Origin of the sequence: Paenilisteria portnoyi, from assembly GCF_014322795.1 — a bacterium.
GTDB lineage: Bacteria > Bacillota > Bacilli > Lactobacillales > Listeriaceae > Listeria_A > Listeria_A portnoyi.
On the sequence record NZ_JAASTT010000008.1, the window covers coordinates 57,672 to 115,342 of the forward strand.

A 57,671-nucleotide genomic window follows, 5' to 3' on the forward strand; every position below is an offset into this window, starting at 1 on the left:
CTGTAGCGCGGCAATTCCTATTTTCATTCCAAACCCCACTCCTTTTTGTGTTATTTTCTAATTATTCAAATTAAATATAAAGACTATCCAGTTTTCTATTTTACGCCAGTTATTAGAAAAAGTCCATGAAATAAATAAGTAGCAACGGTATTCCGCATCTTTTTTTTATGCTATAATGACGGAGATACATAGTTCGAAATAAAAGGAGTTTCTAAACAAATGGAAATGATAATTTTGCTTTGCCTCATCGCCTATATTCTTGGCTCCATCCCATCAGGTTTGTGGATCGGAAAAATTTTCTATAAAAAGGACATTCGTGACTTCGGAAGCGGTAATCTTGGCGCGACCAACTCCTTCCGTGTTCTTGGTGTTAAACCCGGCATCATCGTTACCTTGATGGATATTTTGAAAGGGACGGCTGCAACACTATTACCGTTCTTTTTCCAGCTAGATGTCAACCATCATTTTTGGTTGCTCACAGGTATCTTCGCCATCATCGGCCATAGTTTTCCAGTTTTCGCAAAATTCAAAGGTGGAAAGGCCGTTGCCACCTCAGCAGGAGTCATTCTTGCCTATGCACCTTGGTTGTTCTTAGCTGCACTAGTCATCTTTATCCTATCTTTAAAAATCAGTAAATACGTATCACTCAGCTCCATGATAGCTGCTGCGAGCGCGCTGGTTATCTCGTTATTCTTCCAAGACTGGATTCTAGTCGGTATCATCGCCGCGATTGCAGCGTTCATTATTTACCGCCATATTCCTAACATAAAACGTATCAAAAAAGGCGAAGAGCCAAAAATAAGTTGGATGTAAGCTCCCAAAAAAAGAAGCTGGCCACGGCCAACTTCTTTTTATTTACCCAATGGTAATCGTATATTCGCTTGAAAAGTCTGCACCCACAGCTAACTCTTCAATCCCTAACTTATCCTTAAGTTCCACAGACTCACCTTTTGTATCCGCAATGCCAAACCAAGGCTCGATACATAAGAACGGCGCACCTGGCTTCGGAGTCCAAATCCCAACATATTTAAACTCTGGAAATGCTACCTTCACAAAATGGCGATTTTTTCGCGAGCGAATCGTTACCTCATTTTTCATCAAACCTTCAAAAATCAGTGCATCATTTCCGAATAACTCATAATTCAGAGGTAATTTCTTCGCATTCGCTATTTTCTTCTTCTCTCCCGATAAATATGGCCCAGAAAGCGTCAGCGAATCGAGTTGCTCCTCAGCCCCAAATTCCAAATAATAGTCCTCAAAAACCTCACCTGGCACAAACGGCACATTAAAAGCAGGGTGCGCGCCAATTGAGAAATACATCGTCTTATCGTCCAAATTCATCACATGATAGCCAACGTGAATCGTTCCACCTTCAATCCGGTAAGAAATTTCCAAAGCAAAACGAAATGGATATATGGCAAGTGAATTCGCATCAGACTCCAATCGTAATGTAATCGATTGCTCCCCTTGCTCCGTCACATGAAATAGGCGATCACGCGCAAAGCCATGTTGGCCCAAATGAAATGGCTTACCATTCACCAAATACGTATCCTCTACTAAGCGACCCACCGTCGGGAATAATACAGGAGAATGTCTCGCCCAAAAAGCACCATCCGCATGCCATAAAAACTCTTTTTCCGAATTCTTATCAAATATTCGTGTTAACTCCGCACCATCTTCTTTTAATTCTACCAGTATCGCATCGTTTTCTAATTTTAGCATTATTTATCACCATTCAAATGAAATCGCTCTAACTGATCCCATTCGCCTTCTTTTTTTAGTACTGTTCGCTGTATATCTCCAAACAAATCATAATGAGGATAGGCTCCGTGCCGTCTGTCAATCCATTCTGGTTTAAAACCGTACGTCGCACCCCATGATTCAAGTTTCGCTATATTCGCACAAGCAGCTTTTGTCACCGTTTTCGAATCAGGAAAACGATCATCCAACCAATAATGCGTTAAAAACGCGATTTCACCACTGTCCGCTCGTTTTTTCCATGCCTCTAGTTCTGCTCGTCTTACACCAAAAGCCATTATCCTCACCTACCATTACGATTTCATTGCTTCTAAATAGGCCTCATGCCACGTTGGGAAAGTCCGCCTTGTGCTCACGGGTTTAAAATCAGCTTTTCGAACCGCAATGTGCTCCGTCTCACCAGAAATATGTATGTCATTGCCGCCCTCTTGCCTGATTTCATATCCATAAACAATCCGAAAACCATCATATGATTTAATCCACGTCTTCACAACCGCTTTTTGCCCATACTTCATGGCTTGCTTATACGAAATATGCACATCTAAAACTGGCGAAATATAACCTTCTTGCTCCATATCAAAATAGCGCAATCCAATGCTCTCCAGAAAATCCGTACGTCCAATCTCCATCCACACTAAGTAATTCGCATGATAGACAATACCCATTTGATCTGTCTCCGCGTACCTTACCACAATTGTCGACTCATGATACTTCATCTAGCTTTCCCTCCTTCCATTCATAATCTCCATTTTACCACGACAAAAAAACTTCCACAATTATAATAATCGCGGAAGTTTCTCAAATCTATTTTTTAATCAATGATTTTTTAATTTTTCTAATTCTACTAGGAATTTATCATTCAAGACACGGATAAATGTACCTTTCATTCCAAGCGAACGAGAATCAATAACGCCAGCACTCTCTAATTTACGAAGCGCATTAACGATAACAGAACGAGTAATACCTACACGGTCAGCAATTTTAGAAGCAACAAGAAGGCCTTCTTTACCGTTTAATTCATCAAAGATATGCTCAATCGCTTCTAACTCACTGTAAGAAAGCGAGCTGATTGCCATTTGAACAACCGCACGGCTACGCGCTTCTTCTTCAATTTCTTCTGCTTTTTCATGTAAAATTTCCATTCCAACAACTGTTCCCCCGTACTCTGCAAGCAACAAGTCATCATCCGTGAAATCATTTTCTAAACGAGAAAGAATCAATGTACCAAGACGTTCCCCACCACCGACAATAGGAACAATCGTCGTTAAACCTTTGACAAAAAGGTCACTATTCTCAATCGGGAAAGCTGTGTATTGGCTAGAAACCTCTAAGTTAGAAGATGTTTCATTCACATTGAAAAGACTATTTGTGTACTCTTCAGGAAATTGGCGTTCCACTAACATTTGTTTCATGCGAGCATTTTCGATTGGTAAAACTTCTGAGTAACCAAGTAGTTTCCCTTTACGGCTCACGACATACGTATTTGCTTCGATAACATCCGCTAACGTATCAGCCATTTCTTTGAAGTTAACCGTTTTACCTGCTGCATTTTGTAACATGGCATTAATTTTTCTTGTTTTTGCTAATAAGTTCATTATTAGTCCTCCTAAAATTTTTATAAAATAAATTGCGTTAAATCTTTATCCATCATAATCGTGGCTAATTTGTCGTTTACATAACTTTCTGTTACCGTGACAGATTCTAGTGTAATCTCTGGCGCTTCAAAAAGCAAGTCTTCTAGCAATTTTTCTAGAATCGTATGCAATCTTCTGGCACCAATGTTGTCCGTTTCTTGGTTGATGTGAAAGGCGATTTCAGCTAATCGCTCTACGGCTTCCTTCGTAAAGATAAGTTCAATATCTTCTGTCTTCAGTAATGCTTTATATTGTTTAATTAGCGCATTATCCGGCTCCGTTAAAATTTTCACGAAATCTTCTTGGGATAATTTATCTAACTCAATCCTAATTGGGAAACGTCCTTGTAACTCAGGAATAAGATCTGACGGTTTGGACATATGAAATGCTCCAGCCGCGATGAAAAGAATATATTCCGTATTAATCGTGCCGTATTTTGTCGCGATTTGTGATCCTTCTACAATCGGTAAAATATCTCGTTGCACACCCTCACGTGATACTTGTGCATTACCGCCACCTTGACCGCTTGCAATTTTGTCAATTTCATCGATGAAAATAATACCCATTTGTTCTGCACGTAGAATCGCTTCTGCAGCAACCTCATCTTGATCAATTAACTTCGAAGCCTCATCTTCAAACAAGATTTTGCGTGCCGCTTTTACGGTTACTTTGCGTTTTTTCATTTTTGACGGAAATAGGCCTGAAAAAGTGTCTTGCATACCGCTCATCTGATCCATTCCAACACCACGGAACATGTCAGCAATGGGACTTTGCTGCTCTTTCACCTCAACTGTCACATAATCATTATCGAGGTCACCACTCTTTAACTGCCATTCGATTTGACTGCGTTTTGAGCGCACTGAATCATCCTCAGGTTCGGCTTCTTCTTCCTGCTGATTTCCACCACCAAAAAGCATTTCCAATGGGTTTTGCGATGTCTGTTTTTGCTTCTTCTTACTTGGCGCAAGCAATTTCACAAGACGTTTTTCCGCATTCTCCTCCGCTTTCACACGAACGGTTTGCATTTTTTCCTCTTTCACCAAACGAACAGAAACCTCCACAAGATCACGGACCATGGACTCTACATCACGCCCAACATACCCAACCTCTGTAAATTTCGTTGCTTCGACTTTGGAAAATGGTGCCCGAACGATTTTAGCGATACGGCGAGCAATTTCCGTTTTTCCGACACCAGTTGGCCCAATCATCAGAATATTTTTAGGAATAACTTCATCCCTGATCTCGTCTGCCATCAATGAACGGCGATAGCGATTCCGGAGTGCCACTGCGACTGACTTCTTAGCACCCGTTTGCCCAATGATGTACTGGTCTAATTTTTCTACGATTTGGCGTGGCGTTAAATTAATAGTTGACAAATCGAGTCCCTCCTTACAATTGTTCTACAATAATATTATCATTCGTAAACACGCAAATTTCCGATGCAATATCTAGCGCATTCCTAGCAATATCTTTCGCCTCTAACCGATCACCGTCGAAACGCTTCATCGCTCGTCCAGCAGCCAATGCATAATTACCGCCAGAACCAATTGCTAAAATGCCATCATCCGGTTCGATAACTTCACCAGTTCCCGACACTAACAATAATTTTTCATCGTTCATGACGATTAACATCGCTTCTAGTTTACGCAAAACATTATCACTGCGCCATTGCTTAGCAAGTTCCACTGCCGCACGCTCTAAGTTGCCATTATATTCATTCAGCTTTCCTTCAAACTTTTCAAACAGGGTAAAAGCGTCCGCAACAGAGCCTGCAAAACCAGCCACTACTCTATCATGAAAAAGGCGCCTTACTTTCTTAGCCGTGTGTTTCATCACGACAGAATTTCCTAATGTTACTTGTCCGTCTCCAGCCATTGCTGACTTGCCATTGTGACTAATTGCAAAAATCGTTGTCAATTTCGATACGCCTCCATTTCTTAAAAAATCAAGCTCTTGGATGATGTTTCATGTACGTTTCCTTCAAATGTTCCTTCGTGACATGTGTATAAATCTGAGTAGAAGAAAGACTTGCATGCCCTAACAATTCCTGTACCGTTCGCATATCTGCACCATTATTCAGCAAATCAGTCGCAAATGTATGTCGCAACATGTGAGGGTGAATCTTTCTTGTTAGAGAAGCCTTCTCAATCACTTTGCTCAAACAATAACGAATACCTCTTGCCGTCAACGGGTCACCATAATGATTTATCAATAACGCTTGATGCTCCTTCGCATGGTGCTCCGTCAAAATAGCGCGCCCGCCTTTTGTATAATCATTCACAGCATCTAGCGCAAAAGCACCAAATGGAACGTACCTTTCCTTGTTTCCTTTTCCCCTAATTAAAATAGCTTGATAGGTTTGGTCAATGTCAGGCAACAAAATTCCCGCGCACTCACTCACACGAATTCCAGTAGCATACAATAATTCAAGCAAAGCTCGGTCTCGTAAAGTCAATGGGTCATTGTTCGCATACACAACATCAAACAGTGCCTCCATTTCCTTTGAATAGAAAAATTTGGGTAATCGCAACTGTTTTTTGGCATGCGAAACAAAGGCAAACGGATTCTCATTCATAACTTTTTCTCGTAGCAAAAAGGCATAGAAACTGCGCAAACTTGAAATTTTCCGAGCTACAGTTGTACGGGCAAATTCCTGTTTGCGTAAATATGTGAGATATAGCCTAACATCCATATACGTCACATCTGTAAAATGATTAATCGATTCCTCCACCATAAATACATGAAAATCACGAATATCATGAATATAATTGATATTAGTATGTTCTGAATAATTGCGCTCGGTGCTTAAATAATTACTAAACTCCTGCTCCCAATTTCGCCCAGTCATCACATTTATACACCTCTCAAACAAGTCCATCGTATCACACATGGTGTGATGTTGCAATAATTTTATACATTTTTCGCAACCTTTCGAATTGAACCGAGAAAGTGTAAATTAAAGGATAAAACCTACTCTAATGCGATTCAGTAAAATACGTTCTTACCTCGTTTGTTTAGATTCTATCAGTAATATTTTTCCTTAAATATTAAAAACAAGACAATGCGGCTTCTTTTTATCAAAGCCGCATCCCCTTATTTTTTTATAAATTCGGAATAACTTCTTTTACTGCTTCAATCGCTCGGTTTGCATGTTGTTCATTTCTTTCTTGTTTACTACGGATTTTTGTAGGCAAGTCTGGGAATAACCCAAAATTTACATTCATTGGCTGAAATGTTTTTGTATTCGTGTTCGTAATATAGTACGCCATACTTCCAATAGCCGTTTCTGGAGGGAAAACAACTAATTCTTCTCCCAAAACAAGACGCGCTGCATTAATTCCAGCAGCTAAACCACTTGCCGCAGACTCAACATAGCCCTCAACACCCGTCATTTGACCTGCAAAAAACAGTTCTGGACGGGCTTTTAGTTGATACGTCGGTAATAAAACTTTCGGTGAATTAATGAAGGTATTGCGATGCATAACCCCATAGCGAACGATTTCCGCGTTCTCTAAACCAGGAATCATTTGGAATACGCGTTTTTGGTCGCCCCATTTCAGATGCGTTTGGAAACCAACCATGTTATACAATGTCCCTGCTGCATCATCTTGACGCAACTGCAAAACAGCATAAGGACGTTTGCCTGTCTTAGGATCCTCTAAGCCAACTGGTTTCATCGGCCCAAATAACATCGTTTTAATGCCCCGTTTAGCCATCACTTCAATCGGCATACAACCTTCAAAGAAAATTTCTTTTTCGAACTCTTTTAGCTCTGCTGTTTCCGCCGTCACTAAAGCTTCATGAAATGCGTTGAATTCTTCTTCTGTCATCGGACAATTGAGATAAGCCGCTTCTCCTTTGTCATATCTAGATTTCAAATACACCTTGTCCATGTCGATACTATCTTGCTCAATAATCGGAGCCGCCGCATCATAGAAGTACAAGTACTCTTCACCAGTAAGTTCTTTGATTTGCCCAGCCAAAGCCTCACTCGTCAGTGGACCTGTCGCAATAATGGTCGGGCCGTCTGGTATCTCCGTAATTTCTTCATGATATACTGTTACATTCGGATGTTCTTTCACTTTCTCCGTTACATAGCTTGAAAATTCATGTCGATCTACAGCTAGAGCACCACCCGCTGGAACAGAAGCTTGGTCAGCCGCTTCAATAATAATAGAATCTAGCAAGCGCATTTCCTCTTTAATAACACCTACAGCATTAGTCATCGTATTCGCTCGTAATGAATTACTACACACTAATTCAGCAAATTTGTCGGTGTGATGTGCCGGTGTCTGCTTGACTGGACGCATTTCATATAAATCTACTTTAACTCCACGTTTTGCAAGTTGCCAAGCTGCTTCACTTCCAGCTAAGCCTGCCCCAATTACATTCACTTTTTTCTCCATTTTCATCCTCCAATTCAGAACAATAGCAACGCGCGAGTATCGCTTGTTGCTATTGTGTCTAGCTATTTTATAACACATTCTATTGTTGTGGTTGTTCTTTATAATCACAATTTGTACATTGAATCTGTACGCCTTTTTTGAGTTTCTTCTCAACAAGGGCCTTCTCATTACATTTCGGACATGGACGTGCGATTGGTTTATCCCAAGAAACGTAATCACATGCAGGATAACGATCGCAACCATAGAATATCCGTTTCTTCTTACTCTTACGTTCGATCACTTGTCCCTCATTACACTTAGGACAAGTAACACCAATTTCTTTCACAATAGGCTTCGTATTGCGACAATCTGGGAAGCGACTACAAGCTAAGAACTTGCCGTATTTCCCCATTTTAAAGACCATTGGAGCACCACAAAGATCACAATCAATCCCTGCTGGTTCATCCTTAATCTCGATTTTTTCCATTTCCTTATCTGCACGCTCTACATTTTTCTCAAAACCTTGGTAAAATTGGTCGATAACCTTTACCCACTGCATCTGACCATGTTCTACCTCATCCAATTCCGCTTCCATATTAGCCGTAAACTGTACATCTAATATTTCCGGGAAATAGTCACGAATAAGTTCATGTACAATTTCACCTAATTCTGTTGGCACAAATCGTTTATTATCTAACGATACATAGTTACGTCTTTGAATCGTATCAAGCGTAGGCGAATAAGTAGATGGTCTACCAATTCCTACTTCTTCCAGCGTTTTAACAAGTCTAGCTTCCGTGAAACGTGGAGGTGGCTGCGTGAAATGTTGACGCTGTTCTAGTGATTGCGATTCAACTTTGTCACCTTTTTTCAAGTCTGGTAAAATATTTTCTTTCTCTTCTTTATTATCATCATTACTTTCTACATAGACTTTCATAAACCCTGCAAACTTTATCTTAGAACCATTGGCACGGAACATCACGCCATTATTATCTAAATCTACTCGCATCGTATCCAAAACCGCTGGAGCCATTTGACTGGCTATGAAACGCTCCCAAATTAAGCGATATAAGCGTAGCTGGTCACGACCAAGGTACTCTTTAACATCTTGTGGTGAACGCATCGCACTGGTTGGCCTAATAGCTTCATGGGCATCTTGAGAACCTTTTGATTTTTTATCATTTCGTTTTTGCGTACGTCCAAATTCCTTGCCATATGTCTCCGTAATAAATGTAGATGCTTCTTGGATAGCTGTGTCAGAAATACGTGTAGAGTCGGTACGCATATACGTAATCAAACCAACCGTACCTTGACGACCTAAGGCAATTCCTTCATACAATTGTTGCGCTAACATCATCGTTTTACGTGTTCTAAAATTAAGCTTACGCGCAGCCTCTTGTTGTAAAGATGATGTCGTAAATGGTGCTGCTGGATTACGCAGACGTTCTTTTTTGACTACATCAATAACTTCAAACTGCTTTCCTTTAATCGTGGACATCACTTCTTTGACATCCTCAACGGTGGATAATTTCTTTTTCTTCCCATTCATACCATAGAAATTGGCTTGGAATTCTTTTTTTCCTTTTTTGAAATTACCATCAATTGTCCAATATTCTTCTGGTATAAAGGCTTTAATTTCATTCTCCCGGTCAATGACTAGTTTGAGAGCGACAGATTGAACACGACCGGCGCTCAGCCCTTTTTTTACTTTCTTCCATAGAATAGGACTGATGTTATAGCCTACTAAACGATCTAGAATACGGCGAGCCTGTTGCGCATCTACTAAATCCATATCAATCTTACGCGGATGTTTAAAGGATTCTTTTACTGCTTCTTTTGTTATTTCGTTAAAAACAACACGGAGATCATCTGTTTGGTCTAAACCAAGACTTGTCGCAAGGTGCCAAGCAATTGCTTCACCCTCGCGATCTGGATCGGCTGCAAGGTAAACTTTTTTCGCTTTTTTCGCTGCTTGTTTTAACTCTTTTAAAATAGGACCTTTACCACGAATTGTGATATAGCGAGGTTCAAAGTTGTTCTCTGTGTCAACACCCATCTGGCTTTTCGGTAAATCCCGAAGATGTCCCATGGAGGCTTTTACTTTGTATTTTTTGCCAAGATATTTCTCAATTGTTTTTGCCTTTGCTGGTGATTCTACTATTACTAAATAATCGGCCATTGTTAATTCCTCCCTAATTTGGGATACGCATTTAAGACAGCGGAGCGCGTCAGTATGATTCTTCTGACATTCAGCTTCCGATTTTAAATAGTCTCCAACTCTAATTACAAAAATAAAACGTGTAATCAGTAGTAAATGTTATCCTTAGTTGTGCTATTTGTCAATTCATTTTTATTCCAGCTTATTTTTTTACAAACTTGGAATAATGATGATTCTTTAGCCAACTTATATCAAATACGTGAGAAATGCAAGCCTAATCACTTAAAATGTAGAATTTTATCCTTATTGACGCAATTCTTCCATTATATCAGAAGCTTCCATTACTAATTTCGCTCCTTCTTGAATTAATTTATTCGTCCCAGCAGAGCTAAGTTGAAAGGCACTTCCAGGGACGGCAAAAACTTCACGATTTTGATTCAATGCCGCATCTGCAGTGATAAGGGAACCGCTTCTTTTCTCCGCCTGTACAATTAACGTTCCTAATGATAACCCACTAATAATACGATTTCGTTCTGGAAAATGCCATTTCCGCGCTGTAACATGAGGTGCATACTCACTTAGCACGAGCCCATCTCTCATTATCTTTTCGAACAGTTGTTTATTTTCAAGCGGATAGAATTGCAAGAATCCACTTCCAATAACTGCAATCGTTTTTCCGCCAACACGCATAGACTCCCGGTGTGCTTCTGCATCTACTCCTACCGCTAGTCCACTTACAATCGTTAGTGACTCCTTACATAAAGGTGCGACTAGCTGGCCTATTATTTGTTTTCCATAGTCTGTCATCTTTCGAGTGCCTACAATGGCAAGCTTATCCCACGCTAATAACTCTAGATTTCCCCTAGCAAATAAAAGGAGCGGTGGATCATACAATTCGCGTAATAGCACTGGATAAAAAGCGTCCTCAATAGACACGAGAGTAATCTGATACCGTTCCAATTCCAATAGAACGTTCGCTAAGTGAAAACGAGAAAATTCATTTTTAAATCGTTCGCGTTGTTCTTCCGACATCTCAAGACTTGTTGCTATTTCTTCTGCGGACATCTTCCGTAGCTGCTTCACTGGAAACTCGCGCCATAATTTTCCCAGTTGTTTGACAGACATCGATGAACAATATTTCATATGCAATAACCAGTTTTTCATGTGTTTTTCTCTCCTTTACGTTTCCCTTATCTTATCCCCTCATTCCTAGTTTGTAAATTGTGTCAAAAACAGAAAAAAAGCAGTTTCAATCAGTAAAATCATCTCAAGTTCTTCAAAAGATAATTTTTTACCGTTGCTACTGCTTTTTCAACTAGCTTTTAGTACCTAAAAAAATATTTTTCACTGGCGCAAAAGTCAGGCGGTGGATAGGGCATACACCCTGCTCTTCAAGTCCATCCAGATGCACTTTCGTCCCATAACCCATGTTCTTTGCAAAACCATAACCTGGGAACTCCTCATCAAACTTTGCCATCATTCTATCGCGAGTCACTTTTGCAACAATAGATGCCGCAGCGATTGACACACTTTTACTATCCCCTTTTATCAGGGACAACTCATGTTCACAATGTTTCAAAGGCATCGCATCAATCAAACAAAAATCTGGTTTCATAGACAATGCATCAATCGCATCTGCCATTGCTAATTTGGTGGCTTCATAAATATTGATGTTATCGATTACTTCATGCGATTTAATACCTATCCCCACAGCCAGCGCTTTCTCCAAAATCGTGTCATATAAATGGTCGCGTTTCGCCTCACTTAGCTGTTTCGAATCATTGACACCAACTATATCAAAATCAGCTGGCAACACCACGGCTGCGGCAACTACCGGTCCAGCAAGCGGTCCACGCCCAACCTCATCGATTCCAGCAATCACCTGAAACCCCTTCGATCTGGCTTCATTTTCATAGTATTTCATCGCCTCTAACTGAGCAAAAAGCGCCTCTTTTTTTGCCTGTTCACGCCGAAACGAAGCGACTAATTTGGCAACACCCTTACGCTCATCTAAAAGGCATTCTTGAAAAAAAGGATCTGCCTCAGAAGTCACCAGCTGTAGTCGCTCTTTAATTATCGCTAGCTTCTCTGCCATTTTCATCGTCCTCCACTACCAAATCGCTTGGAAAATCAAAGGAAACACGCCCCATTTTCTCTTGACGCATCTCTCTTACTAACAACTCAGCTGCTCGCGAATAATCAGGATCACGATAGCGATCATAAATACCACGCCGTTCTGCAATCATCGCCAGAACTTCCGTTGTTTCCTCTGGTAAAGACTCGATTTGCAACCATTGATGCAACTTCTCTGGATAATTTTCCTCTAAAAAACGCAAGCCAAATCCAGCGATATCTTCCATATGTAGCAAGTCATCCTTGATTGCGCCAGTAAGCGCCAACTTATAACCAACCCGCTGATCTTCAAATTTGGGCCATAAAATCCCTGGAGTATCCAGTAACTCCAACGTTTTCCCAACCTTAATCCATTGCTGAGCCTTCGTGACACCCGGTTTATTCCCCGTTTTAGCAATATTCTTCTTCACAAGCCGATTAATCAATGTCGATTTCCCAACGTTCGGAATCCCCAAAATCATCGCCCGAATCGCTCTCGGTTTCATGCCGCGACTACGCTGACGCTCAAATTTCTCCGCCATCAATGCTTCGGCCGCCCGCTCAATTTTGTGCATCCCTTTTCCTTCTTGTGCGTTCACAGCAACTGCCGGTAATCCACGCTCTGCGAAATGATCGATCCATTCCTGCGTCACTTTTTCATCCGCTGTATCTGCTTTATTTAAAATAATCACGCGTCTTTTCTGATGAATAATCTCCTCTAACATCGGATTTGACGAAGAATAAGGAATTCTTGCATCCACCAACTCAAAAATCACATCCACCAACTTCAATTTCTCTGTTACTTCACGACGGGCTTTTGCCATATGACCCGGAAACCATTGTATTGTCATAATAAACTCCTTTTATCTAATAAACTTCGCGTGTTCTAGCGGCCAATAGCAAATCGGGGTGGTCCCAAGTATTTTCGACTCTGGAATTGGCCCCATAATGCGACTGTCCTTACTTGCACGTCGATTATCTCCTAACACAAAAACCGTTCCTTTGGGCACAACTCCTCCTGAAATCATGTCTGCTGTGCTAAAATCATCTGTTAATAATGCATTTCCTAACTGCTTTTTATAATCATCTAGATAAGGCTCGTCCTGTTTTTTACCATTTATAAATAGTTCATCATTCTTATACACTATCTTATCACCTGGCACACCTATCACACGTTTCACATACTCTCTACCTTCATCTTTAAAAATAACCACATCGAAGCGATCCACATTTCCAAAGCGGTTAATAATGACACGATCTCCATCATGCAACGTCGGCATCATCGAAGACCCGTCCACCATTACAGGCACAAAAAAGTAAAAACGGATAAGTACCGTTAAAAGTAGGCCCAGCACAATTGCCCAAGTCCAGCTCCACAATAATTTTAAATTCTTTTCGTTCAAAATGCCATCTCCCCTAAATCTCGTGCTAGATTTATCACCCTTTTGATTTTATTTTTTATAGTTCTAAGTATACACTAATAACACAAAAAAAGCTTTGGTTTGGTCGATAACCCAAATAAATCGGCGAAAAGCGTTTGTGTTCAGGGAAGTTCACTAACCTCTCTGAACACAAACGCTTTCGCTCGATTTGTTTAAAGCAAAATTAACGCCTTACCCAAAAATAGAATTTGTGATAATCTACTTATTTCTCTACTTTTGTAATGACTTACCGAATGAGATAACTTTTCCAAGTACTTTATCCTCGTCAATAAAGCCAATATAGCGGCTATCTTTACTTATAGGGCGATTATCTCCTAACACGAATAATTTGCCTTCTGGTACCTTCGTAGCGCCTCCACACGCTGGAATTGTTGCTAAGGAGAAGTTAGGATTACCTTGAGCGCCATCATTTAGCGTCGTTAAATAACCATTAGATAAATCTTTCTTTTCTTCATCTAAGTATGGCTCGTCATATTTTTTACCATTGATATACAGTTGATCTTGCTTATACTCCACTGTATCTCCAGGCAATCCAATCACGCGTTTGATGTACTCCGTATCCTTTTCATCAGGAGCAGGAAATACGATAATATCAAATCGATCTGGGCCTGTTACTTTATTAATAAATAAGTGCTCTCCATCATGCAACGTTGGGTACATCGAATCCCCAAAAACTGTAACCGGTGAAATCACAAAATAGCGGAGCGCCATGGAAAGTATGACGGCTATAAGAATTACTTGAACCCATCCCCATATCGCCTTCCCCTTGCCACGACCAGTTTTTTTAGTCTCATTAGTCTCACTATCCATATCCTCTAGTTCCTCTCTACAATTACTACTAAACACAAGTTAAAGTATAGCATGAAACGCTTTAAAAAAAACAGCAAAATATACTGTGCTAGAGTAATTCTAATCTTTTTCTAATATATAATCTCTTTCCTAACTACTGTTTACCCAATTCCCAAAAAGAAAAACGCTAAAATCCACATTCTGGATTTAGCGTTTTTCATTCTATCACGCTGATGTTTTAATTGGGATAATAGAGCCATCCTCTAATTGTAATTGAGGCTCAGCTTCACCCATAACGGCTTCTTTCGTAATGATACATTTCTTAATATCATCACGGGAAGGAATCTCAAACATAACTTCCAGCATGATATGCTCAATAATCGAGCGCAGACCACGAGCTCCAGTTTTACGAGCAATCGCTTCTTTGGAAATCTCTGATAAAGCTTCAGCTGTAAACTCAAGTTCTACATCATCAAGCTCTAACATTTTTTGGTACTGCTTCACAAGGGCATTTTTAGGCTCGGTTAAAATCGAAATCAGCGTCTCTTCGTCCAATTGCTCAAGTGTTGCAATAACTGGTAAACGTCCGATAAATTCAGGAATCAGACCGAATTTCAATAAATCCTCGGGAACAACTTTTGAAAGATACGTTTCATCTTCTTTTAATTGCTCATTTTCCGTTCCAAATCCGATGACTTTTTCACCGAGACGATTCTTAACGATTTGTTCTACGCCATCAAAAGCACCGCCAACGATAAACAAGATATTCCCAGTGTCGATTTGGATAAATTCCTGATGTGGATGCTTACGCCCGCCTTGTGGAGGAACACTCGCAACTGTTCCTTCTAAAATTTTCAGCAAGGCTTGTTGTACACCTTCACCAGAAACGTCACGTGTAATCGACGGATTCTCTGATTTACGCGCCACTTTATCGATTTCATCAATGTAGATAATGCCTTTTTCGGCGCGTTCTACATCAAAATCGGCCGCTTGAAGCAGTTTCAGCAGAATATTTTCTACATCTTCACCAACGTAACCAGCTTCTGTTAGACTCGTAGCATCTGCAATCGCAAATGGTACGTTCAAAAGTCTAGCTAACGTCTGTGCTAGTAATGTTTTACCACTACCAGTTGGCCCGATTAAGCAGATGTTACTCTTAGATAATTCCACCGCATCGTCTACTTTTTCGTTCGAATTGATGCGCTTATAGTGATTATAAACGGCCACAGCCAATGCTTTTTTTGCACGGTCTTGACCAATAACATAATCACTTAAAATGCGGCGAATTTCTTGAGGTTTCGGCACATCGCCAAAGTCCACAAATTCAGACACATTTAGCTCTTCTTCAATAATTTCGTTACATAATTCGATGCACTCGTCACAAATATACACGCCAGGTCCTGCAACTAATTTGCGCACTTGGTCTTGTGTTTTGCCACAAAAAGAACATTTCAGCGTTCCCTTTTCGTCATTAAATTTGAACAAGGTTTTCACCCCTTCTAATTAAGTGTTTTCATAAGCGTAATGCCTTATAAAACAAGCTTATGTCTGTTTATCATATCACTAGTTTGTGAGAAATGCTATTAAGAAACATTAAACGGATGGCATATTTTCTTCGTTCTTATGCATATTGCGACTCTAATTCAGCAAGTGAGCTTCATTAGAGTCGCAACAACAACAAACAAGAGGACACAAGTTATAAACTCATGCCCTCTCCTAAACATACTAGTGAATTGTCTTATTTCCTAAAAATTATTCCGCTGCTTTCACTTCTTTAGCGTTTTCTACTAAAAGATCAATTGCTTTACGGATTTTAAGGTCAGATTTCAATTCGTTCATATCGCCTAATGCTGCACGAACTGCGTCTACTTCCATGCTGTATTTGTCAGCAAGTGTTTTTACTTCTTCGTCAATGTCTGCTTCTGTTGGCGTGATGCCCTCAGCTTCAGCAATTGCTTCAAGAACTAGGTTTGTTTTTACGCGTTTTTCAGCGTCTGTTTCCATTTGCGCGTGCATCGCTTCTTCTGTTTGACCAGTGAATTGATAGTAAAGCTCAGGAGTTAATCCTTGTGCTTGTAAATCTTGCGCAAAATGGTTCATCATGTGATCTGCTTCGTGGTGAACCATTGCATGTGGAATTTCCACTTCTGCATTTTCTACCGCTTTTGCAATCGCTTCATTTTGTTTTGCTTGTACAACGCTGTCTTCTTTTGCTTCTTGTAAACGTTTTGTTACTTTTTCTTTTAGTTCAGCAAGAGTTTCCACTTCTTCATCGATGTCTTTTGCAAGCTCATCATCAAGTTCTGGAACCTCTTTTGTTTTAACTTCGTGTACTTTGATTTTGAATACGACAGCTTGACCAGCAAGGTCTTCTGCGTGGTATTCTTCTGGGAATGTTAATTCGATATCTTTTTCTTCGCCAGCTTTCAAACCAACCACTTGTTCTTCAAAACCTGGAATGAATGAACCTGAACCAAGTTCTAATGAGTGATTGTCTGCTTGGCCGCCTTCAAAAGCAACACCGTCTTTAAATCCTTCAAAATCAAGAATAACTGTATCGCCATCCTCAGCTGGAGCATCTTCACGAACAACTAATTCAGCTTGACGTTCTTGCATGCTCTTAAGTTCAGCATCCACTTCTTCGTCTGTTAATTTCGCGTCGCGTGCTTCTACTTCAACGCCTTTATAGTCGCCAAGTTTCACTTCAGGTTTCACAGTTACTTCTGCAGTTAATACCCAAACTGCATCTTTTTCCATTGATTCTACATTGATTTGTGGGTTATCCACTGGATCAATTCCCGATTCTTCAATAGCAGCTGCATAAACTTCTGGCAACATGATATCTAATGCATCTTGATACAGAGCTTCTTCACCAAAACGTTGGTTAAAGATTTGACGCGGCACTTTCCCTTTACGGAAGCCTGGTACGTTTAGATTTTTACGAACTTTTTGGAATGCTTTATCCATTCCTGTTTTGATTTGCTCTTGATTAATTTCGAAAGTTAATGTACCAACATTACCTTCTTTTTTTTCCCATTTTACTGACATGGTATTCCCTCCATACATCTATTTACTGGTTATTAGTCTTGATTCCTCAATACTGATTTCAGTCGCACTCATACATAATAACATAAAACTTATCTACTTGAAAACAACAATCCTCTGGTTAAAGCAGATAATTTTGCTGCACCTGTTCCATTCTCTCGATAAATTGGGTTGCTTCCATTAGCTCTTCGTGATTTATTTCAGCATTATCTCGCCAAATTTCTCCGTACATTTGTGACAACCACTTGCTATATGCCTCACTCCACAGCTCGATATGTTCGGACGGAAATCGGAATGGATACATAATGAAAAGGTGTTGTTGCACAATGACTAGCAATTGTTCCAACAAGCTAGGATTTTTATGCTCCCATCGCCTTGTTAAATTTTCTATCAATTCCTCAATAAACGGATCGCTAGTTAAAAGCGGGATTTTGCTAGGATTCACCTGTTCCTCCATACCCACCTTCTTCACCAGGAAAACAGCATCCACCTTTTTTTCTTGTAAAAGCTCAAGTATCATTGATTTCACGAATGGGGAAGTCGTCGTATCTTCTAAGAATGCCGCAAATGGCTCAAGGTATGGCTCAACGTCATGGAATCTAGCCTGCTGTAAAAATTCCAATTGCTCCGCTGTGCCCCACTCCAAAAAATTCGCGATGCTCCGTCTCGGTTTAATTTTCTTCGGAAACGGAATGACATTACTCGCTTCCTCAACATCACTCGTTTCTAAATCATCTAATTGCGATTCTTTATCCAAATGTTGCTTAACCAAACTAAAATACGTATCCATCTCATTCAGTGATAAGAAGGTCGCCGATAGCTCACCTAGTATTTCCTTGTTATAACCATCCATCATTAAGAAGGCTTGCCCAACTTCCCTTGCATCTTCAAACGCCTGTTTCGCGTTATACAATTTAATTAACGCGTAGACAACAGCCTCATTACATGGTTGCTCCACATACGCTTGCTCTAAAAATTTCTGTACCACATATTCCTCTTCTTCCCCGAGAATCGTGATGCCATCTTTTAAAAACATCTCTACAATAGTAGGAAAAATAATATCTGATCCCTTCATCGTTAAAAAACTCCTCACAAAAATAAGTCCATTTTTAGTGGCGCACAACCTGGAGTTAGCACGCCCTCATTTGATTCCATTTTACACGATTTCCCCTCTAGTTGATATTCTTTTTTTGTTTTATTTCTATTGACATACAAAAAACGTGACAAATCGTCACGTTTTGAAGGGATTTATTTAAAAAAATCTTCTTGTTTGCATCGCAAAATTTCTGCTAGCACCGCTGCCTTTTCTGCCGTTAATCGTACCATCCCTTTCTCGAGGTTAGAGTATCCAGAACTGTATTTATATCCCATTTTCCTTGAAATAAACGCTTGCGAAATTCCCAAAGATTCTCTTCTCTTTCTCACTTTCGCCCAATTGATTTTCTTGTCTGCAGTTGCTTTCATGTGTATCGCTCCATTCTACTCAATTTGTGTTTATAAAACCATAATATCAACTCTAATAGTTGATGTCAAATCGTTACCAGTCATATCGTGTAATAAAATAGCTGTATTGTGTAAGTTATGATATACTATATTCTAAAAGGAGTGATTAAATGCCAAAATTAAGTCATCGGTTAACTATCTTAAGAGAGCAGAAAGGTTGGACGAAAGCAGAAACAGCAAGACGACTCAGCCTTAACGCGACGTCTACATATGGTAATTGGGAGTACGGCATTAGGGAGCCAGACATTGAGATGCTACGCCATATTTCTATGCTATTCGATGTTTCTGTTGATTATCTAGTCGGTCAAAAAAATGATTCCGATTATAAACCAAGCGAGGTAGAAAAAAATCCTGATATCACAAAAACCTTAGAGCAAATCAGGCAAGATCTCCGTTTTGAGGAAAATGTTCAACTCGATGCACAACCTATACGTCCTGAAGTTGTTAAATTTATTGACGATACAATTATCTTCCTGTTAAATCAGGCGCAAAGCCTAAATACTGAACTCCGAAAAAAAGACTAAAACTGTTTTTCTATCTATATTAAGTTTCAACCTATTCTTTTTGTGGAAAAAGGTAAAGACTATAAATATAAATAAGGGAGGCGATCCATTTGTCTCATTGGTATTTTCAAAAAAATGACAAGACAATTGGTCCATTAACAGATTACGAACTCAGAACACTATACAAAAGAAAGGAATTAACTGCCGAGACGAGAGTGAAGCAGGAGGTAAATGGCGAGTGGCTATTTCTAAAGGATAGCCCAATTTTCCAAACGATTCACGAATCCCACGGTCCGCATGACGCTTCAAAAGGGCCTAAAAAGGAGGCAAATCACCATCCCCACGAAAAAAATGGGGCGCAACATTTAGGCTTAGGCGATATTTTTGCTGACGTCTTCAAAAAGCACCCTAAAACAGACAGCGAGAAAGTCTTTATCGCGGGTACTACTTACACAACGCCGAATGAAGGAGATATTGCATCTTCTTGGACGAGACCGTTCCTTTTCTCTCGTGTCTTTTTCGCGCTAGCTATCACTTATTTATTATTACTCGCTTGTACTTATATGTTTTCTAATTCGAATACAATTCCTGGCTTAATGGTTATTGGATCGTTCACCATGCCATTTTCGGTACTTGTGCTATTTTTCGAAATCAATGCTCCGCGGAATATTAGTTTCTTTGATGTTTTAAAAATGTTCTTTATCGGTGGTGTCGCAGCGCTTGTGGCTACGCTGATTCTATATGAAGTGATTCCCGTTGGACAATTAAACTACTTTAACGCCTTCTTAGTTGGTATTATTGAAGAAACTGGAAAAATGGTCATTGTTGCCCTCTTTATTGTGGCGCTGAAACCAAAATATATTTTGAATGGGTTACTTATCGGGGCGGCTGTTGGAGCTGGTTTTGCGGCCTTTGAATCGCTTGGTTATGCATTTAATTACAGTATTGAAGTCGCAGCGGTATTTAAAAACCTACAATTTGCCGGCGATACAATGCTAAACATCATTTTCTCTCGTGGTTGGCAGTCAATCGGTGGACACGTGGTCTGGGCAGCTATTTCTGGTGCCGCGTTAATGATTGCAAAAGGATCCGATCCGAAACTCCAAATGCGTCATATTTTTACAGGCAGATTCTTAAGTCTATTCATTATCCCGATTGGTCTTCACTTCCTTTGGGATTGCCCTTGGAATCCACTGCCACAAATTGCGTTCAAACAAATTTTACTTATCGTCGTTGTTTGGATCGTTATCTTCTCACTTATCAATAAAGGCTTACGTCAAATCTCAGGTAAAAAGCCTGCGAAAGCGTAATTTTGCGACCTGTTCTATCTTTTTTGATAGAATGGGTTTTTTTGCGCGCCGAAATAGTGTACAATGAATGGAATATAATTCGACTTAAAAAGGAGACTCGTTCTATGCGTACATCTTTAAAGAACTGCAAACGAATTGTCATTAAAGTTGGAACTAGTACGCTCATGTATCCAAATGGCAATATAAATTTACGAACTATTGAAAAATTAGCGATGGTTCTCAGCGATCTTTCTAATGAAGGTAAGGAAGTTGTGCTCGTTTCCTCGGGCGCGATTGGCGTTGGTTGCCATAAACTACAATTAGCCACACGCCCTACCACTATTCCCGAGCAACAAGCTATCGCCGCAGTTGGACAAAGTGAACTGATGCACATTTACAGTAAGTTTTTTGGTGAGTATGGGCATACAGTTGGGCAAATTCTGCTGACCCGCGATGTGATTGACTATCCTGTCAGTCGTAAAAACGTGATTAATACGTTCAATAAGTTGCTCGAAAACGAAATTGTCCCCATCGTCAATGAAAATGACACCGTTGCGATTGAAGAAATTGAGCATCTGACAAAATTCGGCGATAATGACCGACTATCCGCTATTGTAGCCGAGGTTATCCAAGCTGATTTGCTGATTATGTTGTCGGATATTGACGGTTTTTATGATAGCAATCCGAATGAAAATCCTGAGTCTACCATGTTTACTGAAATCAACCAAATAACGCCGGAATTGCAAGCATTAGCAGGTGGTAAAGGCTCTGAATTTGGTACTGGTGGCATGTTGACAAAGCTCGCTGCTGCCGAAAGAGTTCTGAAAAACGGGGGCAAGATGGTGCTGACAAACGGAAATAATCCTAGTACGATTTTTGATATTATGAACGGCGATTCTATCGGCACTTTATTTGCTACGAAAGATTTTGTAAAGGGGGAAACGGGACGATGACCGAACTCATTTTAAAAGGAAAACAAGCAAAGGCGGCTGCATTGGTGTTAGCGCAAGCAAAAACGAAGGCGAAAAACGAGGCGCTGCAGTCGCTCGCCATATCTCTAGTCGCAAATACTACGGCTATTTTAGAAGCTAATGAGAAAGATTTAGCATCTGCTGCGGAAAATGGCGTTCGGGATGCGATGCTTGATCGGTTGCGCTTAACGCCAGAACGAATTGTAGACATGGCGGAAGGTGTGAAGCAAGTCGCAACCCTCGCTGACCCGATTGGCGAAGTCGTGCACATGTGGAAAAACGAGGCGGAATTAACGATTGGAAAACAACGTGTGCCGCTGGGCGTTATTGGTATTATCTACGAATCACGGCCAAACGTCACTGTGGATGCCGCAGTCCTTTGTTTCAAAACAGGAAACGCGACTATTCTACGTGGTGGAAGTGAGGCTTTTCATTCCAACCTTGCCCTCGTGCGCGTGATTCGGGATTCGCTAGCGAGCTCTGGCTTCCCTGCCGATGCTGTGCAGATTGTAGAGGACACGTCACGTGACACCGCACAACAGTTGATGAAACTAAACGCTTATCTCGATGTCTTGATTCCGCGTGGTAGCGCCCGGTTAATCCAAGCAGTCTTAGAGAATGCGACGGTTCCTGTTATCGAAACGGGAACTGGTAATTGCCACGTTTATATTGACAGCGAGGCGCAACAAGAAATGGCCACAAAAATTATCGTTAACGCCAAAGCTAGCCGTCCCTCTGTCTGTAATGCTGCCGAAACGCTTTTGATTCATGAGGCAGTTGCCGGTGATTTCTTGCCAACAATCGTTTCCCGACTTCGCGACGAAAACGTGGAGATTCGCGGGGATGAGCAAGTCATATCTATCATTCCTGACTTGATTCCAGCCACGGAACTTGATTGGGAGACCGAATACGCGGATTACATTTTAGCCGTTAAGGTCGTGCCTGATGTAGATGCTGCGATTGCTCATATTAATAAATACGGAACCAAGCATTCCGAAGCGATTGTTACAGACAACTACTTCACGAGTCAAAAATTCTTACAACAAGTGGATGCTGCGGCTGTTTATGTCAATGCTTCTACTCGTTTCACGGATGGGTTTGAATTCGGATTCGGTGCAGAAATCGGTATCAGTACGCAAAAATTACACGCCCGTGGTCCAATGGGTTTAAACGAACTAACATCGACGAAATACATCATCTACGGCGAAGGCCAAATACGAGAATAACATAAAAAACAGCAAATCTACCACTCTCCACTGGTGTTGATTTGCTGTTTTTACTGCTATCTATTCTATTTTATATACTTTTTATACCAAGTGGCAACATCTTCAAAAACTTGCTCTTTATTAATCTCATTTGTCAGTTCGTGACGCGCATCCTCGTATATTTTTAAGGTGACATCTTGCACCCCTGCTTTTTCAAATTTTACAGCTAGTTTCGGCACATCTTTTCCGAGGTGTCCAACTGGATCTTTACTTCCTGAAATAAGCAATAACGGGAGGTTTTTGGGCGTTTTTGAGATTGTTGCAGGATTTTGCGACTGCTCCACACCTCGAAGCAAGCTATGGTAGAAACCCAGTGAGCCAACGACTTGACCGCCAAATGGGTCTTCCATATACTCTTCATGCACCGACCTATCTCGAGAAAGCCAACTAAATGGATGTTTTTCTGCGATGAATTCACGATTGAAGCCGTAGAATGATAACTTGTGCAGAATTTTGCTGCGTTTGGTGCCATTTTTTTGTGCTCGTAGCTTTGCATAGAACAGGCCTGATTTCAAAAGCGGATCTGGTTGTAAACCACTCCCTGCCAAAATCGCTACATCGACGCTGTATCGTGTAATCAAGACACGCGTAACGAAGCTTCCCATGCTGTGCCCAAAAAGAAGATGTGGAAGGTTCGGGTAACGTGCTTTGATAAAGGTAGCCACAACTTCTTCATCTGCCACCATGGCTTCAAATCCATCTGGAAAAGGCAAATGCCCAAGCTTCGTGGAATCCTCAGCGCTCTTGCCAAATCCGCGATGATCATCGGCAATAACGATAAATCCTTGGGTGTTTAAATACTCGGCGAACTCGCTATATCTCGCACCGTGTTCTGCCATGCCGTGAATAATTTGAACAATACCGATTGGCGTGGCAACTTTCTCCCAAATATGTACGTGTAATGATAGCTGATCATGTGTTTCTATCTTTACTTCTGTATGCATCGTATCCCTCCTCTTCTCATATAATTCCATTATACATGAGTCCCTCCAGAATTCCCAAATATGCTACTCATGGATTTGATTTTTTGCGTTATTTAGCACTTTTAACGTTTGTTCAAATAATCACAATATGTTAAAATAGAGGAATGAAGGAGATGTTAACATGACAAAGGATATCGCGCATTTACAAATGTTTGATTATGTTTTGAAGAAATATGGTAACAAGGAGCTTTTTGCTAACACGCGGATGGTCGTGGAAATAGACGGCAAGCTTTGGACAGGTGATTTTTTGATTTTAGATGATTGTCATATTCTTGAGATTGATTGGGCGGATAATGGCTATACGCAGGTGGAACTGACTCGCGAATCCATTAATGACGCTTTTGATGAGGCGATTAAAGTTTCTAATGTGAATGTTAGTCAAAATCGGATTGACGCGAAGATTGCCTCGTTGCAACATCCTGAGACGCTGTATCAAGAGATTAACCGCTTTATTGGAACGATTGACAACACGAAAACGGCTTTAAAACCAATTCTATATAACGCTTATTGCTTAGACACACGTGTGAAATTACCATTTCTAGATATCTCTAAAAAAGATATCCTTTTGGTTTCATTAACGGTATAATAGTTAAGAACGGTGGTTTGTTATTGCTACCGTTCTTTTTTGTGCTTATATTACAATTTTGTCATGTATATCGATGTTTTTTAGAAACTTGGATTAGTAAGCTGTATAAAGGGGGTTTGACTTTTTATGATGAAATGGTGTAGAGCTTTTTTTGTTATGTATATATTGTATATTATGTTTATTTTGGACGGATATTATTTTATGATTTTAAATGTATCTTTGGCATATATCCCTCTTGAATTAGCAGCATTGGTTTATAGGAAACAGCGCAAAGCTTATCTATTTTGGCCGATTGCTTTTTTATGGCTGTTATTCTTTCCGAATGCCCCGTACTTGTTGACTGATTTCTTTCATCTAGAGGGCTTGCGTGTGAGTGTCGCTGGAACGGGTATTTTCTCAAGTGACCCGTATATTTGGGGGCGTTTTACTGCACTAACTGTGGGTGTTTGTTTTGGCCTATATACTGGGTTTGTTTCGCTTAAATGGATGTTAGATGAGTGGATGATTCGCCGTAAATCGTCGCGTGCGCTTGTTTATTGGACGACATTTGTCGGGATTTCAGCTTTGTCGGGATACGCGATCTATTTAGGACGCTTTGCTCGGTTGCATTCTGTTTACCTTTTTACGGAGCCACTTTATTCGATACAGCAGATGATCGATGCCTTTTCGTATGAGATGAGTTACTTTGTTTTGTGTTTTATGGTGATTCAGGCGATTGTGTATGTCGTATTTTTGACTGTTGGCTTATTAATTTTTTTTAGCAAAAACATCTGCTACTTTTAGTGCCATGCGCGCAGCTTTTCGCTCTGTTGTGCGTTTATAGTAGTCTGCCTCCTTCTTCTTTTGCTGAAGTTCTGTTGTTGTTTTCGCTAGCTTTTGCGCGCTTAATTCTAGCTGATTGTCTCGCTCAACGTTTTTCGCCTCTGTACTGATGATTTTCTGTTCTGCTACTTGAAGCTTCCGCTGTTCATTACTCACGTTTTGTTTTAAAGTACGAATTTGTTGCTCCCGTTTATTGATTTCAAGATCCACCTTAATAACCGCCTTTTCTTTCACAATTTCTGTTACTTGCGCTAGTCTCTGGAATATCTCCTCTTTTGAACAAGCCGTAATTGGTACAATACCTTTCGAAAATTCAACGTCTTTTAAAAAGGAGTCCATTGGTGCGTCTTTGCGATTTTTGTCAGCCTTATAAATATGGTCTATTTTATTATAATCAAGGAAATCTAAATAGTTATCAAAATTAGCTGCTTGCACTTTTTCTGCAGAATGAATATCTACTTTTTCAAGGAGCTCCTCTAAGTTATTGAAGCTAGTTAATGCTTCGGCAGTCACATGAGGCAACTGATGATACGCGGCAAGCTCCCGCATTCTAGCATCTTGCACAAAAGAAATATTTGGCGTGCCTACAATTGTTGCCGTAACATTTCCATGTAAACGTGATCCAATGCTAAAACTCGTCCGCTTCATCTCATCTAGCCAAGCTTGCATACTAGTGAAATATTTTACCTTACCTTCTTGATAATACTTAGAAGCAATAGACGTTGGATAATTAGATATATCACTCACCACTCCTGGTCCACCTGCATAGGTAAGAAATAATTCATCATATAGTTGCGGAATAAAGTTATAATTACCATATTGTGCAGTTACTTTGTTCAAGAATTCGATGGATGTTTCTAGTGCAACAGGCGAAGCATTAATCGCGATTGGAGAATTTTTATGTAAATCAAGTGAACGAATCTTTAATTCTCTGCCAAATGTATACAGTGATGGACAGCCTATAACGCGATGATCTACACCTTCTTTAAAGCCTAATTTCGTTAAGTATTCTGAGGTGATCTCTCCTCTCAAGCCAATCTGACCTGATTTTTCTAGCACAGCGCTTACAAATGCCTTCACATCTTCATCGAAAATAAAATCTTCTCCTAGTTTAGGTTCATAAGGTGCACGTAACCCGACTCCAATGACATAAACAGGAATTGTCAGTCGTTTAATCAATTGTGTATATGCTCTCAACATCCATCTAAAATCTTCTCGAAAAGCGTCTGCCAGAGGTATAATGTACGCATCATACGTCTCATTTATTTCGTCTGCCAAATTCGGATTAGCGAAATACCCATCAGAAAATAACTCGACATCCTCCTTCCATAGTGTTCGAAAAATGCTATACTGATATGCCAAATTACCATTATTGTAACCCGTACGATCTTTTGTAAGTATCTCTTCAGCTGAAAAAGAATCTATTGGTCGCATCCCACTGCGAACTAATATTTTTTTCATCCTTGCACATCCCTTTTTTTGTCATTCTAGTTCAGTATATCAGTTCCTAAATAATTGCGCAATTCAAATGAAACGATATTTGACACTATATTCCGTAAAAAAGCATAAAAAAATGCAGATGATGTATTTTACTACACCTTCTGCATTTATGTTTGATCATCGGGTGTGGATTTGCACCACACAAACTCATATTTAAATCTTAACTTGTTTAAATGTACTTTATTAATGTTGCTTTGCTTCGAAGTTCTTTGCAACTAAATGCGTCTACCTATTCCGCCACCGATAATGTTATTTTAACAACGGTATCTATATTACCATGGATTCGGGAATAATGCAAGATTTTATTGTATTTCGCATTAGAAACTGTCAAAAAATGAGGCGAAGTAGCGCCATTATGACCACGCCTAAAATAACTGTCCATAGTAGACTGCGAGTAATCAAGGAGATAATAAGCGTTGCGATAACGGCAACTAATTCTAGCCAATGAATTTGAAAGCCCTGTACTCCGTTTGTCATGAAACTTTCAATGATAAGTGCGCTGAAAATGCAGAGTGGGATGTAACTTAGCCATTTTAGGACGGGTTCGGAAATTTGCATATTACGCATAACTAGAAACGGTAGCATTCGCGGGATTGCGGTTACAAGTGAGCAACCTAATAGCATGAGAATAAATCCATAGCTGATGCTCATCGATCTGTCACCACCCCAATGGTTGCAACGATTAGCGTGGATAATACAACGGCTACATTTGTTGAAACGATAAAAGATAGACCTATCATGAAAATAAGCATGTATAGGATTAGAAACGAGATGTGGCGCAGTTTTGATTTTGGTACGCTTTGTAGTTGGAATACGAATAATGCGACAAACATGGCTGTGAGGGCAAAATCAAGACCGAATACTGCTGGATTTGGAATTAGTTTCCCAACAAGAGCGCCGAGTGCGCAAGCTACAATCCAGACGAGATACGCGGTGATGTTTAATCCGTTCATCCATGACGCATAAATCGGCTCTTTTTTCGCCAGTTTCATCGCTGCCACGCCAAAAGATTCATCGGTGACGAGTAGGCTAATTCCGATATTTTTGAGCATCGAGTCTTTTTGAAAATGTGGTGCTAAAGTTGCGCCTAGTAGAAAATGTCGAAAATTGACGATAAATGTCGTGACAATAATGGCCAATGTGGTGCTGTTCGTTAATAACATGGCACAAATAATGAATTGTGCAGCGCCTGCATAGACAAAAACCGCTAATAGTGTGACTTCTAAAATGCTCAAGTTTGCAGCAATACCAGCAACGCCAGTCGCTATCCCGATACTTATGTAACCTAATAATGTTGGAATACAATCCTTTACACCTTGTTGGAAAGTGATGTTCCCCGTTTGATCTGACATGTGTCACGCCCCTTTTCTCTTTCTATTATCCTATCAAATTTTGGCGTTTGTGACTAGCGCTTCTTGACATTCTGCCGATTTGGTTTTATACTATATAAAAAATGACTCCGAAGTCAAATTATGACTTGTTGTGCAAAAAGGTGGCCTCTAAATGAATTGGAAGGAAAAACAAAAGTACGACCGAGAACAACTTATACTAGCGCAGGCCGAAAATATGTTATTTCAAACCACGGATAGCCAATTGAATATGGATGAACTCGCACTTGCTGTTGGAATTTCAAAAGGAACGCTATACAATCATTTTTCGAATAAAGATGCGATTATCGCGCGTATCATGGAACGTAATGCACAGAATTTTTTGCAGATGATGCGGGAAACGATGATTAATGTCGATGATAGTTTGTTGAAATTGAAAACATTAATTCGGACGATTATTCGAAATCCTTATTTTATTTTTGTATTGCGAAATAAGCCCAATATGACGGAAACGACGGAGCTTGTGCATATTTTCGAGCATATTTTAGACGAGCTTGGTGTCTTATTTAAGCACTTGCAGGCGCAGCGTTTGATTGACCCAGTCTACCCCACCCCTTTTTTAGTTTCCTACTTCATTCATCTATTCGATCCGGCTATCTTTGACTATTTATTAAAAGAAGGTGTCCTTGAAGATCAAATTATTGCTTTGACGGAGCGATTTTTCTTCCACGGGACACAAAAGGAGATGTAAGTAATGCAAGCTTTTATAACAAATGCTAATTATCATTTTATTTTAAAACAAGCCATGAATGCTTTTTATGGCGCGCAAAATACGAACGATGAAGGAGTAAAAAACGCGCTACGGTTTTTGTGTATCGACAAAGCGCAGGCGATTTTTGAAACATTGGAACCTGAGCAGGAGCAGCTGATTGGGGAGATTTTTCATATTCATTCCGAGGAAGAACTTGCTCATTTTGATGAACGATTGCAGGAGTTTCTGTTACCCTTCCCGATTGTGACGGATGCGACCGTGAAGAAATTGTTCCCAAAAGCCAAGAAATTGAAGGCCCCTACCCTACCTGATGCGGAAATGGAACGACTTGTATTTCTCGGATGGAACGATACGGGAGCTCAGAAAAAGTTCATTATCGCCAAGCATGATGGGAAATTAACTGGTGTTCAAGGTAGTTTTACCCCTGTTCCCAAGAAAGGTATCTGCGCTTTTTGTCACCAGAATGAGCGTGTTGGTTTGTTTAAGGCAGATATTAAGGCGAAAGGAAACACAGATAATTTCCGCGCCATTGGTCAGTATATTTGCGCTGACAGCCTCGCTTGTAGTGCGCATGTGCAAAGTACGGATCGGCTGGATGCTTTTATTCGTGAGTTGAAATCCTGAATCTGGGTATACTGATAAAGATAACTTAAAGGAGGGTTTTAAAGATGGCAGAACAACCAAATTTGCTTTTTGTTAATTTAGCAGTAACGGATTTAGATAAGTCTATTGCGTTTTACAAGGCACTCGACTTTGAGTTTAACCCGCAATTCACGGATGAAAACGCAACCTGCATGATTGTAAACGAGGGCGCGTTCGTGATGCTGCTCGTGGAGAAATTTTTCCAAAACTTTACGAAGAAATCTATCGCCGACTCGAAAACAACAACCGAGGCTATTATGTCGATTTCGGTAAATAGTCGTGAAGAAGTTGACCAATTTGTCGAGAAAGCTCTGGCGGCAGGCGGAACAACATCGAATACGAAAATGGATGAAGGATTTATGTATAGTTGGAGTTTCCAAGATATCGATGGGCATTTATGGGAAGTTCTTTATATGGATTCTAGTGCGCTTAACGGATAAAAAGACCCGGCATATGCAAACTAAAAGCTAGTTCCTCGATTATGCAGGAACTAGCTTTTAGTTTCTCTATTTCTTCGCATAATCCCCATATCCCTGCAAAATAATCGGCATGATGGTATCGTGAAATGCGGTTAATTCATCCATATAATAGTTTATTTCTTGCTCCGTAACATCTATAGCACCTTCTTTTCTACGCTTCAATAAAAATGCTTCCATCGCAGCTTCAAAGGAATCGCGATTGCGTAGCGCATCTTCTGCTGTTAGTCCGTTTTGTGCCTCTGTTTTCCCGAGGTTGTAATAATCGAGTTGGGAGTAGCCTCCACCACTAATCCCGCGCAAGCCACTTGATACCGTTTTGACAATCGTCGTTCGGTATAATTGCACAAATTCAGGATGCTCTTCTAAAATAGTGTCGTGAAAATCAGTTGCATAGTAATTATCGAACCAGAACTCGACAAAACGAAAAATCTCCTTTGAAAAAAGCTTTGTGATCTCATTAGATATCAGTTTATCGTGCATTCACGCTCCACCCTTTGGTTATAAGACATAGCTTAATTGTACTTTTATATGTAACAAGATGCAACGTTTTTTTGTCATGTATATTATCATTAATGTTCCTATTGCTCTACAAAACGGAACATATCTTCTCGCATTTAATATTTATACAAAAAATTTTCATTTAGGTATTGGCAAACGAAAGAAATCGTGATACAATAATTCTTGTGCTTATGGAGGAATACCCAAGTTTGGCTGAAGGGATCGGTCTTGAAAACCGACAGGCGGGTAAGACCGCGCGGGGGTTCGAATCCCTCTTCCTCCTTCATTAATATAAAAAAGATTCGAGTCTACTTGATTCGGATCTTTTTTTGTCTACATATCTCGACTTATTGCCACAAACTGCGCCCGAACTAGTCGCGCTAATGCTTGTGGATTCACACCTACTTGGAACCCCCTCTTGCCAGCTGAAACAAGAATACGCTCTTGTGATTCGGCAACATTCGCAATAAAAGTTGGAAACAGCTTCTTCATACCAATTGGTGAACAACCACCACGTATGTATCCCGTAACACTTTCCAGTTCCTTCATCGGAAGCATCTCCATTTTTTTATTCTGACTCGCCTTGGCTAGCCGTTTTAAATCGAGTTCTTGATTTCCTGGGATGCACGCAACAACGACACCAGTTTTATCGCCTTTGGTCACGAGTGTTTTATAGATTTTATCTGGCGGCAAATCGAGATCCAGCGCGACAGTCACAGCATCCATATGCTTATCTTGAAAGGGGATTTGATAGAGTTCATAGGGTATTTTTTGTTGATCCAGGATTCTGCCGACATTAGTTTTTGGAATTTTCATCGTTTTCCCTCCAAAAAACAGGTACTCTATGTAAAATCAGAATACCTGCTATCATGTTTAACTTACGATTTCATCATCCGAAACGCTTTCTTTGCGATCCCATTTCACGATGATTTTCACGGTTTTCTTGCGTTTATCTACTTCTTCATAGCTTTCTGAATACAACTGTTTTTGATGCTGTATTTGTTCCGCGATAAAACCGGCTTCTAGCTTAAACGTTGCATCGCTATCATTCGTCAGACGGAGCGCCACCATTTCGCCATGTAACAAAATATGCATTTCGTCTTTCTTCTCGCTACTCACTTCTAAATCGCCGAATGATGCTTTTCGGAAAAAGTCTGCCAGCTCCTCAAGCGTTTCCAGTGGATATTTACGCGCGAGTTCTTTTCCTGCCCAGTATAAAATATGTGGCGTTTCTTCACCTAACACATTCGGCAATAGCGTATCGCGAATTAATTCATATCCAAAAACCGGTATCATTTTTTCATTTACAACTTCATTATTTTCTGTCATTCACAGTACCCCGCTTTCTTCTCCACTTTATTATACCCAGAAAACCTTCAAAATAGAAACATCAACCTGCAAAATCCGTAAAAAAACTATAAAATCATCAAAAAACTTGCGAAAACGGCGAAAAAATAAGAAAATGGAGAGTATAATCCAAATTTGTAGTATACTTATAGGAAGACGAAAATATAGAAATTGAGGCGAGACGTGTGAAAAGAGCAATTGGTTTTATTGATTCGGGTGTTGGTGGACTGACGGTTGTCAAAGAAGTCCTCAAACAGTTGCCCCACGAACAAATATATTATCTAGGTGACACCGCACGTTGCCCATATGGCCCGCGTGATAGTCAGGAAGTGCATCAATTTACGTGGGAGATGACGAATTTCCTCGTAGATCGCAATATAAAAATGCTCGTTATCGCTTGTAATACAGCAACCGCAGCGGCCTTGGCGGATATTCGTGAAAAACTAGATATTCCGGTTATCGGCGTCATCCAGCCTGGTTCTCGCGCGGCTCTGAAAGCAACGAAAAACAACCGGATTGGCGTCCTTGGTACGATTGGAACGGTGCAAAGTATGGCGTATCCGAAAGCTTTGAAAGGGCTAAATCGCCGTGTTGAAGTGGATTCGCTCGCCTGTCCAAAGTTCGTATCGGTCGTTGAGAGTCGCGAGTATAAAAGCGCGATCGCTAAAAAAATCGTTGCAGAGTCCCTACTCCCACTGAAGAGTACGAAAATAGATACGATTATTCTGGGCTGTACACATTATCCGCTACTCAAAACATTGATTGAGAATTTCATGGGTTCAGATGTGGCGGTTATTAATTCTGGCGAGGAGACAGCAAGTGAAGTCAGTGCTTTACTAGATTATCACGATTTGCTAGACCATGATGAAATTGGTGCAAATCATCGGTTTTTCACGACTGGTTCTGTCTCCATTTTTCAAGATATTGCACAAGATTGGTTGGATGTTCCAGACATGCAAGTGGAACATATTAAATTAGGAGGTGCGTCGTGATGAGATTCGACGGTAGAGAAAAGGATGAACTGCGTCAAATAGAAATGGTTCCTGGGTACATAAAGCATCCGGAAGGCTCGATATTAATTACGGTTGGCGATACGAAAGTGATTTGTTCCGCTTCTGTGGAGGATCGTGTGCCGCCGTTCATGCGCGGAGAAGGTCGCGGCTGGGTTTCAGCGGAATACGCGATGTTGCCTCGTGCGACGGAACGCCGAAATATTCGCGAGTCTTCGAAGGGAAAAGTGACGGGACGGACGATGGAGATTCAGCGTTTGATTGGCCGTTCTTTGCGCGCAGTTGTTGATTTAGAAGCTTTAGGTGAACGGACGATTTGGCTCGACTGTGATGTGATTCAAGCAGATGGCGGGACGCGTACAGCCTCGATTACTGGTGCCTTTGTTGCGATGGTGATTGCGATTGGTAAATTGCATGAGACTACCCCATTCACGAAATTTCCAGTCAAAGATTTTCTAGCCGCAACGAGTGTCGGTTTGCTTGAAAACGGCGATACCGCGCTTGATTTGAATTATGTGGAAGATAGTGCTGCCGCAGTGGATATGAATCTTGTGATGACCGGTGCTGGACGCTTTGTGGAGTTGCAAGGAACTGGCGAGGAATCTACTTTTTCAGAGGAAGAACTGAGCGAGCTTTTAGCGTTAGGGAAAAAAGGAATTCAGGAATTAGTCACTTTACAAAAAGATATTCTAGGGGCAGCTGCCGGATTGATTGGAGGTGCTGAAGGTTGAAAAAACTTGTGATTGCAACGAATAACGCTGGCAAGGCTCGGGAATTCGAGAAACTTTTCGGCGCGCATGGCATTGAAATTTTGACGTTAGCGGATTTTCCGGAAATCGGTGATATTGAGGAAACTGGTACAACTTTTGCGGAGAATGCGGCGTTGAAAGCGGAAACGGTGGCAGAGCGGATTGGACAAGTCGTGATTGGTGATGATTCTGGTTTGATTGTTGATGCGTTAGATGGCGCGCCAGGCGTGTATTCTGCGCGTTATGCCGGAAATCAGCATAATGATGCCGATAATAACGAAAAACTGTTGAGAGAGCTTACAGGCGTGCCTAATGATGCGCGCCAAGCCAAGTTTCATTGTACGCTTGCTATTGCCTTTCCTGGAGCGACGACGGAATTTTTCACTGGGGAATGTCCTGGGCAAATATTGACCGCCGCGCAAGGAGAAAACGGTTTCGGCTATGATCCCCTCTTCTACTTGCCTGAATTTGATAAATCGATGGCTGAAATTAGCGCCGAACAGAAAAATAAAATAAGCCATCGTGCAAAAGCTTTAGAAAAAGTTGCGAAAAATATAGACCAATTGCTAGTAAAGATTGTATAATGAGAAAGTGTAAGAAGATGGGGGAGAATAATTTGAAATTACTAGTAGTCAGTGACAGTCATCATGAACGCGACTGTCTCATCCATTTGAAGGAAAAATATGAAGGAAATGTTGATGCGATGATCCATTGCGGCGATTCTGAGCTTGAAAAAGACGATCCCGCTATGCAAGGCTTCCATACAGTTCGGGGAAACTGTGACTTTGGCTCGGATTATCCAAATGATTGGGTCGGCGTCGTTGATGGTTACCGCATTTTTACGACTCACGGTCATTTGTATAATATCAAAATGACATTGATGAACCTGCGTTACCGCGCGCGTGAGCTGAACGCTGATTTTGTTTTTTTTGGTCATTCGCATGAGTTAGGCGTTGATATGCTAGATAACACAATTATTTTGAATCCTGGGAGTATTTCTCTTCCAAGAGGTCGCGTTCAAGATAAGACGTATGCATTGATTGATGCAACCGATAAAGGCGTGACGATTCACTTTATGACGATTGATGATGTCGAATTAACCGAACTAACGCAAACATTCCCGCTTGTGAAGAACAACTAGTTTTTCACGCGGGCAAGACCATTAAGGCGCTAAAAATGGATAAACTTGCAGTAATATGAATATTTTTTAGAAAGTTTCGCTAAAACCATTGACAAATCGCCGAAAAAATCATAGAATGATACTTGGCTGTGAAAATTGTATAGCGCGTCCTGATAGCTCAGCTGGATAGAGCAACGGCCTTCTAAGCCGTCGGTCGCAGGTTCGAATCCTGCTCAGGACATTGATTGACCCGTTGGAGACAGCGGGTTTTTGTTTTGCATTAAATTCCATTTATACATTCGATTTCTTAAATGGGGCAGGATTTCAGTTTTCTAAAAATGCAAACGCTCTATGAGTTACCACTAAAAAAACACCGATCAGCACACGATCGGTGTTTTCAATTTCTTTTCATAGTTCAAATCCTAACTGTCAAACTCTATAATTTCATAAATGTCTTTCCATTCTTGGACGTTATCATTTCTGCCTTTTGTTGCGAATTCTAAAACAAGCTTTTCGGCAGCTTCATATCCTATATAGCTAGAACTCGGAGTTGCCATCGGTTCTCCTCCGATATCATGATGTACAGTATAAACATCTACATTAGGATTAAAAGGAGCTATATAATCAGGATGACGCATAATGAAAAAGCCGTGCTCTTCGTCTTTGAAAAATATGAGTCTATATGTCTCCCCTTCAATGAAAAGTGAAGAATCTCCCCCGCCTTGCTTCCAATAAGCACTATCTTGATTTAATACATCCTTTAAAAATTCAGTAGATGGGTTATTGACAAATTTTCCATCTGGTCCATAATAAACTACCATACTACTTCCATCACTTCCACTTTCAGAAAAAGTTACAATTAGTTTTTAGCAATAAAAGATAATATATCAGATTTTGATGGGCTGTCTTTAGAAATCACAAATTCATACAGAGACTTTATACGTTCCTTACCATCGCTCATTACATTAATATAGCAATCCAAAAAATATTGTAACAGTGTGTCATCTATATTTTCAATTGGGGCAGGTAAATAAGGCTCATTATTTTGAAGATATGCTTGTTTATCAACGAAAGATACGGCGCTAACAATGCACTCCCACTTATCCTCGTTTTCTGGAGTTTCGTCCATCTGCATTTGCATAAATAAACCTGCAAATTCTGTTCCATCATCTAGTATGTAATAAATTTGGTCACCAGTGATTTCTTTCTTTTCTAACCATTCCCAACATAGATCTAAAGCTTTTCTTGCATCCTCAAAATACTTACTCTGTTTTAGTAAAGGGATAATATCCTCACTTAATCCTAGATAAAAGGACACTTGTTGATCAACTGACATTGTTTCAACCATAATCAATATTTTCTCCTCCTTATTATTGAACTAGCTTGCCACCACTAAGAATAAAATCAAATTTCCCCGCAGCTTTTATTCCTTCTTGCATTTCAGTTGTTACTTTGATGACTAAATTGGGGTATTTTTGAGATAGTTGCATGAATATCCCAGGCTTAACACTAGGGTTCGCAATTCCTTGAATACAAGCTGTACAAACTCCTTTTGGATTTGATTGATGAATTGCAAAAGTTCCTGCAACTTCATCTGGACTTAAGCCGCTTCTCTCCACAGTGGCAATAAAATCATTAATAACGCCTTCTTCTGCATGTCTAGTAAACTGTGGACTTTTTCTTGGGGCTTGTATTGGCCTGTTAGGAGCTAATTCATCTAAATCCAATAAGCCCGCCTCTTTTCTTACCAATGGTGAACCTCCTTCAAAAAGATTACCTTCCAATCCTTTTACATCTGTTTTCCCAACAGCAACCGTATCTGTTTCTGGAACTTTCCACTTACTCCTGAGTGTAACTAAATCATCAATTCCTAATTTAATATTATCAACATGTATACTTAGATTTTCAGCAACCTCATCGCTACCGTTTAGAAAGCCCTTGGTCAACTTTTCAAATCGATGTGTACTCTCAGCTGCATTAAACATAACATGAGTTTCACCAAGCGGATCAGCCACAACGCGTGCCCGACTAAAGTTTAAGTTCTTCACACCAGTCACCATTTCATCAGCTAGCTTACTGGCTTGTACAGTTCCATTTTTCAACTGTGTCTTAGCCGCACTTGTAACGTCTTTCATGACATTTGGGATTTTACGAATTCGCTCTGCACTCTCACGCAAGGCTTGTTTTCCCATCGTGTCTATATCGGAGAGCCCTCGTTTTGCTGTCTGTTTTAAAGTCATTTTACTACCCAATTGAGTCGCATCTAATGCAAGGCCTCTTGCTTTTGTTGCTTGGCTAAACGCACGGATTCCCTTCATGCCTGGTATGATATCCAGTAACGCAAATGCTCCACGCGTCGCTCGTTCTCCACAATCCATTTCGCGTCCTGTCAGCCAGTCTTTTCCGGTTGTGGCACTACTCAATTCTAGTGTACCATACGCAACCCCGAGTGCCAATCCTGCTGGCGGACACACAATACTGACACCAATGATGACAACCGCAATCCCGATATCTCGCCAGAACTCCGTGTTTTGTTGGTCATCTCGAATCGAATTGTATTCAAAGGCGCGGGAACTGGAAACCGCCGATTGATACTGGTCATATGTAAACTTTTGATCCGGGTTTTGCTTACTATACGCAGTAAATTGTGCTTTCAAGTTATCTGCGAAAAAGTTGTCGCCGGCCATGATGTCTTTCAAATTGATTTTGTCTTTTTTCACTTCGGTTGTGGCAGGGCTCATGCCGTAACTATAGGCACCAGTTGAAATAATCTGTGTCGCTCCTATGGTGTTTTTGGTCTCATAATCGTCAATCGATAAGCCTTCCATTTTCTCTACGAATTTATCTATGTCTTTGTAGAATGGTTCATCAATGACTCGCTCCACCATGTTCCCAGCATCTTCTGCGTAGCTATGAAGCACTTCCATTTTTTCAAATATTTTCTGATATTTACTTTCCTTATCTGTGAAGGAGAAAGAAATGACGCCATCACTATCATCCTTCTGGATATCGCGCTGTACATCTTCCAGATTCTTGTTTATTTTTTTCAAATGATCTGTAATGCCTTTTCCCCAACCTAAACCAATTAACGATTTAAGCGCCTTTTCGGACTTCTCCCATTCACTCTCTTTATATTTTACATCCATCTCTGTTTTATCGCCTCCTGTTTCCTTAATTTAGTATACCGCTTCAATAATTATACAGCAAGCAATAAAAAAAGCCCCAGAAATTAATCTGAGGCTTCATCTCATTTAATGTTGAAAATAGATTTCGTTAATGAGACTAATTTACTGAAATAAGGGATGTCCGTAGCTTATTTTTTGATAAGCCGTCGGTCACAGGTTCGAATCCTGCTCAGGAGACAATATTGTAAAAAAACTCGAATTGCGCTGCAACGGCAACTCGAGTTCCACTTTCATTATCCGACGTTTTTCAATCTTCCAACTCAAACTGATCATGCAACACCTGCGCAGCTCTGATCATCTTCTTCTCATCCACCACAGTCGAAATTTTGATTTCCGATGTACTGATCATTTTAATCGCTACATCATTATCCGTCAACGCCTCAAACATAAGCGCTGCGACTCCAGGATTAGAAACCATCCCAGAACCAACAATCGATACTTTCGCTAAGTTCTGCTCGGATTCTAGTTTTGCGTACTGTAACGCTTCCTGATGCTCTTCCAACACGGTTAGCGCCTCGAGTAGTGCTTTTGTTTTAATCGTGAAGGAAAGGTTACCGTGGCCAATTCCAGTGATGCCTTGGATGATAATATCCACGTCGATATTGTTATCTGCGAGCGTTGTAAAAACTTTTGACATGCGCATGTTTTCTTTCTTATCCCAGTGAATCGTCACGCGGGTTATTTTATCTTCAAATGCGATTCCTCGCACGACTTTCGTATTTTCCACGGTCATTTCCTCCTCAATCATCGTTCCTGCTTCGATTTCGTGACTAGCACGAACTTCAAGTGGGATGCGGTAATTTTTCGCGTATTCCACAGCTCTCGGATGCAAAACGCCAGCTCCGAGATTCGCCAACTCTAGCATTTCATCATAGGTTACTCGGCTCAACTTGCGCGCATTCTTGATATAACGCGGATCTGTTGTGAAAACGCCGACGACATCTGTGCAAATGCTGCATTTATCGGCTTCTAAGGCAGCGGCTAGTGCGACGGCTGTCGTATCGGATCCGCCTCTTCCTAATGTCGTAATCTCGCCGTCTCCGCTGACGCCTTGGAAACCTGCCACAATCACGATTTGACCTTTGGCTAGCGCATCTTGAATCGTTTCCGTGTCAATGTCTAGAATTCTGGCATTGCTCGCGATCGGTTCTGTCGTGATGCCTGCTTGCCAGCCCGTGTAGGATACTGCTTCATAGTTTTTTTCGTGAAGGGCCATTGATAATAGGGAAATCGTGATTTGTTCGCCAGTCGAAAGTAGCATGTCCATTTCGCGTTTACTTGGATGCTCGCTTATTTCTAGCGCCATGTCGACTAGCCGATCTGTGGATTTTCCCATTGCTGAAACGACGACCACTACTTGATTCCCTTTTTCAAATTCGCGGATTGCTTGATCTGCGGTTTTTTTGATTTTTTCGATGGTGCCTACTGAGGTTCCGCCGAATTTTAAAACTACTCTTCCCAAAAGTACCCCTCCTATTTCGGTTTTTCTTCGTTCATTTTGGCAAATTTTGCGTAGACTGCTTCGGCAACGGCTACTGGTACACCTGCTTCTTGGATTTCTGCAACGGATGCTACTTTTAATTTTTTCATCGAGCCAAAATGTTTTAAAATCGCTTTTTTGCGTCCTGGGCCAACGCCTGGAATCCCGTCGAGTAAGGATTGGAATCCCGTTTTGCTTCGTAGTTGGCGATGGAATGTGATGGCGAACCGGTGGACCTCATCCTGAATTCGTTGTAATAGGTAGAATTCTTGGCTATTTCGATGTAATTGCACGACCGCCAATGGGTCACCGAACAGCAGTTGACTTGTTTTGTGTTTGCTATCTTTGGCAAGTCCCGCGACCGGAATGTCCAGCCCGAGCTCATTGACCAGCACATCTTTCGCGCTATCAATTTGACCTTTCCCACCATCAATCAAAATGAGATCTGGGAGCGGCAAGCCTTCTTTGAGCACGCGCCAATAACGACGACGCACCACTTCGCGCATCGTTGCATAATCATCAGGGCCGACAACCGTTTTGATTTTATATTTGCGGTAATCGTTCTTGCTTGGGCGCCCATCGAGGAACGTAATCATCGCGGAAACTGGGTCTGTCCCATAAATATTCGAGTTATCAAAAGCCTCGATCCGGTTTGGCGTCGGAATTCCCATCGCTTCCCCAAGTTTTTCCGTAGCGCCGACCGTCCGTTCTTCATTGCGTTCGAGCAGCAGGAACTTCTCATTTAGCGCAATTTTAGCGTTTTTATATGCCAGTTTAACGAGATCCTTCTTATTGCCACGCTTTGGAACGAAAATCTTTGTATCCGGTAACAATGCCTGAATCGCCTCTTCATCCACATCGTCTGGAAGAAAAATTTCCTGCGGTGGAATATGATTTGCCTTCTGATAAAATTGCCCGATAAACGTCAAAAAATCCTCCTCTGCATCGCTATAAAATGGGAATTGCGACACATCACGTTCAATCAATTTACCTTGTCGAATGAAGAATACTTGCACGCACATCCAGCCTTTATCAATCGCATAACCGAACACATCGCGATCGACAAAGTCATTCATCGTCATTTTTTGTTTCTCCATCGTCGTTTCAATCGCAGTGATTTGATCACGGAATTCAGCTGCCTTTTCGAATTCCATCGACTCGGCCGCCTCTTGCATTTTGCCCATCAAATCCTGCTTCACTTCTTTATATCCACCATTTAAAAACTGGACAATCTCATCCGTCATCGTTTTATACGTATCGGCTTCTACTTTGAAAACGCAAGGCGCAAGGCACTGCCCCAAATGATAATACAAACAAACCTTGCTCGGCATCGTCGTACATTTGCGTAACGGGTACAACCGATCCAAAATCCGCTTCGTCTCATTTGCCGCATAAACATTCGGATACGGTCCAAAATATTTTCCCTTATCACGCTTAACTTTCCGCGTAATAATCAACCGAGGATGCTTTTCATTCGTCAATTTTATAAAAGGATAGGTTTTGTCATCTTTTAGCATAATATTGTAGCGAGGATCATGCTTTTTAATCAAGTTTATTTCGAGCAACAGCGCCTCAACGTTCGAGGATGTCACGATATATTCAAAATCACGAATTTCTTGGACTAATCGTTGTGTTTTCCCATCATGCGAACCAGTGAAGTAGGAACGCACACGATTCTTCAAAACCTTCGCCTTGCCAACATAAATAATCGTACCCTGCTGGTCTTTCATCAAGTAACAACCGGGCTGATCAGGCAAAAAGGCAAGCTTATTTCGGATATGTTCAGTCGTCATAGTTATCACTCCACATCACTGCTTTTACTTCCTCTTTAGTGTAGCATAAATCGGCTTTGTTGCAACAAAAAAAGCTAGGAAAAACGAAAGGAAAACGTGAACTAATTCGCGCTTCCTTTCATTTTTAACCAGCTCTTCGACAATTTTATAGATATTTCGCTAAAACTTCGTCTAATTCTTCTTTTGGACGGTAGCCGATAATTGTATCAACCACTTCGCCATCCTTCTTAATAAGCAATGTCGGGATACTCATCACACCAAATTTCCCTGGTGTTTCTTGGTTTGCATCCACGTCCATTTTAACAATTTTTAATTTGTCGCCTTGTTCTGCGTCAATTTCTTCTAGAACTGGCGCAACCATACGGCAAGGACCACACCAAGTTGCCCAAAAATCAGTAAGCACTAGACCTTCGCTCGTTTCTTTCTCGAAATCCGCGTCTGTAATTTCTTGAATAGCCATTTCTCTACCTCCTTACACATATTGTATCGTTAGTATAGCACTGCGTCTGCGTATGGAGCCAATAATCTGCTCAAAATCTTACTTCAGCTCAGCGATGGTTACCCCATTTCCGCCTTCTGCCGCGGCTCCGAATCGAATCGACTTCACCATCCGGTGGTGTTTCAGAAATTCGGTAACTCCTTGTCGTAGCGCGCCCGTCCCTTTACCGTGAATAATGCTAACCTGGTGGTAACCGGCGAGCAAGGCGGCATCGATATATTTATCCACTTGTTGTAGTGCATCTTCATAACGGACACCACGCAAATCAAGCTCGGTTTTCGTCACTGAATTATCACTTTTCACCGTTGTCACGTGGCGTAATTTCTTCGGTTGTTCCGGCTTCATATACTCCAGATCCGCTTCCTTCACCTTCGTTTTAATGATCCCGATTTGAACGTTCCATTCTTTACTGTTCACCCGATTAAGCAGTACACCTTTTTGCCCCAATGACAAAATTCGGACTTGATCTCCTTGTGCGAACTTATGCGCCACTTTTGGCACATCATGGACGACTTTCTTCTGAATCGTTTTTGGCTTCACTTGATTTAGGCGGCTTCGCATCTCAATTAGTTCGTGTTCTTTGAGCCCTGCGGCACCTTGAAGCTGCATTTGGCGCAACTCTTGAATAATCGCTTCGGCCTCGACTTCTGCTTTTTCGATGACACCTGCTGCTTTTTCATTTGCCTTTTCAAGCAATTTATCTTTTTGATCATGATACGCGATAATCTCTTTTTGGAGATCTTTTTGCAGTTTTTCAGCGTCACGACTCATTTGATACGCTTCTTCGTACTCCAATTCCGCAGCCTTACGCTTCTCTTCCAAGCTCGAAATCATATCGTTCAAATCAGCGCTTTCCGTGTCTACAAGACTTCTGGCATCCTCAATAACCGCTTCGCTCAAACCAAGCCGACGCGAAATCGCAAAAGCGTTACTACGTCCTGGCACACCAATCAATAAGCGGTAAGTCGGACTCAATGTCTCGACATCAAACTCCACCGATGCATTCGTCGCAAATTCCCGATTATACCCATACGCTTTTAGTTCAGGATAATGCGTTGTCGCCACAACACTCGCTTGTTTGGCCGCCACCGCATCGAGAATCGCAATCGCGAGCGCCGCCCCTTCTTGTGGATCCGTACCCGCACCAAGCTCATCGAATAGAATTAAGGAGTCGGCGTCCATTTTGTCAAGGATCGATACAATGTTCGTCATATGCGAGGAGAACGTACTCAAGCTCTGCTCAATCGACTGTTCATCTCCAATATCGGCGAAAACTTGCGAGAAAACGGCAATTTCTGATTCTTCCTCTGCAGGAACTTGTAATCCGGCTTGTGCCATCAAAGTAAGCAAACCTAGCGTTTTCAGCGTAATCGTTTTCCCACCAGTATTTGGTCCCGTAATCAGCATCGCGCGATAATCCCCACCAAGCAGGATATCATTGCTCACTACCGTTTCCGGATCAAGTAGCGGGTGACGCGCATTTAGTAGTTTCACGATACCGTCTTGATTAATACGCGGCGTAACACCCTTCATCGACTTTCCAAATCTTGCTTTTGCAAAAATAAAATCGAATCGGGCTAGAACATACGTATTTTGCCGAATTTCTGTGATGAATTCCGCTAACACCGCAGAAACCTCTGCTAAAATACGTTCGATTTCCTGCTTTTCTTTTGCCTGTAAAGTTCGGCGTTCGTTGTTCATATCCACCACGCTTTGTGGTTCGATAAATAGCGTTTGACCCGATGCTGATTGGTCATGCACAATCCCGCCATAATGCCCTTTATATTCATGTCTTACTGGTAAAACATAGCGATCATTTCGAATCGTAATAACCGTGTCACTCAACATCTTAGACGCATTCTTGTCACGTAAATATTGTTCCAAACGCTCACGAACACGGCCTTCCGTACGACGCAACGTTTGGCGAATATTGCGTAGAGCTTCACTCGCCGTATCCAAAATTTCACCAGCTTCATCCACCGTTAGCGCGATTGTATCTTCGGTATCACGCATTGGTACAAGCTTCCCAGAAAGTTCATCCAGCAATTCTATCTCAACGCCTTGTTCTACAAGACCATCAATAAACTGCTTCATCAAACGGCTCACACGAAGATTACTCCCGGTTTGGTAAAGTTCCAGACCGCTTAAATCTCCGCCAATTTCCAGGCGCTTCATATGCCCTGCCACATCATAAATCCCAGAGATTGGTGCCGCACCACGTAATCGAATGACTTTTGCACCTTCCTCGGTTTCCCGTTGCGCTAATTTCACTTTTTCTATATCAGATGTTGGTTGTAACGCTCGAATGGCCTCCTCACCTAACGCAGAAGAAGCAAATTCGAGGAGCTGTTGCTTTATTTTATCGAATTCTAAAATCGTTTCTACTTTTTTACTCATATTATTTTAACTCCAGTTAGCGTCCTTCTATTACGGACGATTATTTTTAATAAATGCGAGAAAATCCTTTTTTCCCATCGTATTCAGTACATTTTCTTTACTCAGCCAACCCTTCGTCGCCGCTCGAACACCGATCTCCATAAAATCAAGATGTTTCGTATCATGTGCATCGGTGTTAATCGCAATAGGCACGTTCTGTTCCGCGGCAAGCTCCAAATATTTCGCAGTCAAATCCAGCCGCTGCGGATTCGCATTGAGCTCAAGCGCCGTGCCAGTCTTCGCAGCCAGTTCAATCAATTCCTCCACATTCACACGATATCCATCACGACGTCCAATCACACGCCCCGTCGGATGCGCAATCAAATGCACATACGGATTTTCACAAGCCACTCGCAGGCGATTCATAATCTCTTCCTCTGATTGTGAAAAACTAGAATGAATCGAAGCAATCACAAAATCCAAATCCTTCAGCAAATCATCGTCAAAATCGAGCGATCCATCCGGCAAAATATCCATCTCAATCCCCGATAAAATCTCGATTTCCGAGTACTGCTCATTGTACGTCCTAATTTCCGCTTGCTGCTTCCGAATCCGTTCCTCCGTAAGACCATTTGCCACTTTCAAAAACTGCCCGTGATCCGTTATTACCATGTATTCGTAACCTTTCGCAATACACGCTTCAATCATTTCAGTCGGTGAATACGCGCCATCAGACCAAGTCGTGTGTATATGCAAGTCCCCTTTTATATCCGCTATTTGCACGAACGCAGTATCCGCTTTAATTCGGTCGATTTCCGTACCATCACGCCTCACCTCAGGCGGCAAGAACGGCATATCGAAATGGGCAAAGAACGCTTCCTCTGTATCAAACTGCTTCACATTCCCAGCTTTGTCTTCCACGCCATACTCATTGATTTTCTCATCCTGCTGCTTGGCAATTTGACGCATCCGGATATTATGATTTTTCGAACCCGTAAAATGGTGTAACGTACTGACAAATTCAGCTGGCGCGACCATGCGAAAATCCACAGAAATTTTGATAGCCTCATCCAACTCCACTGAAACCTTCGTGTCCCCAGCCGCAATCACTTGGTCAATCGTCTCAATCGCTAAAAGTTGCTTAGCTACCGCATCGGGTTGATCCGTTGCAATGACAAAATCCAAATCCTTCACCGTTTCCCGCAACCTTCTGAAACTTCCCGCATGCGAAAATCGTACAATTTCAGGGATTCCAGCCAAGTAATTTTCCAGACTTTTGGCAATCGGTAACACATCATTTATCGGGTAACGATCCGGGCGCTCTCCCATTTCCTGAACAGCCTCCACCATCTTATCAACAGATTTCTGTCCAAAGCCTTTTAGCGCAGAAATACTACCATCCTCCGCTTTAGCGAGGAGCGAGTCCCGATCTATAACACCAAGCTCCTGATACAAGCGAGATAACTTCTTCCCACCAAGCCCCGGCACTTTCAAAAGTGGTACCAAGCCTTCTGGAACCTCTTTTTTTAGCGACTCTAACTCCTCCGACTCGCCAGTTTCGAGATAATTTTGAATGATAACGGCTGTTGACTTACCAATTCCACTAATCTTTGTAAAGTCCTCGATTTCAGAAAGACTGCGTTCATCTTGCTCCAATGCGATTGCTGCTTTACGAAATGCCGATATTTTGAAAGGATTTTCACCTTTTAACTCCATATATAACGCGATTGTCTCTAATAAATTAATAATTTTCTTTTTATTCATTTTCCATCAATCCCCTCTAAAAACAAGCAGAAAAGCTGGAACTGAGCAGCCCCAGCTTTTCGCTGACATCCATAGAAACTATTTAGGTAACATTCCCGTCATCCACTTATAGAATGATTCAGATAATAGCGGTGTATTTTCTAGAATCCACGTAGCGACTGACGAACCAGTAATCGCATTTTGCGCCCACTCTGCTGGAAAAATCGCACCAATGTACAGAATCAAGAAAATAACTAAATACGTTTGTAAAACACCTAATACAGCACCAATCAAGCCATTCACTTGACGTAAAACAGGTACTTTGGTGACTCCTTTAAACAAAGAAGCAATCATGTGTACAACGATAATCGCAACTAGAAAAATCATCAGAAAAGCAATACTATTATAATACGCATTCTCTGTATGAAGCGCATCGAGCAGCGCATACAAATCGTTTGACTTATCCAATTCTGGATATGGAACGAACGTAATATGTGGGGCCAAGTCTTCGTAATATTTGTACGCCACGAAGAAGCTTAATAGATAACCAATCGTGATAATTAACTGGCGCAAAACACCGTTACGATAGCCATTGACGAATCCGCCAATCAACAAAATAAGTATAATAGCATTTAAAATCAATTTATTCGCGTCCTTTAATCCGAGCTAACTCTTTCTCCAGCTCTTGATATTTTTCCTCTAATTTCAGATAATCGTGTGTGGCATTAACAGCAGTCAGCACAGCAAGCCTACCACTATCTAAAGACCGATTCTGCGTACCAATCTCATGCATTTTTTCATCCACAAGACGCGCAACAAGACGAAGATGTTCGGTAGATTCTACACCAACAATCGTATATTCTCTTCCATATATTGTAGTTGTCAGCTTATTTCTAGTATTATCCGCCATCTGTCTTCCTCCTCATTAATATCCTCAGCACACATTTATCCTACTTGTACCCCATCTTATCATGAAAAGCAAACGAAGAAAAGCGCAAATGTTCTAATCCAGAACGATTTCAGTCTTAAGTATGAAACAATCCCGCGAATTATGGTAAAATAAAAAGCAATGAACCTAAAAGAAAGAAGTTGATTCCAATCGCAAACACCGTTATTCAAGCCACACCAAAACAAATCGAAGCCATGCAAAAAGCTTATTTATCTCATATGTCCGATAAAATACCAGCCGGTGCAATTTTCGCAGTAAAAAAAACAAGTCTCTCCATCACCGCCTATAAATCTGGCAAAGTCATGTTTCAAGGCGCAGCCGGCGAACGCGAAGCCGCCAAATGGGGCACGGCTACAACACCAAAAGCCAAATCCACAAAAGTAAGCACTTCCGTTCTCCCGCCAGGTTTCGCATCAAAAAACGTTGCTGGTTCGGATGAAGTAGGGACAGGTGACTATTTTGGGCCAATGATTGTCGCGGCTTGCTATGTCGACCAAGCGATGATGCCTCTTTTGAAACAGCTCGGTGTGAAGGATTCAAAAGCGATGACCGATCCAGAAATTTGCGAGATTGCTAAAAAAATCATCCCCGTTGTCCCGCACAGCCTATTGCTCCTGCCCAATCCAAAATACAACGAGCTACAAGCAAACGGCATGAATCAAGGTCAAATGAAAGCAATTCTACATAATCGCGCGCTGGAGAACGTTCTGAAAAAAATAGCACCTATCAAGCCAGACGCGATTCTCATCGACCAATTCGCAGAGAAAAATACCTATTACCGCTACCTTGCAAAAGAAGCATCCGTCGTCCGTGAAGACGTTTTCTTCGCTACCAAAGCGGAAGGGCTACATCTTTCTGTAGCCGCAGCCTCCATTATTGCTAGATCCCGTTTTGTCGAAGCCTTCCGCGAGATGGAGCGAGAACTCGGTCTCCAAATCCCCAAAGGTGCCAGCTCCAAAGTCGATCAAGTTGCCGCTGATATTCTCGATACAAAAGGCGCAGAAACACTTCAACGCTATACAAAATGGCATTTCGCAAACACCGACAAAGCTCGGAAGTTATCGCGAAGAAATTAATTTAGCCAGCCAAAAACGATATTTTCACTTCGCATATCAAGTTGCCTAGTAAAGCTATCGTTTTTAGATGTTCGGAATTTGCCAATCAATCGGTACGACACCATTCTGCGTTAAATACTGATTTGCTTTCGAAAAATGTTGACAGCCCATAAAACCTCGGTTGGCGGATAATGGGCTTGGATGTACCGAAGTTAATATCAGGTGATTTGGATTTCGCAACAATACCTGTTTTGACTTCGCGTTATTCCCCCACAATAAAAAGACAACTGGTTCCGTCTTTTGTCCTAGAAGCGAAATAATCGTATCCGTAAACTTCTCCCAGCCTTGATTCGCATGGGAATTCGGTTTCCCTTCTCGCACCGTCAAAACAGTATTTAACAATAACACACCTTGCCGCGCCCACGGAAGTAAATAACCATTATTCGGAATAACTAATCCCAAATCATCCGCTAATTCTTTGTACATATTAATAAGCGATGGCGGCGTTCTGACACCTGATTTCACAGAAAAAGACATTCCATGTGCCTGCCCCGCTCCATGATAAGGATCCTGCCCCAAAATCACAACCTTCACATCTTTATAAGCTGTATATTTCAGCGCATTGAAAATATCATACATATCGGGATACACTTTCTGATTCCCATATTCCACTTTCAGAAACGCCCGTAATTTCAAATAGTAATCCTTCGTAAATTCTTCTTTTAGTAATGTATCCCAATCATTTCCTAATGGAATCATGCTGTTTCCCCCAGTTATTCTTGATACCACAATTATACATGTATCACTCGAATAAATGAACCGTTTTCATATTTTTTCATTAAAATGTTAATACTCGATTTCGCTTCTTCGTTTATAGTTGAGATTGGAACAATGCCTTTCGCAGTTTTTACAAGTGGATCCACTACTCTTGATTTCCCTTTCATATAGAAATCATAATTCTGCTTATCAAGCACCACCTCTACACCTGTATGTAAAGTCGCTAACTCATCCTGTAGCTTCTTATCTGGAATTCCACGTAATTTCTCCATAACAACTTTATCTGTGCTTATTTCTAAAAATTTCAGCGTTATATAGCCGGATTCTAAAGCGTACCGTAAAATCATCGTCATTTTCCAAGCACTATATATATTTTGTGGATCAAGCAAAACTCCAGCAACATATTCTTCGTATTTGTGAATATACCACATCGCAATAGCTTCTGATTGCAATACAAACTGGCCATCCACAACAGATAAATCATCAAAAAAACCAGTGACTTCCTCTTCACTCATAAATCCATATGTCCGCATATCTCTTAGAAAATAATCGATTCGATCAGCACAAAGATTAGGAGCTGGTTGTTCTAGTAATGAATACTGTCCCAAATCTTCTAACGACAAATTATAGTTGGCAGCAGTTAGTATATTGGCAACTTCACTGTTTTGTATCATATCTAAAAAAATTTGGTCATGATAACTTTCTGCTTTATCATCCACAAGATAATCTATAACATGGGAAAAACTCGTATGCGAAATGTCGTGTAGTAACCCTGCTATTTGCTCTTCTAGACTGCCGCCAAATCGCCGGATGAGAAACATGACACCAATAGAATGTTCTAACCGAGTCACGGTCCAATTCTCATGAATCAAATATGCGGCCCCAGCTTGATGAACACCTTGAAGCCTTTGCATTGCTTGCGTTGCTATTAAATCTTGCATGATGTTGCGCCATTCATATTCCCCGTGCAAAATATCGTTTCCATTCATATCGAAACATCCCACCCAACAAGAACTAATGTTCGTATTTTATAATAAATTATCGTCTATGTCAACCATTAGCCTACAAAAAAACCGAACAGCTTTTTACACTGTTCAGCCTTCATTCCTATTTACGATTTTTCGAATCCATGTTTTCATGATGATCATTTTTTCTAGTAATAAATGGCCACCAGTTTGCTTTGCCGAATAGTCGAACCATGACTGGGACGAATAGCGGTAGGACAACGAATGCGTAGAGCAACAGTCCTATGAGCACAACAGAGGCGATTTCTAGTAGGGATAGTACTCCTGCTGGCATCATCGCGGCGAATGTTCCTCCGAGAATAAGCACGGCGGAGAAGATGACGCCACCCATGTTCTTCATAGTTAAAATCATGCGTTCGCGAATTGGCATGCCGTGGTATTCGTTAAATCGTGTCATCAGGAAGATTGAGTAATCGATTCCGAGCGCGACGAGTACGACAAATCCGAAGAACGGTGTCGCCCATGTTAAGCCGTCATAGCCAATGATTCTGGCGAAGATGATTTCGGCGATTCCGATAGATGCGAAATACGTTAGTACGAGCGATGCGATAAGATAAAGTGGCATCACGAGTGAACGTAACACGATGACTAGGACAATAAATACGCCTGTTAACACGAAAATTAATACTAATTGGTAATCGGCGCTCGACATATCCCTCGTATCGTAGTTAATGCTTGTCATCCCGCCCATTCCGATGTTGGCATTTTCAAGTTTTGTGCCTTGTAAACTTGATTTTAGCTGATCGTTTATTCCATCGATAGTGTCCATTGCTTCATCGGAATATGGATTTTTCGTTAAAACTAAGTTCAAGGAAGCTAATTTGCCATCGGAGGACATGTATTGGTCGAGTACTTTTTGATAGTCGGCATTGCTTAGTAATTGTTCTGGGATGTAGATGCCTGACTCGTCGTATGGTACATTGGACCAATTTCCCACAAAATCGTTGGCGTCTGTTAAGCCGGTTTGGATTTTTCCTAACCCATCTGCGCTTTGTTTCAAACCTGTTGTTAATTGTCCAATTTGACCTGACATCGCGGTGAATCCTGTTTGTAATTGGCCTTGTCCAGCGGCAAGTTGTGTTAGCGCGGATGAAATTTCGGGCATTTTTGCTATGACTTGGTCTTCGCCTGTTGATGCTTGATTTAACCCTGTTTCTAATTGTGCTAAGCCTGTTTCAATTTGGCCTAAACCGCTGTCGAAGGCGCCAAGTCCTTGGGTGATTTCTGCATTTTTAGCGTTTAGTTCGGCCATACTTGATGCTAATGTTTGGATGCCTTGATTTAGAGCTGTCATTTGCTGTTTGGCTTTTGCCATTTCTTTGTCAATGCTCGCTTGAATTTGCGGGCCTAGCGCTTTCGTTGCTTGACCGAGTTTCGCGAAATCAGCCATAACGGCTTTAAAATCAGGGTCGGTCATTGCAGCTGGATGGCTTGCGATATATGCTTTTAAAGAGCCTTCCATGTTGCTGAATAAGGCATTTAAAGCCGATGTATCGATTGCTGGTTGTGCTGGGTTTTGGAAGCTCGCTGTTTGATCGGCTACTTTTTGTAACGCGGTTCCGATTTGGACGTAGCCTGCTTGGATTTGTTGTTGCCCGTCTTGTAATTTGGCAAGTTGTACGCGTGCTTCTTGAATCCCTTTTTCTAAATCGCCTGCGCCTGATGCTCCTGCTTTAATACCTGTCGAGATTTGAGTTAACGCCGCTTGCAGTTGATCAACGCCATCTTTTGTTGCGACGGTTCCTGCTTGGAGCTCGCCCACACTTTTGACTGCTTCGTTTAGCTGTGGCTCTGATTTTGCCATTTGTGAGCTAGCGTCGGACAAACCTTTTTGAATCGTGCCGACGCCTTGGCTTGCTGTATCTAGACCGTCGCTTACTTTGCCAGCTTGATCTTTAATATAGATGTCATCCAGACGCTTGCCGGTTGGTCTTGAGGCGCTTAGAACCATATCGACGCCATCCACGTGGGATAAGTCTGTCGAGATTTGTTCGAGTAGCGCTAAATATTCCGTTGTTTTCATGGAATCATCATTTTCCAAATATACAGTTGTCGGTGCGACTTGGCCTGCTCCGAAACTGTCAGAAACAACGTCAAATCCTTTTTTTGACGGGTATTTGTCGCTGATTTCGTCGAGGGAGTTGAAGGATAAATTCCCTGTATGCATGATGATTGGTGGTACGGTGATTGCGGCTACAACGAGAAGCGCGAGAAATGGTCTGGCGAACGCGAACTTGCCTGCTGCGCCCCATAATTTATTTTCTTTATGCCCAACATTCTTATTGAGTGGCCAAAATAGTGCCGTGCCGAGGGTTGCCATGAAAAATGGAACGATAGTGAACAGCGCGGCGAGTAATACCACGATTCCGACTGCAACAGCAACTGCCGAGCGGTATAGTTCGAATTGAACGAAGCTGAGTGAGGCAAAAGCCACAAGTACCGCGATTCCACTATAAATAACGGTTTTCCCAGCGGTTCGATACGTGGCAAACACCGCTTCTTTTCCAGATAAGCCGTTTCCGATTTCTTCTTTAAAGCGGCTCATCAGTAGGATGCAGTAATCTGTTCCAATTCCAAATAGGATACAAACCATGAATATTTGGGTGTACGTCGAGACTGGGAAGTTCCATTGATCGACTAGGAAGGAAACGACTGCCTGACTCGTTAAATAGCTGATCCCAACTGTCAAAAGTGGGATAAAAGGTGCCACAACGGAACGGAAAACTAAGACTAATACGACTAGAATAAAGACGATGGTGATGCCTTCTGTTTTATGTAAGCCGTCTTCTGAACTCTGGACAACATCTTCTTGAATCAAAGCGTTTCCTGTTAAATAAGTGTCCACGCCTTTAATGTCCATTTTTTTGTCGATATCGGTGCGAATTTCTTTGACTGGCGTGTCCCCTGCGTCCACATTGAATGTCGCGACCATCGTTTTGCCGTCTTTCGATAGGAATTTATCTTTTAGCTCTGGCTGATTAAAACTGTCAACAACACTCGTAATATGCAGCGATTTCTTATTTTTTTCAATATCGCTGAGTGAGCCTTCGATGTTATTTAAATCTGTCTTCGTGAGTTTTTTATCGGATGTGTAGACAGCGATGTAGGCCTGACCTTGTTTATCAGGATTATGTTTTTTCTCCATTTCTGTGGCAAGTGATGACGGATAGCCATCTGGGAGTTTGATTTCCCCTTTTTCACGGACTAAATCAGCCATGTTCGGTGCCGTGAAGATGAGTACGGCCATGACTACGAGCCAAGCTGCGACAATAGGCCATCTAAATTTTACAATCCATTTCATTTGATCGAATCCCCCCTCTTTATTTTCCGATGACTGACTCCGTTATTTTTTTATACAACGATAAAAATTGTTCGCTGTCTTCCTCGCCTAATATTTCAAGCCAGCTGGCAACGAGTTCTTCAAGTTTTTGTTCGCACGCCTGGTATACCTTTTCCCCATTATTCGTTACCGTTAACCTAAATCCGCGCTTATCTTCTGCATTTTTCATACGATGAATAAGGTCTTTCTCGACTAGTCGGTTAATCTTAGCGGTAATCGCGCTTTTGTGCATGCTAAGCGCTGTCGCCAAATCATTCGGACTAGACTCACCATACTCCGCTAAATAACGCAATACCAAAAATTGTTCAAAGGAAATACCCTGCTTTCCTAAGATTTGTTCCGCAATCGCATCATGCAGTTGCCTTGTCGCAAATATGTAGGTTTCTTCGTAGCTTTTGATTAGTTGCCTTACTTTATCTTTCTCCAAAACAAGTTCACCCCCTAAACTATTTATTTACTATACCGCAAATGATAAAATGGTGCAAAAAAACTGCTCTCTTCCAAGATAGGAAAAGAACAGTTTCACATATTATCGAATTACCGCGTCAAATTTCGTCTCAAGCGCTGTAACAATCGCTTGGTTGGCTTTCGTCACTTCTTCGTCCGTCAATGTGCGTTCAGGATCGAGGAAAGTAAGCGTGTAGGCCATTGATTTTTTATCTGCCCCCAGTTTTTCACCTTCAAAAATATCGAAAAGTTGGATGTTCGTTAGGAGTTTACCAGCTTGTGCTTTGATTTCATTTTCTAGCGCGGCTTGGCTCACTTCTTTATTTACCAACAAAGCAATATCACGCGTCATACTTGGGAATCTAGGAATCGTATGATACGCCACTGCTTTTTTCGGTGCTGCTAAAAGTTTTGTAGCATCTAGCTCGAATACATACGTTTCTTTCAAATCGAGCTCAGCGGCAAGCGATGGATGTATTTGTGCTAAATAACCTATTTTCTCGCCGGCTAGTGAAATGGATGCGGTTCTTCCCGGATGCAAATCTTGTTTTTCTGTTTGCGCCCATTCCAAAGTTTCCTCTAGTCCGAGTTTCGCAACGACACCCTCGACCATACCTTTCAATAAGAAGAAATCGACTTGCTTCTCTTGTTTTTTCCAGTCCGTTTCCCGCCAGCTTCCTGTGATAAGTCCAGCTAAATGCTCTGTTTCAAGCGGTAAATTATCGCCTTCTGTCGCATAGAAAACCGTACCTAATTCGTATAGCGCGACATTGCTATTTTTACGCGCCACATTGTAGCTCGCTGCTTTTAAAAGTTGAGGCACAATACTCGTCCGTAAATGGCTGTGCTCCTCACTCATTGGCATAGAAAGCGACACGGCTTTTTCTTCTGAGAGTGCTAATTTTGTTGCCGCTTGTTCGGTAGTTAAAGAATACGTCAGCGCTTGATTAAGCCCAGCGCCTTCCAAATAGCGACGAATCGTTCTTTTAGCTGCTTGTTCCACTGTCAAATGACCCGCTGAAACACTGTTCGGCAATGTCGATGGAATTTTATCGTAGCCATAAATACGCGCGACTTCTTCAAAAATATCCGCTTCAATTAGGATATCCCAACGGCGCGACGGAACGGTAATTGTTAATGTATCACCTTCCACCGCCAAATCAAACTGTAATTTTGCAAAAATGGCTTGTACTTCTGTCGGGCTGATTTCGGTTCCTAAAACACGATTAATCCGTGTCAATGTTGTTTCAATCACGTTCTCATTTTTTGTGCGATTATCAACTGATGCCAAGCCTTCGATAAGTGTTCCGCCTGCCAGTTCAGCAATCAATGCCGCACCGTGTTGCAACGTTTTTTCCACTTTCCACGCATCGCTACCTTTATCGTAACGGATACTCGCCTCGGTTCTCAAATTAAGCTCCCGAGACGCGCGTCCAATATAACTACTGCTAAAAATGGCACCTTCAAGGGCAACCGTCGTCGTTGTTTCGATAACCTCTGACGTTTCGCCACCCATCACGCCTGCAATCGCAATCGGAGTTGTCCCATTCGTAATCACTGCATGTCCTGTATTAAGCGTACGTGTTTCTCCGTCGAGTGTTACGATTTCTTCCCCATCCGTAGCCAAACGAACAAGAATTTCTTTGCTGCCAAGTCGCGCGTAGTCAAAAGCATGTAGTGGCTGACCGTATTTCAAACAAATATAATTCGTCACGTCAACAACATTGTTATGCGGACGAATCCCAGCTTTCATCAGCTTCGTTTGTAACCAAAGCGGCGATTCGCGAACAACAACATCCTTAATCACTTGCATCCCGTAAAATGGTGTCGTGTCAGCATCTTGCACGCTCACTTGCACATAGTCTGCCACATCGCCTTTCGTAGCTACTTCCGGAATCGCATCAAAAACCGGTTTTTGATCCACAATCGCGCCAACTTCATACGCAACACCCGTCATGCTAAGCGCATCCGCTCGGTTCGGCGTAATGGCCATATCTAAAATCGCATCATCCAAGCCAAGTAGCACCGTCGCATCCGCGCCAACTTCCACTTCCACCGGCAATACAAAAATCCCATCTGCCACTGCTTTCGGAATCGTTTTCCCTTCAAAACCTAACTCTTGTAATGAGCAAATCATGCCTTCCGAGACTTCCCCACGCAATTTTGCACGCTTAATTTTCATGCCACCTGGTAATTTGGCCCCAACACGAGCAACAATCACTTTTTGACCAGCGGCAACGTTTGGCGCGCCACAAATAATTTGAATCGGCTCCGCTTCGCCAACATTCACCGTACATTTATTTAATGTATCCGCATTTGGATGTTTCTCACATGTGATGACTTCCCCAACTACGACATTCGAGATTTCAGCGTTTAAATGTTCCACGCCTTCTATTTCAATCCCGCCACGCGTAATACGTTCTCCTAGCTCTTCTGCTGAAACCGCCAGATTTGGAAAATATTCTTTTACCCATTGATATGATACTAACATGCCTCTTCGCCCCCTTATTCTTTCACCGAAAATTGTTTTGTAAACCGCAAATCGTTTGTGTACAGGTGACGAATATCATCCACCGCATATTTCAACATCGCGACACGCTCTGGACCCATTCCAAAGGCAAAACCGCTATATTTTTTTGAATCGATTCCTGACATTTCAAGGACATTCGGATGCACCATACCAGAACCAAGAATTTCAATCCAACCAGTGCCTTTACATACGCGACAACCTTCACCGCCACATTTGAAACACGAAATATCCATCTCAACAGAAGGCTCTGTGAACGGGAAGAAACTCGGACGCAATCTAACATCGCGCTCTTCTCCAAACATTTTCTTCGCAAGCACAGTCAGCGTTCCTTTTAAGTCAGCCAACGTAATATTCTCATCCACAACCAAGCCCTCAATCTGCGTAAACTGATGGGAATGCGTTGCGTCATCGTTATCACGACGGTACACTTTACCCGGACAAATAATTTTAATCGGTCCATTCGCAAAATCGTGTTGCTCCATCACACGCGCCTGCACAGGAGACGTTTGCGTGCGCAATAACGTATTTTCTGTAATGTAGAAACTGTCTTGCATATCGCGCGCTGGGTGATCTTTTGGCAAATTCAACGCCTCGAAATTATAGTAATCCTTCTCCACTTCTGGCCCTTCCGCAATCGTGTAGCCCATTCCGATAAACAAGTCCTCAATCTCTTCAATGACCTGCGTCAATAAATGCGCCGTGCCCTCTTTCACAGTCGTTCCAGGAAGCGTGACATCAATCGTTTCATTCGCTAGCTGCTTCTTGATTTCGGCCGCGCCTAGTTCCGCTTGCTTTTCTTGAATCGCGCTCGTCAACTGCTCGCGAACTTCATTAGCAACTGCTCCCACTTTCGGACGTTCTTCAGCAGACAATTTTCCCATTTGCTTCATAATTTCCGTCATTGGTCCTTTTTTACCTAAATACTTCACCCGTAAATCGTTCAACGTCTCTAAACTTTCGACAGCCGCAATTTCCTTCACAGCCTCTTGTTTCAATTGCTCCAACTGATCTAACACGCTACTTCACTCCTTATTTTTAGCCAAAATAAAAAACCTTATCCACAAAGGGACGAGGTTATAATCACGCGGTACCACCCTAATAGACAGCTCAAAAAGCCATCCACTTCATTCCAATAACGGCTTCACACCGATCTGTCTTTCATCCAAAAAAATCCCGACAGCGACTCCAGAGCTGAAATGTTCGCACATACGTATCACATGAGGCTATTTGCAGTCTAAGATAACCTCTCCCTAAAATGAATCCGTAAAGCTACTTGTCTCCTTCAACGTCTTTAAGCATATTTAGTTGATACGTTCCATTATAGTATGTTTTGCTAAGTTTTTCAAGGTAAAAAAAGAAATGTGGCACATAAACATTATTTGAAATGCCAATGTGCCACAAATCTCACTACTTTTCTACTGGATCTAGTTCCACCCAAGTTTCTGCCCAGTTCTGCACTTGCTCCATCACTTTCTCCAAACCTTTACCTTTTTCAGTCAATACGTATTCAATGCGAACAGGTGTCTCTGGGTACACATGGCGCACGACGATTCCGGATTCTTCTAACTCTTTTAAGCGCTCTGCAAGGACTCGATCACTCATTTGCGTAATCTCGCCTGCAATTTCCTTAAAGCGTTTCGGTCCATCAAGCAAAACATTAATAATCAGACCAGTCCAACGCTTACCAAGTAGCGAAAAGGCATTCTCGAACTTCGGACACATTGTATGCGTTTCTTCTTTCATTGTTCTCACCTCTAAAAGTATTATATCATATTCCAAGCT

58 protein-coding genes, 2 tRNA genes and 1 other annotated feature (1 of these 61 only partly in view) are annotated in these 57,671 nt (G+C 41.5%); of the genes, 17 read left to right on the forward strand and 43 right to left on the reverse strand.

Annotation, left to right across the window (positions count from 1 at the left end; all coding sequences use genetic code 11):
• Positions 1-27, reverse strand: the beginning of a protein-coding gene (locus HCJ66_RS07175) for a purine/pyrimidine permease (RefSeq protein ID WP_187132505.1). 1,272 nt of this gene lie to the left of the window's left edge; 27 of the gene's 1,299 nt are visible here — the first part of the coding sequence; its start codon is at positions 25-27; its stop codon lies off the left edge, out of view.
• Positions 28-219: 192 nt separating this feature from the next.
• On the opposite strand from HCJ66_RS07175, the gene plsY reads away from it, so the two are divergent.
• Positions 220-813 carry a glycerol-3-phosphate 1-O-acyltransferase PlsY gene (gene plsY / locus HCJ66_RS07180; protein ID WP_187132506.1) on the forward strand — a complete coding sequence of 198 codons (594 nt, stop codon included), beginning with the start codon at positions 220-222 and terminating at the stop codon, positions 811-813.
• Between the two features lie 42 nt (positions 814-855).
• Here plsY and HCJ66_RS07185 read toward each other — a convergent pair whose 3' ends face one another.
• From HCJ66_RS07185 to HCJ66_RS07270, 18 genes are all read right to left on the reverse strand, one after another.
• Entirely contained in the window at positions 856-1,722 is an 867-nt protein-coding gene (locus HCJ66_RS07185) for an aldose 1-epimerase family protein (protein WP_187132507.1), read from the reverse strand.
• Complete coding sequence (locus HCJ66_RS07190) at positions 1,722-2,036, reverse strand: hypothetical protein (protein ID WP_187132508.1); 315 nt, start codon at positions 2,034-2,036, stop codon at positions 1,722-1,724. The genes HCJ66_RS07185 and HCJ66_RS07190 overlap by 1 nt, the downstream gene beginning before the upstream one ends.
• A 15-nt stretch (positions 2,037-2,051) precedes the next feature.
• Positions 2,052-2,474: an acyl-CoA thioesterase gene (locus HCJ66_RS07195; RefSeq protein ID WP_187132509.1), complete on the reverse strand. Its 423-nt coding sequence runs from the start codon at positions 2,472-2,474 to the stop codon at positions 2,052-2,054.
• 99 nt (positions 2,475-2,573) lie between these two features.
• A complete protein-coding gene (gene codY, locus HCJ66_RS07200) occupies positions 2,574-3,353 on the reverse strand; it encodes a GTP-sensing pleiotropic transcriptional regulator CodY (RefSeq protein ID WP_036077117.1) in 780 nt (259 codons plus the stop codon).
• Between the two features lie 20 nt (positions 3,354-3,373).
• On the reverse strand, positions 3,374-4,768 hold the full coding sequence (hslU, locus tag HCJ66_RS07205) for an ATP-dependent protease ATPase subunit HslU (protein WP_187132510.1): 1,395 nt from the start codon (positions 4,766-4,768) through the stop codon (positions 3,374-3,376).
• 13 nt (positions 4,769-4,781) lie between these two features.
• The gene (gene hslV / locus HCJ66_RS07210; protein ID WP_281384400.1) at positions 4,782-5,309 is read right to left on the reverse strand and encodes an HslVU peptidase proteolytic subunit; all 528 of its coding nucleotides are present in this window, start codon (positions 5,307-5,309) and stop codon (positions 4,782-4,784) included.
• Between the two features lie 28 nt (positions 5,310-5,337).
• Entirely contained in the window at positions 5,338-6,240 is a 903-nt protein-coding gene (gene xerC / locus HCJ66_RS07215; RefSeq protein ID WP_246438601.1) for a tyrosine recombinase XerC, read from the reverse strand.
• Positions 6,241-6,493: 253 nt separating this feature from the next.
• A complete protein-coding gene (gene trmFO / locus HCJ66_RS07220; RefSeq protein ID WP_187132512.1) occupies positions 6,494-7,798 on the reverse strand; it encodes an FADH(2)-oxidizing methylenetetrahydrofolate--tRNA-(uracil(54)-C(5))-methyltransferase TrmFO in 1,305 nt (434 codons plus the stop codon).
• 79 nt (positions 7,799-7,877) lie between these two features.
• Positions 7,878-9,956 carry a type I DNA topoisomerase gene (topA, locus tag HCJ66_RS07225; protein ID WP_187132513.1) on the reverse strand — a complete coding sequence of 693 codons (2,079 nt, stop codon included), beginning with the start codon at positions 9,954-9,956 and terminating at the stop codon, positions 7,878-7,880.
• A gap of 282 nt (positions 9,957-10,238) precedes the next feature.
• Positions 10,239-11,099, reverse strand: a complete 861-nt coding sequence (gene dprA / locus HCJ66_RS07230; RefSeq protein ID WP_187132514.1) for a DNA-processing protein DprA — start codon at positions 11,097-11,099, stop codon at positions 10,239-10,241.
• 151 nt (positions 11,100-11,250) lie between these two features.
• Positions 11,251-12,030 carry a ribonuclease HII gene (locus HCJ66_RS07235; protein ID WP_187132515.1) on the reverse strand — a complete coding sequence of 260 codons (780 nt, stop codon included), beginning with the start codon at positions 12,028-12,030 and terminating at the stop codon, positions 11,251-11,253.
• A complete protein-coding gene (gene ylqF / locus HCJ66_RS07240) occupies positions 12,005-12,898 on the reverse strand; it encodes a ribosome biogenesis GTPase YlqF (RefSeq protein WP_181676673.1) in 894 nt (297 codons plus the stop codon). Before ylqF ends, HCJ66_RS07235 begins: the two co-directional genes overlap by 26 nt.
• Before the next feature lie 12 nt (positions 12,899-12,910).
• Entirely contained in the window at positions 12,911-13,450 is a 540-nt protein-coding gene (gene sipZ, locus HCJ66_RS07245) for a type I signal peptidase SipZ (RefSeq protein WP_187132516.1), read from the reverse strand.
• 249 nt (positions 13,451-13,699) lie between these two features.
• Positions 13,700-14,299: a signal peptidase I gene (gene lepB, locus HCJ66_RS07250; protein WP_181676675.1), complete on the reverse strand. Its 600-nt coding sequence runs from the start codon at positions 14,297-14,299 to the stop codon at positions 13,700-13,702.
• Positions 14,300-14,503: 204 nt separating this feature from the next.
• Entirely contained in the window at positions 14,504-15,763 is a 1,260-nt protein-coding gene (gene clpX, locus HCJ66_RS07255) for an ATP-dependent protease ATP-binding subunit ClpX (RefSeq protein WP_187132517.1), read from the reverse strand.
• Between the two features lie 267 nt (positions 15,764-16,030).
• Entirely contained in the window at positions 16,031-17,326 is a 1,296-nt protein-coding gene (gene tig / locus HCJ66_RS07260; protein ID WP_187132518.1) for a trigger factor, read from the reverse strand.
• 118 nt (positions 17,327-17,444) lie between these two features.
• Entirely contained in the window at positions 17,445-18,398 is a 954-nt protein-coding gene (locus HCJ66_RS07265; RefSeq protein WP_187132519.1) for a hypothetical protein, read from the reverse strand.
• A 173-nt stretch (positions 18,399-18,571) separates the two neighbouring features.
• A complete protein-coding gene (locus HCJ66_RS07270) occupies positions 18,572-18,787 on the reverse strand; it encodes a helix-turn-helix domain-containing protein (RefSeq protein ID WP_036093828.1) in 216 nt (71 codons plus the stop codon).
• 149 nt (positions 18,788-18,936) lie between these two features.
• Between HCJ66_RS07270 and HCJ66_RS07275 the strand changes: the two genes are divergently transcribed.
• From HCJ66_RS07275 to HCJ66_RS07290, 4 genes are all read left to right on the forward strand, one after another.
• Positions 18,937-19,350 (forward strand): helix-turn-helix domain-containing protein, encoded by a 414-nt coding sequence (locus HCJ66_RS07275; RefSeq protein ID WP_187132520.1) that lies wholly within the window; start codon positions 18,937-18,939, stop codon positions 19,348-19,350.
• 89 nt (positions 19,351-19,439) lie between these two features.
• A complete protein-coding gene (locus tag HCJ66_RS07280) occupies positions 19,440-20,639 on the forward strand; it encodes a PrsW family glutamic-type intramembrane protease (protein ID WP_187132521.1) in 1,200 nt (399 codons plus the stop codon).
• A 104-nt stretch (positions 20,640-20,743) separates the two neighbouring features.
• Positions 20,744-21,571 carry a glutamate 5-kinase gene (gene proB / locus HCJ66_RS07285; RefSeq protein ID WP_187132522.1) on the forward strand — a complete coding sequence of 276 codons (828 nt, stop codon included), beginning with the start codon at positions 20,744-20,746 and terminating at the stop codon, positions 21,569-21,571.
• On the forward strand, positions 21,568-22,815 hold the full coding sequence (locus HCJ66_RS07290; protein ID WP_187132523.1) for a glutamate-5-semialdehyde dehydrogenase: 1,248 nt from the start codon (positions 21,568-21,570) through the stop codon (positions 22,813-22,815). The genes proB and HCJ66_RS07290 overlap by 4 nt, the downstream gene beginning before the upstream one ends.
• A gap of 65 nt (positions 22,816-22,880) precedes the next feature.
• Here HCJ66_RS07290 and HCJ66_RS07295 read toward each other — a convergent pair whose 3' ends face one another.
• The gene (locus HCJ66_RS07295) at positions 22,881-23,798 is read right to left on the reverse strand and encodes an alpha/beta fold hydrolase (RefSeq protein WP_187132524.1); all 918 of its coding nucleotides are present in this window, start codon (positions 23,796-23,798) and stop codon (positions 22,881-22,883) included.
• 160 nt (positions 23,799-23,958) lie between these two features.
• On the opposite strand from HCJ66_RS07295, the gene HCJ66_RS07300 reads away from it, so the two are divergent.
• Together HCJ66_RS07300 and HCJ66_RS07305 are read left to right on the forward strand one after the other, a co-directional pair.
• A complete protein-coding gene (locus tag HCJ66_RS07300) occupies positions 23,959-24,423 on the forward strand; it encodes a hypothetical protein (RefSeq protein ID WP_187132525.1) in 465 nt (154 codons plus the stop codon).
• Between the two features lie 126 nt (positions 24,424-24,549).
• Positions 24,550-25,206, forward strand: coding sequence for a DUF1361 domain-containing protein (locus HCJ66_RS07305; protein WP_187132526.1), 657 nt, complete (start codon positions 24,550-24,552; stop codon positions 25,204-25,206).
• On the opposite strand, the gene HCJ66_RS07310 is transcribed toward HCJ66_RS07305, so the two are convergent.
• From HCJ66_RS07310 to HCJ66_RS07320, 3 genes are all read right to left on the reverse strand, one after another.
• Positions 25,171-26,706, reverse strand: coding sequence for a polysaccharide pyruvyl transferase family protein (locus HCJ66_RS07310; protein ID WP_187132527.1), 1,536 nt, complete (start codon positions 26,704-26,706; stop codon positions 25,171-25,173). The genes HCJ66_RS07305 and HCJ66_RS07310 overlap by 36 nt on opposite strands.
• A 366-nt stretch (positions 26,707-27,072) precedes the next feature.
• On the reverse strand, positions 27,073-27,396 hold the full coding sequence (locus HCJ66_RS07315) for an AzlD domain-containing protein (protein WP_187132528.1): 324 nt from the start codon (positions 27,394-27,396) through the stop codon (positions 27,073-27,075).
• Entirely contained in the window at positions 27,393-28,097 is a 705-nt protein-coding gene (locus HCJ66_RS07320) for an AzlC family ABC transporter permease (RefSeq protein WP_187132529.1), read from the reverse strand. The genes HCJ66_RS07315 and HCJ66_RS07320 overlap by 4 nt, the downstream gene beginning before the upstream one ends.
• Before the next feature lie 151 nt (positions 28,098-28,248).
• On the opposite strand from HCJ66_RS07320, the gene HCJ66_RS07325 reads away from it, so the two are divergent.
• From HCJ66_RS07325 to HCJ66_RS07335, 3 genes are read left to right on the forward strand one after another with little or no spacing between them, the layout of a single operon-like run.
• A complete protein-coding gene (locus tag HCJ66_RS07325) occupies positions 28,249-28,824 on the forward strand; it encodes a TetR/AcrR family transcriptional regulator (protein WP_187132530.1) in 576 nt (191 codons plus the stop codon).
• Between the two features lie 3 nt (positions 28,825-28,827).
• The gene (locus HCJ66_RS07330) at positions 28,828-29,469 is read left to right on the forward strand and encodes a FusB/FusC family EF-G-binding protein (RefSeq protein ID WP_187132531.1); all 642 of its coding nucleotides are present in this window, start codon (positions 28,828-28,830) and stop codon (positions 29,467-29,469) included.
• Between the two features lie 44 nt (positions 29,470-29,513).
• Complete coding sequence (locus tag HCJ66_RS07335) at positions 29,514-29,927, forward strand: VOC family protein (protein WP_187132532.1); 414 nt, start codon at positions 29,514-29,516, stop codon at positions 29,925-29,927.
• 66 nt (positions 29,928-29,993) lie between these two features.
• Here HCJ66_RS07335 and HCJ66_RS07340 read toward each other — a convergent pair whose 3' ends face one another.
• On the reverse strand, positions 29,994-30,446 hold the full coding sequence (locus HCJ66_RS07340) for a hypothetical protein (RefSeq protein WP_187132533.1): 453 nt from the start codon (positions 30,444-30,446) through the stop codon (positions 29,994-29,996).
• A 211-nt stretch (positions 30,447-30,657) separates the two neighbouring features.
• Here HCJ66_RS07340 and HCJ66_RS07345 point away from each other — a divergent pair.
• A tRNA-Ser gene (locus HCJ66_RS07345) sits at positions 30,658-30,747 on the forward strand.
• 50 nt (positions 30,748-30,797) lie between these two features.
• Here HCJ66_RS07345 and ybaK read toward each other — a convergent pair.
• The gene (gene ybaK, locus HCJ66_RS07350) at positions 30,798-31,280 is read right to left on the reverse strand and encodes a Cys-tRNA(Pro) deacylase (protein ID WP_187132534.1); all 483 of its coding nucleotides are present in this window, start codon (positions 31,278-31,280) and stop codon (positions 30,798-30,800) included.
• Positions 31,281-31,337: 57 nt separating this feature from the next.
• Entirely contained in the window at positions 31,338-31,793 is a 456-nt protein-coding gene (locus HCJ66_RS07355; RefSeq protein ID WP_187132535.1) for a YslB family protein, read from the reverse strand.
• Between the two features lie 203 nt (positions 31,794-31,996).
• Between HCJ66_RS07355 and racE the strand changes: the two genes are divergently transcribed.
• The 5 genes from racE (at position 31,997) to HCJ66_RS07380 (ending at position 34,931) form a co-directional block, all read left to right on the forward strand.
• Positions 31,997-32,803 carry a glutamate racemase gene (gene racE / locus HCJ66_RS07360; protein ID WP_187132536.1) on the forward strand — a complete coding sequence of 269 codons (807 nt, stop codon included), beginning with the start codon at positions 31,997-31,999 and terminating at the stop codon, positions 32,801-32,803.
• A complete protein-coding gene (gene rph, locus HCJ66_RS07365; RefSeq protein ID WP_187132537.1) occupies positions 32,803-33,552 on the forward strand; it encodes a ribonuclease PH in 750 nt (249 codons plus the stop codon). Before racE ends, rph begins: the two co-directional genes overlap by 1 nt.
• Positions 33,549-34,154, forward strand: a complete 606-nt coding sequence (locus HCJ66_RS07370; protein ID WP_187132538.1) for an XTP/dITP diphosphatase — start codon at positions 33,549-33,551, stop codon at positions 34,152-34,154. The genes rph and HCJ66_RS07370 overlap by 4 nt, the downstream gene beginning before the upstream one ends.
• A 32-nt stretch (positions 34,155-34,186) precedes the next feature.
• Positions 34,187-34,711, forward strand: a complete 525-nt coding sequence (locus tag HCJ66_RS07375; RefSeq protein WP_187132539.1) for a metallophosphoesterase — start codon at positions 34,187-34,189, stop codon at positions 34,709-34,711.
• 146 nt (positions 34,712-34,857) lie between these two features.
• A tRNA-Arg gene (locus tag HCJ66_RS07380) sits at positions 34,858-34,931 on the forward strand.
• 181 nt (positions 34,932-35,112) lie between these two features.
• Here HCJ66_RS07380 and HCJ66_RS07385 read toward each other — a convergent pair.
• The 10 genes from HCJ66_RS07385 to zapA all read right to left on the reverse strand — a co-directional run bounded on the left by HCJ66_RS07385 (position 35,113) and on the right by zapA (position 46,676).
• Complete coding sequence (locus tag HCJ66_RS07385) at positions 35,113-35,511, reverse strand: hypothetical protein (RefSeq protein ID WP_187132540.1); 399 nt, start codon at positions 35,509-35,511, stop codon at positions 35,113-35,115.
• Between the two features lie 38 nt (positions 35,512-35,549).
• Positions 35,550-36,038 carry an Imm6 family immunity protein gene (locus tag HCJ66_RS07390; protein ID WP_246438603.1) on the reverse strand — a complete coding sequence of 163 codons (489 nt, stop codon included), beginning with the start codon at positions 36,036-36,038 and terminating at the stop codon, positions 35,550-35,552.
• Between the two features lie 22 nt (positions 36,039-36,060).
• The gene (locus HCJ66_RS15975; RefSeq protein WP_222717433.1) at positions 36,061-37,836 is read right to left on the reverse strand and encodes a hypothetical protein; all 1,776 of its coding nucleotides are present in this window, start codon (positions 37,834-37,836) and stop codon (positions 36,061-36,063) included.
• 286 nt (positions 37,837-38,122) lie between these two features.
• Positions 38,123-39,337 (reverse strand): aspartate kinase, encoded by a 1,215-nt coding sequence (locus tag HCJ66_RS07400; protein ID WP_187132542.1) that lies wholly within the window; start codon positions 39,335-39,337, stop codon positions 38,123-38,125.
• Between the two features lie 11 nt (positions 39,338-39,348).
• Positions 39,349-41,148: an excinuclease ABC subunit UvrC gene (gene uvrC, locus HCJ66_RS07405; RefSeq protein ID WP_187132543.1), complete on the reverse strand. Its 1,800-nt coding sequence runs from the start codon at positions 41,146-41,148 to the stop codon at positions 39,349-39,351.
• A gap of 145 nt (positions 41,149-41,293) precedes the next feature.
• Complete coding sequence (gene trxA, locus HCJ66_RS07410; RefSeq protein WP_036077069.1) at positions 41,294-41,608, reverse strand: thioredoxin; 315 nt, start codon at positions 41,606-41,608, stop codon at positions 41,294-41,296.
• Positions 41,609-41,686: 78 nt separating this feature from the next.
• Complete coding sequence (locus HCJ66_RS07415) at positions 41,687-44,044, reverse strand: endonuclease MutS2 (RefSeq protein WP_187132544.1); 2,358 nt, start codon at positions 44,042-44,044, stop codon at positions 41,687-41,689.
• A gap of 30 nt (positions 44,045-44,074) precedes the next feature.
• Entirely contained in the window at positions 44,075-45,787 is a 1,713-nt protein-coding gene (gene polX, locus HCJ66_RS07420) for a DNA polymerase/3'-5' exonuclease PolX (RefSeq protein ID WP_187132545.1), read from the reverse strand.
• A 78-nt stretch (positions 45,788-45,865) separates the two neighbouring features.
• On the reverse strand, positions 45,866-46,408 hold the full coding sequence (locus HCJ66_RS07425; RefSeq protein WP_187132546.1) for a CvpA family protein: 543 nt from the start codon (positions 46,406-46,408) through the stop codon (positions 45,866-45,868).
• Between the two features lies 1 nt (position 46,409).
• Positions 46,410-46,676, reverse strand: a complete 267-nt coding sequence (gene zapA / locus HCJ66_RS07430) for a cell division protein ZapA (protein WP_187132547.1) — start codon at positions 46,674-46,676, stop codon at positions 46,410-46,412.
• A 188-nt stretch (positions 46,677-46,864) separates the two neighbouring features.
• On the opposite strand from zapA, the gene rnhC reads away from it, so the two are divergent.
• Positions 46,865-47,791: a ribonuclease HIII gene (rnhC, locus tag HCJ66_RS07435; protein WP_187132570.1), complete on the forward strand. Its 927-nt coding sequence runs from the start codon at positions 46,865-46,867 to the stop codon at positions 47,789-47,791.
• 63 nt (positions 47,792-47,854) lie between these two features.
• Here rnhC and HCJ66_RS07440 read toward each other — a convergent pair whose 3' ends face one another.
• The 7 genes from HCJ66_RS07440 to HCJ66_RS07470 all read right to left on the reverse strand — a co-directional run bounded on the left by HCJ66_RS07440 (position 47,855) and on the right by HCJ66_RS07470 (position 57,632).
• Positions 47,855-48,529 carry a uracil-DNA glycosylase gene (locus tag HCJ66_RS07440; RefSeq protein WP_187132548.1) on the reverse strand — a complete coding sequence of 225 codons (675 nt, stop codon included), beginning with the start codon at positions 48,527-48,529 and terminating at the stop codon, positions 47,855-47,857.
• A 32-nt stretch (positions 48,530-48,561) separates the two neighbouring features.
• A complete protein-coding gene (locus tag HCJ66_RS07445) occupies positions 48,562-49,536 on the reverse strand; it encodes an HD domain-containing protein (protein WP_187132549.1) in 975 nt (324 codons plus the stop codon).
• A gap of 118 nt (positions 49,537-49,654) precedes the next feature.
• The gene (locus HCJ66_RS07450; RefSeq protein WP_187132550.1) at positions 49,655-52,873 is read right to left on the reverse strand and encodes an MMPL family transporter; all 3,219 of its coding nucleotides are present in this window, start codon (positions 52,871-52,873) and stop codon (positions 49,655-49,657) included.
• Between the two features lie 19 nt (positions 52,874-52,892).
• Positions 52,893-53,339 carry a MarR family winged helix-turn-helix transcriptional regulator gene (locus tag HCJ66_RS07455; protein WP_187132551.1) on the reverse strand — a complete coding sequence of 149 codons (447 nt, stop codon included), beginning with the start codon at positions 53,337-53,339 and terminating at the stop codon, positions 52,893-52,895.
• A 102-nt stretch (positions 53,340-53,441) separates the two neighbouring features.
• Complete coding sequence (pheT, locus tag HCJ66_RS07460) at positions 53,442-55,850, reverse strand: phenylalanine--tRNA ligase subunit beta (RefSeq protein ID WP_187132552.1); 2,409 nt, start codon at positions 55,848-55,850, stop codon at positions 53,442-53,444.
• 14 nt (positions 55,851-55,864) lie between these two features.
• Positions 55,865-56,905 (reverse strand): phenylalanine--tRNA ligase subunit alpha, encoded by a 1,041-nt coding sequence (gene pheS / locus HCJ66_RS07465; RefSeq protein ID WP_187132553.1) that lies wholly within the window; start codon positions 56,903-56,905, stop codon positions 55,865-55,867.
• 45 nt (positions 56,906-56,950) lie between these two features.
• Positions 56,951-57,184: a binding site (T-box leader), on the reverse strand.
• A gap of 112 nt (positions 57,185-57,296) precedes the next feature.
• Positions 57,297-57,632, reverse strand: a complete 336-nt coding sequence (locus HCJ66_RS07470) for a winged helix-turn-helix transcriptional regulator (protein WP_181677350.1) — start codon at positions 57,630-57,632, stop codon at positions 57,297-57,299.
• Positions 57,633-57,671 lie beyond the last annotated feature (39 nt).

Coding starts and splice junctions, on each gene's coding strand:
- plsY (WP_187132506.1), top strand. CDS start 220: ATGGAAATGATAATTTTGCTTTGCCTCATCGCCTATATTCTTGGCTCC.
- HCJ66_RS07185 (WP_187132507.1), bottom strand. CDS start 1,722: ATGCTAAAATTAGAAAACGATGCGATACTGGTAGAATTAAAAGAAGAT.
- HCJ66_RS07190 (WP_187132508.1), bottom strand. CDS start 2,036: ATGGCTTTTGGTGTAAGACGAGCAGAACTAGAGGCATGGAAAAAACGA.
- HCJ66_RS07195 (WP_187132509.1), bottom strand. CDS start 2,474: ATGAAGTATCATGAGTCGACAATTGTGGTAAGGTACGCGGAGACAGAT.
- codY (WP_036077117.1), bottom strand. CDS start 3,353: ATGAACTTATTAGCAAAAACAAGAAAAATTAATGCCATGTTACAAAAT.
- xerC (WP_246438601.1), bottom strand. CDS start 6,240: ATGACTGGGCGAAATTGGGAGCAGGAGTTTAGTAATTATTTAAGCACC.
- trmFO (WP_187132512.1), bottom strand. CDS start 7,798: ATGGAGAAAAAAGTGAATGTAATTGGGGCAGGCTTAGCTGGAAGTGAA.
- topA (WP_187132513.1), bottom strand. CDS start 9,956: ATGGCCGATTATTTAGTAATAGTAGAATCACCAGCAAAGGCAAAAACA.
- dprA (WP_187132514.1), bottom strand. CDS start 11,099: ATGAAAAACTGGTTATTGCATATGAAATATTGTTCATCGATGTCTGTC.
- HCJ66_RS07235 (WP_187132515.1), bottom strand. CDS start 12,030: ATGGCAGAGAAGCTAGCGATAATTAAAGAGCGACTACAGCTGGTGACT.
- ylqF (WP_181676673.1), bottom strand. CDS start 12,898: ATGACAATACAATGGTTTCCGGGTCATATGGCAAAAGCCCGTCGTGAA.
- lepB (WP_181676675.1), bottom strand. CDS start 14,299: ATGGATAGTGAGACTAATGAGACTAAAAAAACTGGTCGTGGCAAGGGG.
- tig (WP_187132518.1), bottom strand. CDS start 17,326: ATGTCAGTAAAATGGGAAAAAAAAGAAGGTAATGTTGGTACATTAACT.
- HCJ66_RS07265 (WP_187132519.1), bottom strand. CDS start 18,398: ATGAAGGGATCAGATATTATTTTTCCTACTATTGTAGAGATGTTTTTA.
- HCJ66_RS07270 (WP_036093828.1), bottom strand. CDS start 18,787: ATGAAAGCAACTGCAGACAAGAAAATCAATTGGGCGAAAGTGAGAAAG.
- HCJ66_RS07275 (WP_187132520.1), top strand. CDS start 18,937: ATGCCAAAATTAAGTCATCGGTTAACTATCTTAAGAGAGCAGAAAGGT.
- proB (WP_187132522.1), top strand. CDS start 20,744: ATGCGTACATCTTTAAAGAACTGCAAACGAATTGTCATTAAAGTTGGA.
- HCJ66_RS07290 (WP_187132523.1), top strand. CDS start 21,568: ATGACCGAACTCATTTTAAAAGGAAAACAAGCAAAGGCGGCTGCATTG.
- HCJ66_RS07295 (WP_187132524.1), bottom strand. CDS start 23,798: ATGCATACAGAAGTAAAGATAGAAACACATGATCAGCTATCATTACAC.
- HCJ66_RS07300 (WP_187132525.1), top strand. CDS start 23,959: ATGACAAAGGATATCGCGCATTTACAAATGTTTGATTATGTTTTGAAG.
- HCJ66_RS07305 (WP_187132526.1), top strand. CDS start 24,550: ATGATGAAATGGTGTAGAGCTTTTTTTGTTATGTATATATTGTATATT.
- HCJ66_RS07310 (WP_187132527.1), bottom strand. CDS start 26,706: ATGAAAAAAATATTAGTTCGCAGTGGGATGCGACCAATAGATTCTTTT.
- HCJ66_RS07315 (WP_187132528.1), bottom strand. CDS start 27,396: ATGAGCATCAGCTATGGATTTATTCTCATGCTATTAGGTTGCTCACTT.
- HCJ66_RS07320 (WP_187132529.1), bottom strand. CDS start 28,097: ATGTCAGATCAAACGGGGAACATCACTTTCCAACAAGGTGTAAAGGAT.
- HCJ66_RS07325 (WP_187132530.1), top strand. CDS start 28,249: ATGAATTGGAAGGAAAAACAAAAGTACGACCGAGAACAACTTATACTA.
- HCJ66_RS07330 (WP_187132531.1), top strand. CDS start 28,828: ATGCAAGCTTTTATAACAAATGCTAATTATCATTTTATTTTAAAACAA.
- HCJ66_RS07335 (WP_187132532.1), top strand. CDS start 29,514: ATGGCAGAACAACCAAATTTGCTTTTTGTTAATTTAGCAGTAACGGAT.
- HCJ66_RS07340 (WP_187132533.1), bottom strand. CDS start 30,446: ATGCACGATAAACTGATATCTAATGAGATCACAAAGCTTTTTTCAAAG.
- ybaK (WP_187132534.1), bottom strand. CDS start 31,280: ATGAAAATTCCAAAAACTAATGTCGGCAGAATCCTGGATCAACAAAAA.
- HCJ66_RS07355 (WP_187132535.1), bottom strand. CDS start 31,793: ATGACAGAAAATAATGAAGTTGTAAATGAAAAAATGATACCGGTTTTT.
- rph (WP_187132537.1), top strand. CDS start 32,803: ATGAGATTCGACGGTAGAGAAAAGGATGAACTGCGTCAAATAGAAATG.
- HCJ66_RS07385 (WP_187132540.1), bottom strand. CDS start 35,511: ATGGTAGTTTATTATGGACCAGATGGAAAATTTGTCAATAACCCATCT.
- HCJ66_RS07390 (WP_246438603.1), bottom strand. CDS start 36,038: ATGGTTGAAACAATGTCAGTTGATCAACAAGTGTCCTTTTATCTAGGA.
- HCJ66_RS15975 (WP_222717433.1), bottom strand. CDS start 37,836: ATGGATGTAAAATATAAAGAGAGTGAATGGGAGAAGTCCGAAAAGGCG.
- uvrC (WP_187132543.1), bottom strand. CDS start 41,148: ATGACGACTGAACATATCCGAAATAAGCTTGCCTTTTTGCCTGATCAG.
- trxA (WP_036077069.1), bottom strand. CDS start 41,608: ATGGCTATTCAAGAAATTACAGACGCGGATTTCGAGAAAGAAACGAGC.
- HCJ66_RS07415 (WP_187132544.1), bottom strand. CDS start 44,044: ATGAGTAAAAAAGTAGAAACGATTTTAGAATTCGATAAAATAAAGCAA.
- polX (WP_187132545.1), bottom strand. CDS start 45,787: ATGAATAAAAAGAAAATTATTAATTTATTAGAGACAATCGCGTTATAT.
- zapA (WP_187132547.1), bottom strand. CDS start 46,676: ATGGCGGATAATACTAGAAATAAGCTGACAACTACAATATATGGAAGA.
- HCJ66_RS07440 (WP_187132548.1), bottom strand. CDS start 48,529: ATGATTCCATTAGGAAATGATTGGGATACATTACTAAAAGAAGAATTT.
- HCJ66_RS07445 (WP_187132549.1), bottom strand. CDS start 49,536: ATGAATGGAAACGATATTTTGCACGGGGAATATGAATGGCGCAACATC.
- HCJ66_RS07450 (WP_187132550.1), bottom strand. CDS start 52,873: ATGAAATGGATTGTAAAATTTAGATGGCCTATTGTCGCAGCTTGGCTC.
- pheT (WP_187132552.1), bottom strand. CDS start 55,850: ATGTTAGTATCATATCAATGGGTAAAAGAATATTTTCCAAATCTGGCG.
- HCJ66_RS07470 (WP_181677350.1), bottom strand. CDS start 57,632: ATGAAAGAAGAAACGCATACAATGTGTCCGAAGTTCGAGAATGCCTTT.